Source organism: Bradyrhizobium sp. PMVTL-01, assembly GCF_051861855.1.
Classification (GTDB): Bacteria; Pseudomonadota; Alphaproteobacteria; order Rhizobiales; family Xanthobacteraceae; genus Bradyrhizobium.
Map to the genome: position 1 here is coordinate 1 of NZ_CP193982.1, position 56,648 is coordinate 56,648.

The 56,648-nt window shown below is 65.6% G+C and carries 47 protein-coding genes and 3 pseudogenes (1 of these 50 running past the window's edge); 41 read left to right on the plus strand and 9 right to left on the minus strand.

The features are described from left to right. From dnaA to ACRQ5Q_RS00045, 9 genes and pseudogenes are all read left to right on the plus strand, one after another. Positions 1 to 1,413 carry a chromosomal replication initiator protein DnaA gene (gene dnaA, locus ACRQ5Q_RS00005; protein ID WP_439372093.1) on the plus strand — a complete coding sequence of 471 codons (1,413 nt, stop codon included), beginning with the start codon at positions 1 to 3 and terminating at the stop codon, positions 1,411 to 1,413. Positions 1,414 to 1,822: 409 nt separating this feature from the next. Then, positions 1,823 to 2,941, plus strand: coding sequence for a DNA polymerase III subunit beta (gene dnaN, locus ACRQ5Q_RS00010; protein ID WP_271582895.1), 1,119 nt, complete (start codon positions 1,823 to 1,825; stop codon positions 2,939 to 2,941). Between the two features lie 255 nt (positions 2,942 to 3,196). Beyond that, a pseudogene (locus tag ACRQ5Q_RS00015) lies at positions 3,197 to 3,563 on the plus strand (endonuclease domain-containing protein). Positions 3,564 to 3,663: 100 nt separating this feature from the next. After that, positions 3,664 to 4,812, plus strand: coding sequence for a DNA replication/repair protein RecF (gene recF / locus ACRQ5Q_RS00020; protein WP_439395442.1), 1,149 nt, complete (start codon positions 3,664 to 3,666; stop codon positions 4,810 to 4,812). Between the two features lie 450 nt (positions 4,813 to 5,262). After that, positions 5,263 to 7,698, plus strand: a complete 2,436-nt coding sequence (gene gyrB, locus ACRQ5Q_RS00025) for a DNA topoisomerase (ATP-hydrolyzing) subunit B (protein WP_439372097.1) — start codon at positions 5,263 to 5,265, stop codon at positions 7,696 to 7,698. 395 nt (positions 7,699 to 8,093) lie between these two features. Further along, positions 8,094 to 9,389, plus strand: coding sequence for a UDP-N-acetylglucosamine 1-carboxyvinyltransferase (murA, locus tag ACRQ5Q_RS00030; protein ID WP_439372099.1), 1,296 nt, complete (start codon positions 8,094 to 8,096; stop codon positions 9,387 to 9,389). Positions 9,390 to 9,595: 206 nt separating this feature from the next. Beyond that, positions 9,596 to 10,990: an MATE family efflux transporter gene (locus tag ACRQ5Q_RS00035; protein ID WP_439395444.1), complete on the plus strand. Its 1,395-nt coding sequence runs from the start codon at positions 9,596 to 9,598 to the stop codon at positions 10,988 to 10,990. Then, a complete protein-coding gene (locus tag ACRQ5Q_RS00040) occupies positions 10,987 to 11,475 on the plus strand; it encodes a DUF2867 domain-containing protein (protein WP_439372102.1) in 489 nt (162 codons plus the stop codon). Before ACRQ5Q_RS00035 ends, ACRQ5Q_RS00040 begins: the two co-directional genes overlap by 4 nt. After that, positions 11,472 to 11,633 (plus strand): annotated as a pseudogene (locus ACRQ5Q_RS00045) (2-hydroxychromene-2-carboxylate isomerase); the annotation flags it as partial. The gene ACRQ5Q_RS00040 and the pseudogene ACRQ5Q_RS00045, both read left to right, overlap by 4 nt. Positions 11,634 to 11,788: 155 nt before the next feature. Here the strand turns inward: ACRQ5Q_RS00045 and ACRQ5Q_RS00050 are convergent. Beyond that, positions 11,789 to 12,904: an FUSC family protein gene (locus ACRQ5Q_RS00050; protein WP_439372103.1), complete on the minus strand. Its 1,116-nt coding sequence runs from the start codon at positions 12,902 to 12,904 to the stop codon at positions 11,789 to 11,791. A 124-nt stretch (positions 12,905 to 13,028) separates the two neighbouring features. On the opposite strand from ACRQ5Q_RS00050, the gene ACRQ5Q_RS00055 reads away from it, so the two are divergent. The 3 genes from ACRQ5Q_RS00055 to ACRQ5Q_RS00065 all read left to right on the plus strand — a co-directional run bounded on the left by ACRQ5Q_RS00055 (position 13,029) and on the right by ACRQ5Q_RS00065 (position 16,447). Then, the gene (locus tag ACRQ5Q_RS00055; protein WP_439395446.1) at positions 13,029 to 14,396 is read left to right on the plus strand and encodes an MmgE/PrpD family protein; all 1,368 of its coding nucleotides are present in this window, start codon (positions 13,029 to 13,031) and stop codon (positions 14,394 to 14,396) included. A gap of 146 nt (positions 14,397 to 14,542) precedes the next feature. Further along, entirely contained in the window at positions 14,543 to 15,460 is a 918-nt protein-coding gene (locus ACRQ5Q_RS00060) for a pirin family protein (RefSeq protein ID WP_439395448.1), read from the plus strand. Positions 15,461 to 15,532: 72 nt separating this feature from the next. Further along, positions 15,533 to 16,447: a phosphoribosylaminoimidazolesuccinocarboxamide synthase gene (locus tag ACRQ5Q_RS00065; RefSeq protein WP_439395450.1), complete on the plus strand. Its 915-nt coding sequence runs from the start codon at positions 15,533 to 15,535 to the stop codon at positions 16,445 to 16,447. A 337-nt stretch (positions 16,448 to 16,784) separates the two neighbouring features. Here the strand turns inward: ACRQ5Q_RS00065 and ACRQ5Q_RS00070 are convergent, their stop codons facing one another. Both ACRQ5Q_RS00070 and ACRQ5Q_RS00075 read right to left on the minus strand, forming a co-directional pair. Then, the gene (locus tag ACRQ5Q_RS00070) at positions 16,785 to 18,278 is read right to left on the minus strand and encodes an NAD-dependent succinate-semialdehyde dehydrogenase (RefSeq protein WP_439395452.1); all 1,494 of its coding nucleotides are present in this window, start codon (positions 18,276 to 18,278) and stop codon (positions 16,785 to 16,787) included. 160 nt (positions 18,279 to 18,438) lie between these two features. Further along, positions 18,439 to 18,759, minus strand: a complete 321-nt coding sequence (locus ACRQ5Q_RS00075; RefSeq protein ID WP_439395454.1) for a hypothetical protein — start codon at positions 18,757 to 18,759, stop codon at positions 18,439 to 18,441. 337 nt (positions 18,760 to 19,096) lie between these two features. Between ACRQ5Q_RS00075 and ACRQ5Q_RS00080 the strand changes: the two genes are divergently transcribed. Further along, positions 19,097 to 20,290, plus strand: coding sequence for a serine hydrolase domain-containing protein (locus ACRQ5Q_RS00080; protein ID WP_439395456.1), 1,194 nt, complete (start codon positions 19,097 to 19,099; stop codon positions 20,288 to 20,290). A 275-nt stretch (positions 20,291 to 20,565) separates the two neighbouring features. Here ACRQ5Q_RS00080 and ACRQ5Q_RS00085 read toward each other — a convergent pair whose 3' ends face one another. Then, on the minus strand, positions 20,566 to 21,567 hold the full coding sequence (locus ACRQ5Q_RS00085) for an adenosine kinase (RefSeq protein ID WP_439372115.1): 1,002 nt from the start codon (positions 21,565 to 21,567) through the stop codon (positions 20,566 to 20,568). A gap of 124 nt (positions 21,568 to 21,691) precedes the next feature. Between ACRQ5Q_RS00085 and murJ the strand changes: the two genes are divergently transcribed. The 16 genes from murJ to trmB all read left to right on the plus strand — a co-directional run bounded on the left by murJ (position 21,692) and on the right by trmB (position 37,051). Beyond that, entirely contained in the window at positions 21,692 to 23,227 is a 1,536-nt protein-coding gene (gene murJ, locus ACRQ5Q_RS00090) for a murein biosynthesis integral membrane protein MurJ (RefSeq protein ID WP_439395457.1), read from the plus strand. A gap of 206 nt (positions 23,228 to 23,433) precedes the next feature. Continuing rightward, positions 23,434 to 24,486: a tryptophan--tRNA ligase gene (gene trpS / locus ACRQ5Q_RS00095; RefSeq protein WP_439395458.1), complete on the plus strand. Its 1,053-nt coding sequence runs from the start codon at positions 23,434 to 23,436 to the stop codon at positions 24,484 to 24,486. Positions 24,487 to 24,592: 106 nt separating this feature from the next. Then, entirely contained in the window at positions 24,593 to 25,087 is a 495-nt protein-coding gene (locus tag ACRQ5Q_RS00100) for a universal stress protein (RefSeq protein ID WP_183248316.1), read from the plus strand. A 274-nt stretch (positions 25,088 to 25,361) separates the two neighbouring features. Next, positions 25,362 to 25,931: a NifU family protein gene (locus tag ACRQ5Q_RS00105; protein WP_439372120.1), complete on the plus strand. Its 570-nt coding sequence runs from the start codon at positions 25,362 to 25,364 to the stop codon at positions 25,929 to 25,931. 88 nt (positions 25,932 to 26,019) lie between these two features. After that, positions 26,020 to 26,712, plus strand: a complete 693-nt coding sequence (tsaB, locus tag ACRQ5Q_RS00110; RefSeq protein ID WP_439395460.1) for a tRNA (adenosine(37)-N6)-threonylcarbamoyltransferase complex dimerization subunit type 1 TsaB — start codon at positions 26,020 to 26,022, stop codon at positions 26,710 to 26,712. Next, the gene (gene rimI / locus ACRQ5Q_RS00115) at positions 26,709 to 27,194 is read left to right on the plus strand and encodes a ribosomal protein S18-alanine N-acetyltransferase (RefSeq protein ID WP_439395461.1); all 486 of its coding nucleotides are present in this window, start codon (positions 26,709 to 26,711) and stop codon (positions 27,192 to 27,194) included. Before tsaB ends, rimI begins: the two co-directional genes overlap by 4 nt. Before the next feature lie 39 nt (positions 27,195 to 27,233). Then, a complete protein-coding gene (locus tag ACRQ5Q_RS00120) occupies positions 27,234 to 27,689 on the plus strand; it encodes a Fur family transcriptional regulator (protein WP_060909534.1) in 456 nt (151 codons plus the stop codon). 153 nt (positions 27,690 to 27,842) lie between these two features. Further along, positions 27,843 to 28,523: an HAD family hydrolase gene (locus tag ACRQ5Q_RS00125; protein WP_439372125.1), complete on the plus strand. Its 681-nt coding sequence runs from the start codon at positions 27,843 to 27,845 to the stop codon at positions 28,521 to 28,523. 183 nt (positions 28,524 to 28,706) lie between these two features. After that, positions 28,707 to 30,101, plus strand: coding sequence for a tRNA (N6-isopentenyl adenosine(37)-C2)-methylthiotransferase MiaB (gene miaB, locus ACRQ5Q_RS00130; RefSeq protein ID WP_439372127.1), 1,395 nt, complete (start codon positions 28,707 to 28,709; stop codon positions 30,099 to 30,101). 64 nt (positions 30,102 to 30,165) lie between these two features. Then, entirely contained in the window at positions 30,166 to 31,161 is a 996-nt protein-coding gene (locus ACRQ5Q_RS00135; protein WP_439372129.1) for a PhoH family protein, read from the plus strand. 82 nt (positions 31,162 to 31,243) lie between these two features. Next, the gene (gene ybeY / locus ACRQ5Q_RS00140; protein WP_439372130.1) at positions 31,244 to 31,732 is read left to right on the plus strand and encodes an rRNA maturation RNase YbeY; all 489 of its coding nucleotides are present in this window, start codon (positions 31,244 to 31,246) and stop codon (positions 31,730 to 31,732) included. Position 31,733: 1 nt separating this feature from the next. After that, the gene (locus ACRQ5Q_RS00145) at positions 31,734 to 32,852 is read left to right on the plus strand and encodes a hemolysin family protein (RefSeq protein ID WP_439372132.1); all 1,119 of its coding nucleotides are present in this window, start codon (positions 31,734 to 31,736) and stop codon (positions 32,850 to 32,852) included. Then, positions 32,849 to 34,462, plus strand: a complete 1,614-nt coding sequence (lnt, locus tag ACRQ5Q_RS00150; protein ID WP_439395463.1) for an apolipoprotein N-acyltransferase — start codon at positions 32,849 to 32,851, stop codon at positions 34,460 to 34,462. The genes ACRQ5Q_RS00145 and lnt overlap by 4 nt, the downstream gene beginning before the upstream one ends. A gap of 220 nt (positions 34,463 to 34,682) precedes the next feature. Next, a complete protein-coding gene (locus ACRQ5Q_RS00155) occupies positions 34,683 to 35,096 on the plus strand; it encodes a helix-turn-helix domain-containing protein (protein WP_018319423.1) in 414 nt (137 codons plus the stop codon). Between the two features lie 87 nt (positions 35,097 to 35,183). Next, the gene (locus ACRQ5Q_RS00160; protein WP_439395465.1) at positions 35,184 to 36,341 is read left to right on the plus strand and encodes a M20 family metallopeptidase; all 1,158 of its coding nucleotides are present in this window, start codon (positions 35,184 to 35,186) and stop codon (positions 36,339 to 36,341) included. Further along, positions 36,338 to 37,051, plus strand: coding sequence for a tRNA (guanosine(46)-N7)-methyltransferase TrmB (gene trmB / locus ACRQ5Q_RS00165; protein WP_439395467.1), 714 nt, complete (start codon positions 36,338 to 36,340; stop codon positions 37,049 to 37,051). Before ACRQ5Q_RS00160 ends, trmB begins: the two co-directional genes overlap by 4 nt. Positions 37,052 to 37,054: 3 nt before the next feature. Here the strand turns inward: trmB and ACRQ5Q_RS00170 are convergent, their stop codons facing one another. Further along, positions 37,055 to 38,137: a DUF2336 domain-containing protein gene (locus ACRQ5Q_RS00170; RefSeq protein ID WP_439395469.1), complete on the minus strand. Its 1,083-nt coding sequence runs from the start codon at positions 38,135 to 38,137 to the stop codon at positions 37,055 to 37,057. A 364-nt stretch (positions 38,138 to 38,501) separates the two neighbouring features. On the opposite strand from ACRQ5Q_RS00170, the gene rimP reads away from it, so the two are divergent. The 8 genes from rimP to pnp all read left to right on the plus strand — a co-directional run bounded on the left by rimP (position 38,502) and on the right by pnp (position 48,871). After that, on the plus strand, positions 38,502 to 39,254 hold the full coding sequence (gene rimP / locus ACRQ5Q_RS00175; RefSeq protein ID WP_439395471.1) for a ribosome maturation factor RimP: 753 nt from the start codon (positions 38,502 to 38,504) through the stop codon (positions 39,252 to 39,254). A gap of 2 nt (positions 39,255 to 39,256) precedes the next feature. Further along, positions 39,257 to 40,867, plus strand: coding sequence for a transcription termination factor NusA (nusA, locus tag ACRQ5Q_RS00180; RefSeq protein WP_439395473.1), 1,611 nt, complete (start codon positions 39,257 to 39,259; stop codon positions 40,865 to 40,867). A 23-nt stretch (positions 40,868 to 40,890) separates the two neighbouring features. Beyond that, entirely contained in the window at positions 40,891 to 41,574 is a 684-nt protein-coding gene (locus tag ACRQ5Q_RS00185) for an RNA-binding protein (protein ID WP_439395475.1), read from the plus strand. A 70-nt stretch (positions 41,575 to 41,644) separates the two neighbouring features. Beyond that, positions 41,645 to 44,347, plus strand: a complete 2,703-nt coding sequence (infB, locus tag ACRQ5Q_RS00190) for a translation initiation factor IF-2 (protein WP_439395477.1) — start codon at positions 41,645 to 41,647, stop codon at positions 44,345 to 44,347. Between the two features lie 156 nt (positions 44,348 to 44,503). After that, positions 44,504 to 44,947 (plus strand): 30S ribosome-binding factor RbfA, encoded by a 444-nt coding sequence (gene rbfA, locus ACRQ5Q_RS00195; protein ID WP_439375764.1) that lies wholly within the window; start codon positions 44,504 to 44,506, stop codon positions 44,945 to 44,947. Then, positions 44,944 to 46,062 (plus strand): tRNA pseudouridine(55) synthase TruB, encoded by a 1,119-nt coding sequence (gene truB, locus ACRQ5Q_RS00200; RefSeq protein WP_439372143.1) that lies wholly within the window; start codon positions 44,944 to 44,946, stop codon positions 46,060 to 46,062. Before rbfA ends, truB begins: the two co-directional genes overlap by 4 nt. 2 nt (positions 46,063 to 46,064) lie before the next feature. Continuing rightward, on the plus strand, positions 46,065 to 46,334 hold the full coding sequence (rpsO, locus tag ACRQ5Q_RS00205) for a 30S ribosomal protein S15 (protein ID WP_008540131.1): 270 nt from the start codon (positions 46,065 to 46,067) through the stop codon (positions 46,332 to 46,334). Between the two features lie 374 nt (positions 46,335 to 46,708). Next, entirely contained in the window at positions 46,709 to 48,871 is a 2,163-nt protein-coding gene (gene pnp / locus ACRQ5Q_RS00210) for a polyribonucleotide nucleotidyltransferase (protein ID WP_439395479.1), read from the plus strand. A gap of 117 nt (positions 48,872 to 48,988) precedes the next feature. Here the strand turns inward: pnp and katG are convergent, their stop codons facing one another. Beyond that, positions 48,989 to 51,154 carry a catalase/peroxidase HPI gene (gene katG / locus ACRQ5Q_RS00215; protein WP_439372146.1) on the minus strand — a complete coding sequence of 722 codons (2,166 nt, stop codon included), beginning with the start codon at positions 51,152 to 51,154 and terminating at the stop codon, positions 48,989 to 48,991. A 114-nt stretch (positions 51,155 to 51,268) separates the two neighbouring features. On the opposite strand from katG, the gene ACRQ5Q_RS00220 reads away from it, so the two are divergent. The 3 genes and pseudogenes from ACRQ5Q_RS00220 to ACRQ5Q_RS00230 all read left to right on the plus strand — a co-directional run bounded on the left by ACRQ5Q_RS00220 (position 51,269) and on the right by ACRQ5Q_RS00230 (position 53,255). Next, complete coding sequence (locus ACRQ5Q_RS00220; protein WP_439372148.1) at positions 51,269 to 52,195, plus strand: LysR substrate-binding domain-containing protein; 927 nt, start codon at positions 51,269 to 51,271, stop codon at positions 52,193 to 52,195. 6 nt (positions 52,196 to 52,201) lie between these two features. Continuing rightward, on the plus strand, positions 52,202 to 52,666 hold the full coding sequence (locus ACRQ5Q_RS00225) for a GNAT family N-acetyltransferase (protein WP_439395481.1): 465 nt from the start codon (positions 52,202 to 52,204) through the stop codon (positions 52,664 to 52,666). Beyond that, a pseudogene (locus ACRQ5Q_RS00230) lies at positions 52,663 to 53,255 on the plus strand (glutathione S-transferase family protein). Before ACRQ5Q_RS00225 ends, ACRQ5Q_RS00230 begins: the two are co-directional and overlap by 4 nt. A 99-nt stretch (positions 53,256 to 53,354) precedes the next feature. On the opposite strand, the gene fabI reads toward ACRQ5Q_RS00230, so the two are convergent. From fabI to fabA, 3 genes are all read right to left on the minus strand, one after another. Beyond that, the gene (gene fabI / locus ACRQ5Q_RS00235; RefSeq protein ID WP_439395483.1) at positions 53,355 to 54,155 is read right to left on the minus strand and encodes an enoyl-ACP reductase FabI; all 801 of its coding nucleotides are present in this window, start codon (positions 54,153 to 54,155) and stop codon (positions 53,355 to 53,357) included. Between the two features lie 119 nt (positions 54,156 to 54,274). Next, positions 54,275 to 55,498 carry a beta-ketoacyl-ACP synthase I gene (fabB, locus tag ACRQ5Q_RS00240; RefSeq protein WP_439395484.1) on the minus strand — a complete coding sequence of 408 codons (1,224 nt, stop codon included), beginning with the start codon at positions 55,496 to 55,498 and terminating at the stop codon, positions 54,275 to 54,277. A gap of 40 nt (positions 55,499 to 55,538) precedes the next feature. Beyond that, positions 55,539 to 56,060: a bifunctional 3-hydroxydecanoyl-ACP dehydratase/trans-2-decenoyl-ACP isomerase gene (gene fabA / locus ACRQ5Q_RS00245; RefSeq protein ID WP_080133780.1), complete on the minus strand. Its 522-nt coding sequence runs from the start codon at positions 56,058 to 56,060 to the stop codon at positions 55,539 to 55,541. A gap of 351 nt (positions 56,061 to 56,411) precedes the next feature. On the opposite strand from fabA, the gene irrA reads away from it, so the two are divergent. After that, positions 56,412 to 56,648, plus strand: the start of a protein-coding gene (irrA, locus tag ACRQ5Q_RS00250; protein ID WP_439372155.1) for an iron response transcriptional regulator IrrA. 255 nt of this gene lie beyond the right edge of the window; the window shows 237 of its 492 coding nt (coding positions 1-237); the start codon lies at positions 56,412 to 56,414; the stop codon falls past the right edge of the window.

A 56,648-nucleotide genomic window follows, 5' to 3' on the forward strand; every position in this document is an offset into this window, starting at 1 on the left:
ATGAACACATCGGAACAGGATCGCTGGTCACGCGTGAAGGGTCGGCTGCGCTCGAGCGTTGGCGAAGACGTCTATACGAGCTGGTTTGCACGCATGGATCTCGAAGGCGTGCAGGACGAAAGCGTGCGGCTGTCGGTGCCGACGCGCTTCCTGAAGAGCTGGATCCAGGCCCATTATGCCGAGCGCGTGCTGTCGTGCTGGCAGGCCGAGATGCCGGAAGTGCATCGTATCGATCTCACCGTTCGCTCCGCGGTGCGCCCGGTGGCGCCGCCGAAGGAAGCGCCCGCGCCGGTCGAAGCGCGTCGCGCGCCTGCGGCGGAGCTGCGTTCGACCGCGACCGCGCCGGTCTCGGCCAATCATGATGCGCTCGGCGGCTCGCCGCTCGATCCGCGCCTGACCTTTGCGAGCTTCGTCGTCGGCCGCGCCAACACGCTGGCGCATGCGGCCGCGCGTCAGGTCGCAGAAGGACGCCGCGGCGATCCCGTCATGTTCAACCCGCTCTACATCCATGCCGGCGTCGGCCTCGGCAAGACGCATCTGCTTCAGGCCGTGACCTGGGCCGGCAATTCCGGCAACGAGCGCAAGGTGCTTTATCTCACCGCCGAGAAATTCATGTACGGCTTCGTCGCAGCGCTGAAGACGCAGACGGCCCTGGCGTTCAAGGAAGCGCTGCGCGGCATCGACGTGCTCGTGATCGACGACCTGCAGTTCCTGCAGGGCAAGTCGACCCAGGCCGAGTTCTGTCACACGCTGAACGCGCTGATCGATGCCGGCCGCCAGGTCGTGATCGCGGCCGACCGTCCGCCGTCCGATCTCGAGAGCCTCGACGACCGCGTGCGCTCGCGCCTTGCCGGCGGCCTGGTGGTCGAGATGGGCTCGCTCGGCGAGGAGCTGCGCCACGGCATTCTCAAGTCGCGCGTCGCCGCAGCCCGCGCCCATCACGCGACCTTCGACGTGCCGGAGGAGGTGCTGCATTATCTCGCGCGCACCATCACACACAACGGCCGCGACCTCGAAGGCGCGATCAACCGCCTCTTGGCGCATTCCAAGCTCAACAACCAGCCGGTGACGCTGGAGATGGCCGAGCGCGAGGTGCGCGACCTGGTCCGGCCGCAGGAGCCGAAGCGGATCAAGATCGAGGACATCCAGCGCGTGGTGGCCCGGCAGTACAATGTCAGCCGCTCCGACCTGCTGTCCTCGCGCCGTACCGCCAACGTGGTCCGGCCCCGCCAGGTGGCGATGTATCTCGCCAAGACGCTGACCCTGCGCTCGCTGCCCGAGATCGGCCGCCGCTTCGGCGGACGCGACCACACCACGGTGCTGCATGCCGTGCGCAAGATCGAGGCGCTGGTCTCCAAGGACACCGCGCTGTCGGAGGAAGTGGAGTCGCTGAAGCGCCAGCTTCAGGAATAAAGGCCTATTTCCTTCACCTCTCCCCGCTTGCTTCACCTCTCCCCGCCTGCGGGCAGAGGTCGGAATCCGCGCGCAGCGCGGATTCCGGGTGAGGGGGAGCCCTCCGCGCATCCAACTCTCACCGTCCTCCGCGGAGACTCCCCCGCACCCCCAACCCTCTTTCCGCAAGCGGGGCGAGGGAGCGCACCTGTGCCTGGGCGGCGGCCTTCGTTTCTGCCTGTAAATCGTGGGGAACTGCCCCCGATCCCTTGAATCCCGGGACCATCCGAGCCACCTTGCGCGACCCTGACAGCTTTGATCATATCGGCTGGATGATCCGGCTTTTCGGGGTCTTCGGTGCCGTGGCGCGCGTCCCGCCGCCCGGCCTTCTCAACGCTGAGTTTTCCTCGGGGATCGGGCGAGTAGTGCAATGAAGGTTACGGTCGAACGCGCGCAACTCCTGAAGTCACTGGGCCATGTCCACCGCGTGGTCGAGCGCCGCAACACGATCCCGATCCTCGGCAACGTGCTGGTCCGCGCCGAGAACGCCAAATTGTCGCTGAAGGCGACCGACCTCGACCTCGAGGTCACGGAAACGCTGGCGGCGGAAACCGCGACCGCCGGTTCCACGACCGTGCCGGCGCACATGTTCTACGACATCGTGCGCAAGCTGCCTGACGGCTCGCAGATCGTGCTGGAGGCCGACGGCGACCGCGCCGTGCTGGCGATCCGCGCCGGCCGCTCGCGCTTCACGCTGCAGACGCTGCCGGAGAATGATTTCCCGGATCTGGCCGCCGGGGACATGTCGCACTCCTTCTCGCTCGCCGCCAAGGACGTCAAGCGGCTGATCGACCGCACCCAGTTCGCGATCTCGACGGAAGAGACGCGCTATTATCTCAACGGCATCTATCTGCATGCCGCGGGCACGGCCAAGGCCGCGACACTGCGCGGCGTCGCCACCGACGGCCACCGCCTCGCCCAGCTCGACCTGGTGCAGCCCAAGGGCGCCGAGGGCATGCCCGGCGTGATCGTGCCGCGCAAGACCGTCGGCGAGGTGCAGCGCCTGATCGAGGACACCGACGCCGAGATGACGATCGAGCTGTCGCAGGCCAAGATCCGCTTCACGATCGGCAACGTGGTGCTGACCTCGAAGCTGATCGACGGCACCTTCCCCGACTATGGCCGCGTCATTCCGCAAGGAAACGACAAGGAGCTCGTCGTCGACAAGAAGGATTTCGAGAACGCGGTCGACCGCGTCTCGACCATCTCCAGCGAGCGCGGCCGCGCTGTCAAACTGTCGCTGTCGGCGGGCAAGCTGGTGCTGTCGGTGACCAACCCGGACTCGGGCAGCGCGACCGAAGAGCTCGAGGTCGAATACGCCTCCGACGCCCTCGATATCGGCTTCAATTCCCGCTACCTCCTCGACATCGCCGCCCAGATCGAAGGCGAGGTCGCAACGCTCCGCCTCGCCGACCCCGGCTCGCCGACCCTGGTGCAGGACCGCGACGACAAGAGCGCATTGTACGTGCTGATGCCGATGCGGGTGTGAGGGAGGTGGTCCCTCGCAGGCGCATGCTGCCTCTAGAATCGAGCGCGATGCGCATTATTGCGCCCTCTCCCCTTGCGGAAGAGGGCTACTCCGCTATTGGCCACGACCTCACTCGGGTGAGGGGTCCTCTCGCGGCACCCTCACTGCGGAGACAACCCCTCACCCGCCGCCGCTACGCGTCGGCACCCTCTCCCACAAGGGGGAGAGGGGAAGAAGTCGCCACCGCTTCATCATGAGGGTGCGAGGTGAGAGCTGGTGCCACAAGATCCTCACCATCGGCCGACCGCTAAGCATCTTCGCCAATTTGCGAAGAATATGCGGCACGCGCCGACCGACGCGGAAGCCGCAATGTGGCGTCTGGTCAGGGATCGTCGGCTGTCAGCCGACAAATTCCGCCGGCAAGTCCCATGCAGGAGCTACATTCTCGACTTTGTCTGCTTTGAAAAACGCCTTGTAATCGAGATCGACGGCAGCCCAGCACGCGGAATCACACGGCGATATCGCGCGCAATGCGATGATCGCGGCCGAGGGATTTGAGATAGCTCGCTACTGGAACAACGACGTGCTGCAGCAGCCCACGTCTGTCTTGGAGGATATCCTTGCAAAGCTTGCCGGGCGGTAACATACACCTCACCCGTCGCCTCACTTCGTGAGGCGCCACCCTCTCCCACAAGGCCCCACAAGGGGAGAGAGGGAAAAAACGCGTCGATGACAAAGCACCCATGACCCCCTCCCGCATTCATCGCCTGACGCTGACGCATTTTCGCAATTACCGGGCGGCGGGGCTCGAGACGACGGCTGACATGGTGGCGCTGGTCGGGCCGAACGGGGCGGGCAAGACCAATTGCATCGAGGCGATCTCATTCCTGTCGCCGGGCCGGGGCCTGCGGCGCGCGACGCTGGAGGACGTCGCCGACAACCAGGGCGATGGCTCCTGGGCGGTGTCGGCGCAGGTCGAGGGCGCGCTGGGGCTCGCCACGCTCGGCACCGGCATCGATGCGCCGAGTGCGGACACCGGAGTGAGCCGGCGCTGCCGCATCGACCGCGAGCCGGTGAGTTCAGCCACCGCGTTCGGCGACCACATCCGCATGGTGTGGCTGACGCCGGCCATGGACGGGCTGTTCATGGGCGCCGCCTCCGAGCGGCGGCGCTTCTTCGATCGCCTGGTGCTCGCCATCGACAGCGAGCATTCCAGCCGCATCAACGCCCTGGAACGTTCCCTGCGCTCACGCAACCGCCTGCTCGAAACCCGCAATTACGACGACCATTGGTGTGACGCGATCGAGCGCGAAACCGCCGAGCTCGCGGTCGCGGTCGCCGCCACGCGCGGCCAGACCGCGGCGCGGCTGACCGGCATGCTCAACGCACGCGCGCAAGCCTCCGCATTTCCGTCGGCGCACATCGCGCTCGACGGCTGGATGGAGAACGCGCTGCTTCAGGAGACCGCGACGTCGGTCGAGGACCGCTACCGGCAGATCCTGCGCGACAACCGTCCGCGCGATGCGATTGCCGGCCGCACCACCGACGGCCCGCATCTCACCGATCTCCAGGTGATCTACGCGCCGAAGAGCATGCCCGCGCGCGACGCATCCACGGGCGAGCAGAAGGCGCTGCTGATCGGCCTCGTGCTGGCACATGCCATGCTGGTCGCCGAGATGACCGGCATCGTGCCGCTGCTGCTGCTCGACGAGGTCGTCGCCCATCTCGATCCGGACCGGCGCGCTGCGCTGTTCGACGAGCTGCACAAGCTCGGCGCGCAGGTGTGGCTGACCGGCGCGGACCCCGCCGCCTTTGCCGAGATTGGCGCCGGCGGCGAATTGTTTGACGTCGAGAGCGGACGCGTATCGGCCCGGCGCTCGCCTTCGCATTGAACCCGCCCGGCCGGTGGGGCCAACGCCGTCGCGCTGGATCTGCCGCCCGGCACGTCTTCCTACGAGCTGCGCGTGTCGGGCCTTCTGGTGCGCACCGATACCATCACCCTGGCCTCAGGCGAGGCCTTGAGCCTGAGCGACGATCCGAAGCCGTCCCAGGTCTACTGAACCCGAGGCCCGTTCCGGGGCGTCACGGCGCCTCGCAACAAGCCTCTGCGCCCCGCAAAAACCACGCCTGCCAGAGGTTTGAAACGGCCCCTCGAATCGGCCTTTTTGCAGTGCCCGGAATCGACCTTCAAACGGCTTGAAAACCGGCGGAAAAACCCTATCTGCTCAAAGGGTTGCCGGAGGATACTTTGCGCTAGGCGCAAGCCGTCTTTCATGGCACAAATAGCTCGCAAATCAGCGCCTTTTGCGCCGCTGATTCGGGCGACATCTCGAAGGCCTCTCATGACAGAACCTGCTCGGCAGACGCCTGCCGAAAACGAGCCCTCAAATCCGAGCGATTACGGGGCGGAATCGATCCGCGTGCTCAAGGGTCTCGACGCCGTCCGCAAGCGCCCGGGCATGTATATCGGCGACACCGACGACGGCTCGGGCCTGCACCACATGGTGTACGAGGTCGTCGACAACGCGATTGACGAGGCGCTCGCGGGCCATGCCACGCGCGTCGACGTGATCCTCAACGCCGACAATTCCGTCACCGTGCGCGACGACGGCCGCGGCATTCCCGTCGACATCCACAAGGGCGAAGGCATCTCGGCGGCCGAGGTCATCATGACCCAGCTGCACGCCGGCGGTAAGTTCGACCAGAACTCGTACAAGGTCTCCGGCGGCCTGCACGGCGTCGGCGTCTCCGTCGTCAACGCGCTGTCGAGCAAGCTCGGCCTTCGCATCTGGCGCGACGACAAGGAGCACTACATCGAGTTCGCGCATGGCGATGCGGTGGCACCGCTGAAAGTGGTCGGCGACGCGCCCGGCCGTCGCGGCACCGAGGTGACGTTCCTGGCCTCGACCGAGACGTTCAAGAACGTCGAATATGATTTCGCAACGCTCGAGCATCGCCTGCGCGAGCTCGCCTTCCTCAATTCCGGCGTCAACATCATCCTCTCCGACATGCGCCATGCGGTCGAGAAGCGCGAGGAGATGCACTATTCCGGCGGCGTCGAGGAATTCGTCAAATATCTCGACCGCAACAAGAAGGCGCTGGTGCCGACGCCGATCATGGTGCGCGCGGAAGCCAACGGCATCGGCGTCGAGGCCGCACTGTGGTGGAACGACAGCTACCACGAGAACGTGCTGTGCTTCACCAACAACATCCCGCAGCGCGACGGCGGCACCCATCTCGCCGGCTTCCGCGGCGCGCTGACGCGCCAGGTCAACGGCTATGCCGAGGCCAATGCCAAGAAGGAAAAGATCGCGCTGACCGGCGACGACTGCCGCGAAGGCCTCACCGCCGTGCTGTCGGTGAAGGTGCCCGATCCGAAATTTTCGTCGCAGACCAAGGACAAGCTGGTGTCCTCGGAAGTGCGTCCCGTGGTCGAGAACGTCCTCAACGAGGCGCTCCAGGCCTGGTTCGAGGAGCACCCGTCCGAGGCCAAGATGATCGTCGGCAAGGTGATCCAGGCCGCGGCCGCCCGCGAGGCCGCGCGAAAAGCGCGCGAGCTGACGCGCAAGAGCCCGCTGTCGGTCTCCTCGCTGCCCGGCAAGCTCGCCGACTGCCAGGAAAAGGATCCGGCCAAGTCCGAACTGTTCATCGTCGAGGGTGACTCGGCAGGCGGCAGCGCCAAGCAGGGCCGCAACCGCGAATTCCAGGCCGTCCTGCCGCTCCGCGGCAAGATCTTGAACGTCGAACGCGTCCGCCCCGACAAGATGCTGTCGTCCGAGCAGATCGGCACGCTGATCACCGCGCTCGGCACCGGCATCAGCGACGAGTTCTCGATCGAGAAGCTGCGCTATCACAAGATCATCGTGATGACGGACGCCGACGTCGACGGCGCCCACATCCGCACGCTGCTGCTGACCTTCTTCTACCGCCAGATGCGCGACATCATCGATGGCGGCTATCTCTATATCGCCCAGCCGCCGCTCTATAAGGTCTCGCGCGGCAAGTCCGAGCAGTACCTGAAGGACGAGCGCGCGCTGGAGGACTATCTCATCGACGCCGGCCTCGATGACTGCGTGTATATCCCCGGCACTGGCGGCGACCGCTCCGGGCGCGACTTGCGCGCGCTGGTCGACGACGCCCGCGTGGTCCGCAGCATCCTGCGCAACCTGCACAGCCGCTACAACCGCAGGGTGGTCGAGCAGGCCGCGATCACCGGCGTGCTGAACAAGGAAATCTACGGCGATCCCGAGAAGGCAGCGGCCGCCGCGCAATACATCGCGAGCCGGCTGGACAGCCAGGCCGAGGAGGTCGAGCGCGGCTGGGTCGGGCAGTTCGCCGAGGGCCAGGGTTTCGTGTTCGAGCGCACCGTGCGCGGCGTCAAGGAATCGGCGATCATCGACGACGCGCTGCTCGGCTCGGCCGAAGCCCGCAAGCTCGACGAGTACACGCCCAAGCTCCAGGACGTCTACGCCCGCTCCGGCAAGCTGCGGCGCAAGGACAGCGAGCACGTGGTGCACGGCCCGGTCGACCTGTTCGAGGCGGTGACCGACGCCGGCCGCAAGGGCATCACGCTGCAGCGCTACAAAGGTCTCGGCGAGATGAACCCGGAGCAGTTGTGGGAGACGACGCTCGACACCGAGGTGCGCTCGCTGCTCCAGGTGAAGGTCAAGGAGGTCGACGAGGCCGACGACATCTTCACCAAGCTGATGGGCGACGTGGTCGAGCCCCGCCGCGATTTCATCCAGGAACATTCGCTGAGCGCGACGATCGATATCTGAGGCCGGTTGGCTTCAGGTTTGATCTGCTACTAGCCAAGCTCTTGCTGCACCTCTCCCGCTTGCGGGAGAGGTCGCGGCGAAGGCGCGGGTGAGGGCTTTCACCACTTGGGATTGTCCCGTTGCGGCGACACCCTCTCCCCAGCCCTCCCGCGCAAGCGGGGGAGGGAGCGCACCTGCGCTCGGGGCAAACGTCGCGTCCCTGAACCTCACCACCCGCCCCCGCGACGAAGTAGCGTGCCCACGGGCCGCCTGACCTCACCATGAGGTCCGGCACAGTCTCCGAAGCTGGCGGGCGCGCCCCGAACCCCACCCGGCACAATTGCTCCCCTGCTCAAATCTCTGTAGTTTCCGCCCGAAACAGGCCCGCCCACCCCATCAGGACAGCGAGAATCCATTTGGCGCCCATCCAGTACATCGTCGAGGGCGGTCACCGGCTCTCGGGCTCGATCGAGCCGTCCGGCAACAAGAACTCGGCGCTGCCGATCATCGCCGCCGCCCTGCTCACCGAGCATCCGGTGACGCTGGAGAACGTGCCGCGGATCCGCGACACCGAGACCCTGGTCGAGCTGATCCGCTCGGTCGGCGCCTCCGCCGAGTGGACCGCGCGCAACACGCTTCACATCCACGCCAAGAGCATCCGCGCCGCCGATCTCGATCCCGAACTGTGCGTCCGCATCCGGGCCTCGATCCTGCTAGCCGGTCCCCTGCTGGCCCGCTGCGGCGAGGTGATGCTACCGCCGCCGGGCGGCGACGTCATCGGCCGGCGCCGGCTCGATACCCATGTGCTGGCGCTCGAGCAGCTCGGCGCGAAGGTCACAGCGACCGACCGGCTCGAATTCCGCGCGGCCAGGCTCGCCGGTGCCGACGTGTTCCTGGACGAGCCGAGCGTGACCGCGACCGAGAACGCGCTGGTGGCGGCGGTCGCCGCCGACGGCGTCACCATTTTGCGCAACGCCGCGTCCGAGCCGCACGTGCAGGACCTCGCCAACTTCCTGGTCGCGCTCGGCGCGAAGATCGAGGGCATCGGCACCAACACCATGGTCATCCATGGTCCGGCGACGCTGGGGGAAGCAACCTACCGGATCCAGCCCGACCATATCGAAGTCGGCTCCCTGATCGGGCTCGCCGCCGTGACGCGCTCACAGCTTCGCATCGTGCGATCAGGCGTCGAGCATCTGCGCTCGATCCGCATGGGCTTCGAGCGGCTCGGCATCGTCTGCCGCGTCGAGGGCGACGATCTCATCGTGCCTTCGAACCAGACGCTGAAAATCCAGGATGATTTCGGCGGCCATGTGCCGAAGCTCGAGGACCAGCCCTGGCCCGCCTTCCCGGCCGATTTGATGTCGATCGCGATCGTCACCGCCACGCAATGCGAAGGCGTGATCCTGATGTTCGAGAAGATGTTCGAATCCAGGATGTTCTTCGTCGACAAGCTGATCGCGATGGGCGCGAGAATTGTTCTTTGCGATCCTCATCGCGCCATCATCGCCGGCCCCAGCCGCCTGCGCGGCGCATCGATGATCTCGCCCGACATCCGCGCCGGCATGGCGATGCTGCTGGCGGCGGTATGTGCCGAGGGCACGTCCACGATCAACAATGCCGACCAGATCGAGCGCGGTTATGAGCGCATCGAGGAACGGCTGAACGCGCTGGGCGCCAAGATCAAGCGCGTGCCGGAAAGGAAGAGCTGAGGCCTTCTTCCTTCTCCCCTTGTGGGAGAAGGTGGCGCGAAGCGCCGGATGAGGGGTTCTCGCGGCGAATTCAAATGCGAGTTGGACTCGCGGAGAGAGACCCCTCACCCGTCTCGCCGCTACGCGGCGAGCCACCCTCTCCCGCAAGGGGAGAGGGAAGGGACACGGGCCATGTTTTCGACGTGGGGCTGTGCTAATGAGCCGCCATGCTCGACACTGTCCAACATCATGCGGAGCCGCGAGCCGGCGTGCCGCAAAGCCATCTCGCGCAAGAATTCGGCGAGACAATGCGGCTGGCCGTGCCGATGATGCTGACGCAGCTCGGGCAGATCGCGATGATCACGACCGATCTCGCGATGATCGGTCACCTCGGTGAGAGCGCGGTCGCCGCGGCCGCGCTGGCGCATACCGTCTATTTCGTCAGCTTCACCTTCGGGCTCGGACTGATGTCCGCGGTGTCGCCGCTGGCCGCGCAGGCCTTCGGGGCCGGGGATGTGAGGCGTATCCGCCGCTCCCTTCGCGTCGGCCTGTGGACCGCGCTGCTGATCTCGCTGCCGATAATGGCCTCGCCGCTCTATGGCGAGCAGATCCTGCTCGCGCTCGGTCAGGTGCCGCAATCGGCCGCGCTGGCGCAGCGCTACCTGAACGGGCTTGCCTGGGGCATCGCGCCGGCGCTCGGCTTCATCGCGCTGCGCAGCATGATGAGCGCGGTGAACCGCCCGCAGGCGCCGCTGTGGATCACGATCGCGGCGATCCCGATCAATGCCGTGCTGGTCTATGCGCTGATCCACGGCGTGTTCGGCCTGCCGGAGCTCGGCCTGTTCGGCGCGGGCCTTGCGACCACGCTGGTCAATCTCGGCACCTTCATCGCCGCGCTGGCCATCGCAGGGCTGCGCAAGCCGTTCGCGGACTATCATCCGCTCGCCCGTCTCTGGCGGATCGACTGGCCCTTGATGCACCAGCTCGTCGCGGTCGGCGCGCCGATCTCGTTCTCGCTGCTGCTGGAATACGGCCTGTTCTCCTCGGCCGCGCTGCTGATGGGACTGATCTCGACCACGGCGCTCGCCGCGCACCAGATCGCGTTGCAGGTGACGGCCGTGCTGTTCATGGTCCCGCTCGGGATCGGCATGGCGGCGACCGTGCGGGTCGGTCATGCCTTTGGCCGCAACGACCCGGCGGGCGTCCGGCGCGCGGGGCTCGTTGCCGCCGTGCTCGGAATCGCATTCGTGTCCGCTTTGACCGTCGCGATCATCGCCGGCCGCTACGAACTCGGCCGGCTGTTCTTCGGCCGCAGCGAGGCCAGCGCGGCGACGGTCGAGCTGACGGCGACGCTGCTGCTGGTCGGCGCGAGCTTCTTCATCGCCGATGGCCTGCAGACCATCATGGGCGGCGCGCTGCGCGGCATCAATGACACCGGGATGACACTGGTGTTCGCGGCCATCGGCTATTGGTGCGTCGCCTTTCCCATCGCCTGGGTGCTGGCCTTCCACACGGAACTGGGCGCGGTCGGCGTCTGGGTCGGATTCTCGATCGGCTCGCTCGTCTATGCCGCCCTGTTGATCTTGCGCTTCCGGATGCTGGCGCGCAAACTGATGGGATGATCGGGACGGTCCGCGAAATCACCCCCAATGTCGATGCCGGCCCGCTGCTGGCGGGCGCGCAGTTCATCGATGCCTTTCGCGTGGAGGTCGGCGCGACGCAATTGAGCGCCCGCGAGGCCTGCACCCGGATGCTGCTGCACGGGCCGCGCTGGATCGATGCGCTGACGCGCTTGCGCAACATCCTGGTGAAACCCTTCGGACTGAAGACGTCGGGCGAAGGTGCTCCAGCTCCGCACGGGATGATCGGCCTGTTTCCGGTGCTGAGCGAAACGCCGGAGCGGCTGATCGCCGGGTTTGACGACTACCATCTCGATTTCCGCGTCGTGGTTGACGTCGCCGGCGACGCGGCGCGCCGGCGGGTGACATTGACCACGTTGGTGCGGACCAACAATCTGCTCGGGCGGACCTACCTCACGCTGATTGTACCATTCCACAAGCTCGTCGCCCGCAGCATGATGGGAGACCTCGCGGAGCCGGCCCGATGACGCTGTCCGTCGACCTGTTCTTCTCGTTCCGCAGCCCCTACAGCTATCTGGCGCTGCCGAAAACATTGAAGCTGATCGAAGAGTATGATCTCGCGGTGAACCTGCGGTCGGTCCATCCGGTCGCGCTCCGCATACCCGGCTTCTTCAAGAAGGCCAATTGGCCTTCAATACTGTCGCATCGGAAAACTTCATAACAACGGCAGCTGTCCCCTTCTGAGTCGGGGATATCGTCAGCCGCAACTGGGATTTCGGTGCCCCGGAGACCGCCTAGGTTAAGCTCAAGCGAGCTAGGCATTGGTTTTTCCTCCCCAGCTTATTCCGCCACGCGCACGGACTTGCCGGTCGCTGCCTCCGACCACTCCCCGACGACGCGGTCGAGGTCGCAGAGATTCTGGTGCATCTGCTCCAGCGAGAAGCCGAGGGCGAAGAAGCGCTCGGCGGTGTCGCCGGGCTGGCCGCGGATCAGGCCGTCGTGACGGACCGACGCGACCGCCTCGGCGTAATGCTGGAGCGCGACGTGGACGGGATGGATCGGCGGCGCGCCGGCGCCTTCGCGCAAGGCCGCGGCGGCCGAACGCAGGAAGCGCGCGATCACCGTCGAGACCTCGGTCAAGGGAGCAGCTAACCGCATCTGCACCTCGACCGGCAGCGGCACCACCGTGGCACGGCCGATCATCACGACGTCGTGGCGCAGCCGCAGCACGGTACGCAGCAGCGGGCCGGTGTCGGGCCCGCTCGACAGCCGCGCGGCGCGCTCGCGCTCGGCCTCGGCGCCGATCGCATTCATGCCGACCATCGCGGTGCCGATGCCGTCCTGGATCCGGTGCAACGCGTCGTTGTCGCGGCCGCGCGTCAGGCCCGCGAGCAGCTCGGTGAAAGCATCCGCGATCAGTTCGAGCAGCGCGGCCGCGGCGGCACGGATCTGCCGCACGGCGCGCGAAGGCAGAACGAGAAACGAGACCAGCAGACCCGTGATGGCGCCGACGCCGACCTCGCTGACGCGGTCAATCGCCGAGGTCATGGGATCGGAGTGGTGCATGGTCGGGACCAGCAGCACGATGATGGCGGTCACCGTCGCGGCGTTGAGACTTGGATTGATCGCGGCCACGAAAGCAAGTGGCGCGACCGCCAGCACCAGCAGCCCCAACAGCCCCGCCTCGGTCGAATAAGGGATCAGGATCGCGATGGCGCCGCCATAGATGGCGCCGCCGATCGTGCCGATCACGTAGTCGCGGGTGGCCTTCAGCGAGCGGCCGACGCTCATCTGGGTCACGATCAGCGACGTCAGCACCGCCCAGAGTGGTAATAGCAGATGCAGCGCGGTGGCGATCGCATAGGCGGCAACCGCGGCCACCGTGACCCGGATCGCCAGCCCTAATTGCGTTCGCCGCGACCGGATCCGCTCCAACGCCTTCCCCGCGAATGCCATGCTCGACTATCCCGGTCCGATCCTCATGAAGCGAGGCAAAAGCATAGCTGATGCCCGCGGCCGCAAGGTTGCTTGAAAGGCCAGATCAGCCCGCCTAACTTGCCGGCCAAAACGAGGAAACACGATGGCCCACGAAACCGCAACGCTCGCCGCCTACGTCTTCAACCTGAAATACCAGGATATTCCGGCGCAGGTGCTGGAGCGGGCAAAAGTGCTGACGCTGGACTTCCTCGGCAGCGCGATCCGGGCCCGACACGAGGCGGAATCGACCGCGTCGATGCTGAAGATGCTGGAGGCGCTGGCGCTCGACACCAGGGGCGACTCCACCGTGTTCGGCGACACCAAGACCTGGACGCCGGCGGTCGCGGCTCTCCTCAACGGCGCGCTCGGCCATTCACTCGACTTCGACGACACCCACGCCGATTCCTCGCTGCATCCGAGCGCGCCGGTGGTTCCGGCCGCTTTCGCCGTCGGCGAGATGGTCGGCGCCTCCGGGCGCGACGTGCTCACAGCGATCGTCGCTGGCTATGAAGTCTGCTGCCGGCTCGGCAATGCGCTCGACCCGACCTCGCATTATGCGCGCGGCTTCCACCCGACCGCGACCGCCGGCACCTATGGCGCGGCCGCGGCCGCCGGCAAGCTGTTCGGCCTCAGCGAGAAGCAGCTGATCGCCTCGTTCGGCGTCTCCGGCAGCCAGGCTGCGGGCTCGCTGCAATTCCTGATGAACGGCGCCTGGAACAAGCGCTACCAGGTCGGCGCCGCCGCGATGAACGGCGTGATCGCCGCGACGCTGGCGCGCAACGATTTCGTCGGCGCGACCGAATCGGTCGAGGGCAAGCACGGCCTGCTCGCCGGCTACACCGACGATGCACATCCGGACAAGGCTGTCGCCGAGCTCGGCAAGACCTACGAGACGATGAAGATCGGCGTAAAACCCTATCCGAGCTGCCGCTACACCCATGCCGCGATCGACGCGCTGATCGCGATGCGGCGCGAGCACAACCTGACGCCCGACCAGGTCAAGCGCGTCGAGATCGGCCTGCACCGCAACGGCATCACCTTGACCGGCGATGCCGCGACCAAGCGCCACCCGCGCTCGATCGTCGGCGGCCAGTTCTCGATGTTCTTCACCGGCGCGCTCGCGCTCGACCAAGGCTCGTTCGGCTGGGACGACTACAACCGCCTCGGCGATGCCGCCATCGATGCGCTCGCCGACAAGTTCGACGTGGTGCAGGACGACCGCCTCGAGATCGGCCGCACCCATCCGTTCGGCGCGCGCGTCAGCATCACCACGGATGACGGCGTGCATGAGCGGCTCTATGCCGATCCGTCCGGGGAGCCGAATTCGTTTCCGGACACGCAGGCGATGCAGCAGAAGTTTTTGACGCTGGCCCGCCCGGTGCTGAACGCGCGGGCGGAGAAGTTCGCCGACGCGATCATGACGCTGGAGCGGTTCGACCGCGTGGCGAAGGCGACCGAGCTGGGGAGGTAGTAAATTATCGCCACGAAGGCGGTGCACCCTCGCCCCTTGTGGGAGAGGGTGGATCCGCGGAGCGCCGAGCCGCACGGGCTTTGTCGCGACGGCGATGCGAAATTCTGCTACCGTCGCGACCAAGAGAGCCCAGAAGGAGCCTACCCATGAGCTGGATGCCCGACAACGATCCCGTGCTCGGCGATCCCAAATCCTGCGACGCGCTCGACCTCGTCATCGTGCCGCGCACGCGCGACCTCGGCGACGGCTTTGCGGTGCGCCGCGCGCTGCCGCATGGCAAGCGGCAGATGGTGGGGCCCTTCATCTTCTTCGATCATTTCGGCCCGGTGCAGTTCGTCTCCGGCAAGGGCATGGACGTGCGGCCGCATCCGCATATCGGGCTTGCCACCGTCACCTATCTGTTCGACGGTGCGATCATGCATCGCGACAGCGAGGGCAACGTCCAGGAGATCGCGCCCGGCGCGATGAATTTGATGACGGCTGGGCGCGGCATCGCGCATTCCGAGCGCACGCCGGACGCGCAGCGCGCCTCGGGCCAGAAGATGCTGGGCCTGCAAAGCTGGATCGCGTTGCCGGCGGGATCGGAAGAGGTCGCACCGTCGTTCCAGCATTACGCCGCGGGCGATCTGCCGATGATTTCCGAGCGCGATTTCACCGCGCGGGTGATCGCGGGCTCGTCCTTCGGCATCGCCTCGCCGGTGTCGATGGTCTCGCCCTGGTTCTACACCGAGGTCACGGCCGCGGCAGGCGCGAGCGTGCCGCTCGACCCCGACCATGAGGAGCGCGCGATCTATCTCGTCGACGGCGAGGTCGAGATTGCGAGCGAACGCTATGAGGGGCCGCGGCTGCTGATCTTCCGGCCCGGCGACCGCATCACCGTGAAGGCGCTCAAAGCGACGCGGATGATGTTTCTCGGCGGCGATGCTTTGGAAGGCCCGCGCCACATCTGGTGGAATTTCGTCTCCTCCAGCAAGGAGCGGATCGAGCAGGCCAAGCAGGACTGGAAAACCGGCCGCTTTGCCCCGGTTCCGCAGGAACATGAGTTCATTCCACTACCGGAATAGGCTAATCCGGTCTCCGGCCGCGCCATTTGGTGCGTCCGGACTCCCGACGCCGCGCCTGCGAAAGATCTGCCGATGACCGCCATGCTCTCCAGCGACCTGCCCCTGACCAAGATCGGGCGCGGCAAGGTGCGTGATATCTATGCCGTCGACGATGAGCGCCTGCTGCTGCTCACCACCGATCGCATCAGTGCCTTCGACGTCGTGATGGGTGAGACCATTCCGCTGAAGGGCGCGGTGCTGACGCAAATCAGTGCGTTCTGGTTTGGCAAGCTCGAAGGCGTGGTGCCGCATCACATGATCAGCGCCGACACCGACGAGATCATCGCGGCCGTGCCTGCGTTGGAGCCGCACCGTGCCGACATTCTCGGCCGCGCCATGCTGTGCAAGCGCACCACCGTGTTTCCGATCGAATGCGTGATCCGTGGCTATCTCTCGGGCTCGGCCTGGAAGGAATATGCGGCCTCAGGCACGCTCGCGGGCGAGAAGCTGAAGGCGGGCCTCGTCGAAAGCGAGAAGCTGGAGCCTGCGATCTTCAGCCCGGCGACCAAGGCCGAGACCGGTCACGACGAGAACATCACCATTGCCAAGATGCGCCAAGTGGTCGGCGACGAGGTCGCCTACACGCTGGAGAGCATGACGCGCGCGATCTACACGCTCGGCGAGGAGCTCGCCCGCGAGCAGGGCATCATCATCGCCGACACCAAGTTCGAGTTCGGCCGCGACAAGGACGGCCGCATCATCCTGATCGACGAGGTGATGACGCCGGATTCGTCGCGCTTCTGGGCGGTCGATGCCTACAAGCCCGGCCAGCCGCAGGCGAGCTTCGACAAGCAACCCTTACGCGACTATCTCGATGTCGAGCGCCGCGCCGGCCGCTGGAACGGCGACGCCCCGCCGCCGCCGCTGCCGGCGAGCGTGGTGGAGGCGACCAGCAAGCGGTATCTGGAAGCGTATCGGCGGGTGACGGGGACGGAGCTGAAGCTTTAAGCCCGACAGTTGCCGCGCGCTCCGTCATTGCGAGCACGGCGAAGCAATCCAGACTGTCGCCGCGGAAATAGTCTGAATTGCTTCGCTACGCTCGCAATGACGTGGAGGGGTCCGTGCTCCTCGTCTTACCGGCGAACGCTGGGCATGAAGCCTCGCGTCAACCTCAACATGTGGTCCTGGACGAAAGGGGTTTGCGCGACCAAGCCCCATGATGAGGCAGTTGGCGTGACCCATTGCGGGGCGTTGGGACAATAGCTCCCGGCGCCCCGGATGTATCGATGTCAGTAAAGTCGCAGCCGCGGGAGCGGGAGGCGGCTTTCGAGCCTCCTCCCGCCGGTTAGACGCCCGCCATCATCACGTATTTGATCTCGACATATTCTTCCATGCCGTGACGCGAGCCTTCGCGCCCCAGGCCGCTTTCCTTGACGCCGCCGAAGGGCGCGACTTCCGTGGTGATCAGGCCGGTGTTGACGCCGACCATGCCTGATTCCAGCGCTTCGGCGACGCGCCAGACCCGGCCGAGATCGCGGGAGTAGAAGTAGGAGGCGAGACCGAACGGCGAGGCGTTGCACATCGCGATGACGTCGGCTTCGTCCTTGAAGCGGATGACAGGCGCGAGTGGACCGAAGGTCTCCTCCTGGGACACCAGCGAGTCCGGCTTGACATCGGCGAGCACGGTCGGCTCGAAGAAGGAGCGTCCGAGCTCGCTGCGCTTGCCGCCGGTCACGACCTTGGCACCGCGCTTCACGGCATCCGCGATGTGCCGCTCGACCTTGTCGACCGCCTTCATGTTGATCAGCGGCCCCTGCGTGACGCCGCTCTCGGTGCCGTCGCCGATCTTCATCGCCGCGACCTTCTTCGACAGCTTCTGAACGAACTCGTCGTAGATCTTGTCCTGAGCGTAGATGCGGTTGGCGCAGACGCAGGTCTGGCCCATGTTGCGATACTTCGAGACGATGGCGCCCTCGACCGCGGCGTCGATGTCCGCGTCGTCGAACACAACGAAGGGCGCGTTGCCACCGAGCTCGAGGCCGAGCCGCTTCACGCCCACGGAAGCCTGCTGATAGAGGATCTTGCCGACCGCGGTCGAGCCGGTGAAGCCGACGAAGCGAACCGCCGGATGCTCGCACAGCACCTTGCCGATCGGCGGCGCATCACCGGTGATGATGTTGAGCACGCCCTTGGGGATGCCGGCCTTCTCGGCGAGCACGGCGAGCGCCAGCGCCGACAGCGGGGTCTCGTTGGCGGGCTTGAGCACCACGGTGCAGCCGGCCGCCAGCGCCGGCGAGACTTTTCGCGTGATCATCGAGTTCGGGAAATTCCACGGCGTGATCGCGCCGCAGACGCCGATCGGCTGCTTGATCGCGAGCAGGCGCGCATCGGGGCGCTGGCTCGGAATGGTCTCGCCATAGACGCGGCGAGCCTCCTCGGCGAAGAACTCGATATAGGCGGCGCCGATGTCGACCTCACCGAGCGCCTCGGACAGCGGCTTGCCCTGCTCGGAGGTAAGGATCAGAGCGAGGTCCTCACGGTTGGCGGTGATGAGCTCGAACCATTTGCGCAGGATGTTGGAGCGCTGCTTGGCGGTGTGCTTGGCCCAGGCCGGAAAGGCGCGCTCGGCGGCTTCAACCGCTTTGGTGGTCTCGGCCGCACCAAGCTGCGGCACCTTTGCGAGCTCGACGCCAGTGGCGGGATTGTTCACCGCGAAGACCGGCGTACCGACCCAGGCGCCATCGATGTAGCAGGCCTCCTTCAGCAGCGAGGGGTCCTTGAGCCGATCGCGCAGGGTGGCGGTGGCTTGCGTGGCGCGGGCGGCGGCGGTCGGGGTCATGGCATTCTCCCTGAGGGCGATCGGATTGGCCCCGTATATAGGGACAGGCGCCGCACAATGCACCGCCGCGCAACGCACAGCTGATGGGAGCTAAACTCGGGGCGGCGAGTCCTTTACCTCTCCCAGCGGTGAGAGATTGGCATCGCGATCGCGGAAGCAATTACGCAGCGCCGCTCATATAGGTCTCACGCCGTCCGATCATGCGCTCGGCAGCCGCCTTCGCGGCGGCCTTCGAGGACGTTGCGCACGTCCGGTATTCGAGATCGGGAACGTCGGTGGTGTCGCGGCGGCCGAACCAGCTCTTCGAGCCGACCGGCAGCAGCGCCAGCGCCTGCGCCAGATTGTCGACCGCGCCGAAGGAATAGAGTGCGCCGGTGCCGGCAACACGCACCTCATAAATGCCGGGCGAGATCGGCGCCTCGAGGTTGTCGCCCCGTCCGGGACGGGGATAGCGCTTCCATTCGCTCCAGGTCGAAATCATTTGAGGTCCCCCGCGGCCGGGAGCCGGCCGCCAAATTTGCATCGAGTCTTAACGTCGGCCGTCGATTGACCGAGTGATGAACGTCGCAACGCACAAAATGTTTCAGGTGCTTCCAAACACGCGAAACATATCCCCGCGACCCATCACGGCTCGTTGCGGTCATCCACCGCAGATTGTGATGGAGTGTTGCCGTCCAGCCGCCTTCTCGTCCTGCGTGGGGCGCGGCCCGTCAAGTCACGACATCGCGACCAGGGTGAAGGTTGAGGCGCTTGCCGCGCAGGACCTCCGGGAGGACAATCGATCACTTCCAACGATAATCAAACCGGAGGAAACGCGCATGCAAAGCCAGGCCCAGATCGACGAGATTCTGCGCAAGACCAGCGATGCCAAGGAGATTCCCGGCGTGGTCGCGATCGCCGCGAGCGGGAATGACGTGCTGTATCAGGGCGCGTTCGGCAAGCGCGACCTCTCCAAGCCCGATGCGATGACGCTGGACAGCGTGTTCTGGATCGCCTCGATGACGAAGGCGGTGACAACGGCAGGCGCGATGCAGCTGGTCGAGCAGGGCAAGCTGTCGCTGGATGCGCCGATCGGCGAGTTGCTGCCCGATCTCGCCAAGCCGCAGGTGCTTGAAGGCTTTGACGCGAAGGGCGAGCCGAAGCTGCGCCCGGCCAGGGGCGCGATCACGCTGCGCCAGCTCATGACCCACACCGCCGGTTTTGCCTACAACGTGTGGAACGGCGATCTCGCGCTCTATCTGGAGAAGACCGGAACCCCGAACATCTTCTCCTGCCAGGACATCGCGCTGAAGACGCCGATCATGTCTGATCCGGGCACGCGCTGGGAATATGGCATCAACATCGACTTCGTCGGCAAGGCAGTGGAAGCCGTCAGCGGCAAGCGGCTCGATGCCTACTTGCGCGACAATCTCTTCACCCCGCTCGGCATGAGCGACACCGGCTTCAAGATCACCGACACCATGCGCCAGCGGCTGGTCGCCACCCATGCGCGCGGCGAGGATGGATCGCTGGCGCCGATCCCGTTCGAGATCGAGCAGAATCCGGAATTTTGCATGGGTGGCGGCGGCCTTTACGGCACGGCCGGCGACTACATCAAGTTCACCCAGATGATCCTCAACAAGGGCCGCGGCAACGGCAACCAGGTGCTGAAGCCCGAGACGGTCGCGCTGATGGGCCAGAATCACATCGGCGATCTCACCATTGGCAAGATGACGACGGTTGCGCCCATGTACACCAACGATGTCGATCTCTTCCCCGACATCGTGAAGAAGTGGGGGCTGTCCTTCCTGATCAATACCGCCAAGACGCCGGAAGGCCGCAGCGCCGGCAGCCTCGCCTGGGCCGGTCTCGCGAACACCTATTTCTGGATCGACCCTGCGCGCGATGTTTCGGGCGTGATCCTGATGCAGGTGCTGCCGTTCGTCGACGCCAAGTGCATCGAGGCCTTCACGGGATTCGAGCGTGGGGTCTATGCCGGACTCGATGCGGGGAGCGGGCAGAAGGCGGCGTGAGAGGCTGATCTCGCTACAGGAAAACTGTCATTCCCCGCCTTGTGCGCAATTGCGCACTGGAGCGGGGAATCCAGTACGCCGCGGCCGCACCGTATTCCATTGGCGTCTCTGAGATGCTGGATCGTCCGGTCAAGCCGGGCGATGACAGCGGAGGACGAGGCGCGCATCTGCATCCACATCGTCATTGCGAGCGTAGCGAAGCAATCCAGTCTGTCTCCGCGGAGGGATTCTGGACTGCTTCGCTTCGCTCGCAATGACGGCGGAGAGAGTGAGGACTAAACCGTCAGCCCGCGCTGGCCGGCGAGCTCTTTCAGCGACACAAGCGGGCGGGCGCCGATGTGCTGGATCACTTCGGCGGCCGCGAGTGCGCCGAGCTCGCCGCACTGCTTGTAGGCAAGATTGCGCGCGAGACCATAGAGGAAGCCCGCGGCGAAAAGGTCGCCGGCTCCAGTGGTGTCGACGACCTTGTCGACCGGAAAGGCGGGCGCTGCGACGGCGTCTTCCGACGACACCACCATGCAGCCCTTCTCGCTGCGGGTGACGACGCCGAGATTGACGTCGTTGCGCAGCTGCTTCAGCGCGGTGTCGAAATCCGAGGTCATGTAGAGCGAGTGCAGCTCGGACTCGTTGGCGAAGACGATGTCGACGGTGCCGCCCCGCATCAACGAGAGAAACTCGTCGCGATAGCGATCGACGCAGAAGGAATCCGACAGCGTCAGCGCCACCTTGCGCTTGGCATCATGCGCAATCTTGGCCGCCTTGACGAAAGCATCCTTGGCGTTCCTCGGGTCCCAGAGATAACCTTCGAGATAGACGATGCCGGCGGAAGCGATCTCGGCCGGATCGATATCGGCGGGCGACAGATCCTGCGCGGCGCCGAGGTAGGTGTTCATGGTGCGCTCGCCGTCATCGGTGACGAGGATGTAGGAGCAGCCGGTGGCGGGACCGTCGGTCGCGGGGGGCGTGTTGAAGGAGACGCCGGCGGCGCGGATGTCGTGGACATAGAGCTTGCCGATCTGGTCATCCTTGACCTTGCCGACATAGGCGGCGCTGGCGCCAAGGCTGCCGATGCCGACGATGGTGTTGGCGGCAGATCCCCCCGAGACTTCCGTGGCGGGCCCCATGTCCTCGTAAATGGCCGCAGCCCGCGCCTCGTCGATCAGCGACATGCTGCCCTTGGTCATGCCGTGCTTGGCCAAGAAGGCTTCGTCGGTCCTGACCAGCACGTCGAACAGCGCGTTGCCGATCCCGAGAACGTCATATTTCACGTCAGCCATTCACCTTGATCCTGTTTGGCGGATTGCGATCCCTGCGGAAATCCGCTTCCTGTCGGCCTGAATCCGGCTCGCGGCCTATCACGACCGGCCCTGCCCGGGCAAGCAACGGTATTATGTACGCTCGATGATCCGCTCCTTCCTGACAGTTTCGACGGGAACACTGGCCTCGCGGCTGCTCGGCTTTGCGCGCGATTCCATGATTGCCGCACTGCTGGGCACCGGCGCGGTGGCGGATGCGTTCCTGGCGGCGTTCCAGCTCGTCAACGTGGTGCGGCGGCTGCTCAGCGAGGGGGCACTGAATGCGGCGCTGATCCCGGCCTGGCTGCGCGTCCGTGACCGCGATGGCGAGCAGGCTGCATCTGCCTTCGCGGGCCGCGTGCTGGCAACGGTGAGCGCGGTCCTGATCGCGATCTCGGCCGTCATAGCGCTGGTGATGCCCCTGATCATCACGATCATCGCACCGGGCTTTCTCGGCAGCGGCACGCTCGATCTCGCCGTCGCGAACGCGCGGTTGATGCTGCCCTATCTCGCCTTCGCCGGGCCCGTCACGGTGCTGATGGGACTGCTCAACGCGCAGGGACGTTTTGCCCTCACCTCATTCTCGCCGCTGCTGTTCAATATCGCGTTGATCGCTGCGATCGCCGCGCTCCTCGGCGGACATACTGATGCGACCTTCGCGGCATGGATGCTGGCGGCCACCGTCGGCATCGCCGGCCTGCTGCAACTATTGATGCTGGTCTCGCAGCGCAGTGCGAATCTCGCGACACCGTTGCGCGTGAGCTTCGACGAGGAGATGCGCGGCTTCTTCGCCAGGGCCATTCCCGGCATGATCGCAAGCTCGGGGCCGCAATGGCTGATGGTCGCGGGCGCGATCATCGCGTCCGCCACGCCGTCCGCGGTGTCATGGCTCTATTTCGCCAACCGCCTGATCGAGCTGCCGCTCGGCATCGTTGGCGTCGCCATGGGTACGGTGCTGGTGCCGGAGCTGACGCGCGCCGTCACCAGCGGCGACCGCGAGGCGGTGGCGCAGGCGGAATCGCGGGCGCTGGAGCTTGCGACCGGGCTGGCGCTCCCGGCGACGCTCGGCCTCATCGTGCTGGCCGAGCCGATCGTGCGGCTGCTGTTCGAGCACGGCGCCTTCGGCGCGGACGACAGCACGGCAACTGCGCATGCGTTGATGTGGCTGGCGCTGGGCCTGCCGGCCCACGTGCTGATCAAGGCGCTGTCGCCGGCGTTCTATGCCCGCAGCGACACGATGACGCCGCTGCTCGCCACGGCCAAAGGCTTTGTGGTTGCGGTCGCGCTCGCCGTTCTGCTCGGCCATGTCTTCGGCGCCAGCGGGATCGCGGCGAGCATCGCGGCCGGCGCCTGGAGCAGCGCGATCTCGCTGCTCCGGAAGGGCACGAGCGAATTCGGCTTCTCGGTGGACGATGCCGCGCGAAAACGGCTGCCGCGGATCGTGCTCGCCGCGGCCGCCATGGGCGTCCTGCTCTGGTTGTCCGCGGATCTGATGCCTGCCGAAGCGCATGGCCTGATCCGCTTCATCGTGCTGGGCGTGCAGATCGGGGCCGGAATCGCGATCTATGGCCTGCTGCTGCAAACCCTCGGCGCCGCCTCCTGGCGCGAGGCGGCTGCCGCCTTGAGGCGGGCCACACATTAGAGCGTTCGCCGCCGCCCTTCACCTCTCGCATCGGGAGAGGTCGATTTGCGCAGCAAATCGGGTGAGGGGCTTGGTCCAACGATAGAATCTAACCCCTCACCCGCGCCTTCGGCGCGACCTCTCCCTATGGGGAGAGGTGGAATTACCCTTGACGGAGCAGCGCCGCTGTTGGAAACGACGGCCAAATAGCTTTGGGAAGGCTGACCATGCCATTCGTTGAACGGGTCTTTTCGGGCGTCCAGCCGACGGGCAATCTGCACCTCGGCAACTACCTCGGCGCCATCGTCAACTTCGTGAAGATGCAGGAAACCCACAACTGCATCTATTGCGTCGTCGACATGCACGCGATCACACAGGGCGTGGACGTCTGGGGCGGACCGGCCGAGCTCGCGCGCAACACCCGCGAGGTGACGGCGGCGTTCATCGCCGCGGGCATCGATCCGAAGAAGCACATCGTGTTCAACCAGAGCCAGGTCTCGGGACACGCCGAACTCGCCTGGATCTTCAACTGCGTCGCGCGCATGGGCTGGCTCGGCCGCATGACCCAGTTCAAGGAGAAGGCCGGCAAGGACCGCGAGAATGCCTCCGTGGGCCTGTTCGACTATCCCGTGCTGATGGCGGCCGACATCCTGCTGTACCGCGCGACCCACGTTCCCGTGGGCGAGGACCAGAAGCAGCATCTCGAGCTCTCGCGCGACATCGCGCAGAAGTTCAATAACGACTTCGGCGACTCCATTCGCGCGCAGGGCACCAATGACGGCCTGTTCTTCCCGCTGCCGGAACCCTTGATCACGGGCCCGGCGACGCGCGTGATGAGCCTGCGCGACGGTACCAAGAAGATGTCGAAATCGGATGCCTCCGACAATTCGCGCATCAACCTCACCGACGATGCCGACACCATCGCGCAGAAGATCCGCAAGGCGAAGACCGATCCGGAGCCGCTGCCGACGGAAGAGAAGGGCCTGGAAGCGCGCCCCGAGGCCGACAATCTCGTCGGCATCTTCGCCGCGCTCTCCGGCCGCTCCAAGGCCGACGTGCTGCGCGATTTCGGCGGCGGCCAGTTCTCCAGCTTCAAGAATGCGCTGGCGGAGCTGTGCGTGACAAAACTCGCGCCGATCGCCGGCGAGATGAAGCGCCTCGTCGCCGACCCCGGCCATATCGACACGATCCTGAACGAGGGTTCGGACCGGGCCCGCGCCATCGCCGACGAGACCATGAAGCTCTCGAAGGACATCGTCGGCTTCATCCGCCGGCGCTAGGGCGCGCTTCGCAAGAGCGGCCGGCGCCACGGCGCCGGCTCGTTCGCCTCTCCCAAACATTGCGGGAGTATGGCAGCATGCTACCCGTGCACATTCCGGGACATGCATGACCAGCAAGCGACTTTGCTTCGAGCCGGGTCACAAGCCCAAATGCCTCGTCGTCGTCGACGACAGCGCCGAATGGGATCGCGCGGTCTATTACGCCAGCCGCTGGGCGATCCGTGCCGGCGGCGGCGTCGTGATGCTGCGCATCATCGAGCCCGAGGAGCAGACGCAGGAATGGCTCGGGGTCGCCGACATCATGCGCGCCGAGGCGCAGGAGGCGGCGGAGGCCGCGCTCGACCGCGCCGCCGGGAGAGCCAACGGCATCGCCGCGATCACGCCGGAACGGGTGATCCGCGAAGGCGCCGCGATGGAACAGCTGCTGGCCGTGATCGACGAGGACCCTGATATCGCCATGCTGGTGCTCGCCGCCAATCCGGGGGCAGAGGGTCCGGGACCGCTGGTCTCGCTGCTCGCGCATGAGCTCGGCACGTTCCCGGTGCCGGTGACGATCATTTCGGGCGCGCTGAGCGACCAAAGCGTGGATTCGCTGTCGTAGCTCGCTCTTCACCTCGCCCCGCTTGCAGGAGAGGTCGGATCGCGAAGCGATCCGGGTGAGGGGGAGCCTCCCCGCGTCCAACTTTCACCGTCCCCGCGGAGACTCCCCTCACCCCAACCTTCCCCCTGCAGGCGGGACGAGGGGAAGGAAGCACCTAACCCGCTGACATAACAGCGAAACTCTCTGCCGCCCCCTTGACCGTGCGTTCCCCGTCGCCATCTGCTAGGTGATAGAGCACGCGCCGGCCTTGAACCGGCGACGTCTGGAGAAAACCATGTTCATTCAAACCGAAGCCACCCCCAACCCCGCCACGCTGAAATTCATTCCCGGCCGCGTCGTGGTCGACGGCAGCCCGATGGAATTTGCCAGCCGCGAATCGGCTGCGCGGTCGCCGCTGGCCGAGAAGCTGTTCGACGTGCCCGGCGTCACCGGCGTGTTCTACGGATCGGACTTCATCACCGTGACCAAGGCGAGCGGTGAATGGCAGCAGCTCAAGCCCGCGATTCTCGGCGCCATCATGGAGCACTACATGTCCGGTGCGCCGCTGCTCGCCGGCGGCGAGGCGCAGCGCGATGTCGATCTCGACGACGAGGACGAGTTCTTCGACGAGGCCGATGCCGAGACGGTCGACATGATCAAGGATCTGATCGAGACCCGCGTGCGGCCGGCGGTCGCCAATGATGGCGGCGACATCACCTTTCGCGGCTTCAAGGACGGCATCGTCTATCTCAACATGAAGGGCGCCTGCTCCGGCTGCCCGTCATCGACCGCGACGCTCCAGCACGGTATCCAGAACCTGCTCAAGCACTTCGTGCCCGACGTGGTCGAAGTCCGTCCGATGTGATCGATCAGCGAATGGCGAGTAGCGAATGGCGAATGGCATTCCGATCGGCTAGACTATTCGCCATTCACCACTCGCCATTCGCTCTTTCATGCTGATCCTTGCCATCGATACTGCGCTCGAGGCGTGCGCGGCGGCCGTGCTCGACACCGACGCCGACGAGCTCCTCGCACAAGAAACGCTGCTCATGAAGCGCGGTCACGCCGAGGCCCTGATGCCGATGATCGCGCGCGTGATGCAGTCAGCCAATCTCGCCTTCACCTCGCTCGATCGCATCGCCGTCACGGTCGGCCCCGGCAGCTTCACCGGCCTGCGCGTCGGCATCTCGGCAGCACGCGGCCTTGCGCTTGCGGCGAAACGGCCGGCGGTCGGGCTGACGACGCTGTCGGCCTATGCCGCCACCATCGTCGGCCAGAGCGGCACGGTGCCGGTGATCTCCGCGATCGATGCGCGGCATGATCACGTCTATTTCCAGATCGTCGCCGGCGACGGTAGCCAATTGGTGCGGCCGGGTATCGCGCCCGTCGATGATGCGATCGCAGCCTCGCAATTCGGCGCGCCGCATCTGGTCGGCAATGCCGCAAACATTCTCGCCGATCGCTGGCCGAAGGATCTGCCGCCTCCGGTCGCGGTCGACGCGCAGCCCGCGCCCGACATCGGCTGGGTCGCTTGGCTCGGCGCCGCCGCCGACCCCGAGACGACCCCGGCGCGGCCGTTCTATCTGAAGGCGCCCGACGCAAAACCGGCCGCAACGCCGTCGCTCGCACAAGCCGCGAGCTCATGATGGGATGGCTGTCGGAATGGTGGCGCGGCGGCACGGCAGCCGTCGAGCCGGTTTCCTTGCGCGACGCCGCACGGCTGGCGCAGCTTCATGGCGCCTCCTTCGCGCATGGCTGGGGCGAAAGCGAGTTCGAGAGCATGATCAGCGAGCGCAACACGCTCGTGCATCGGTTACGCCTCGGCCGCAAGATCATCGGCTTTGCCGTCTCGCGGATCGGCGCGGACGAGGCGGAGATCCTCTCGGTCGCGGTCGACCAGGCCTATCGCGGCCGCGGCCTGTCTCGCACGCTGCTGATGACCCATCTCGGCCATCTCGCGGGGCGCGGCGTGCGCACGATATTTCTCGAAGTTGAGGAAAATAACCAGCCGGCGCGGCGACTCTACGACCGGGCCGGATTCATGGTGGTCGGACGCCGCGAACGCTACTATAAGCAGCCGAACGGGGAACAATTGAACGCCCTTCTGATGCGACGTGACTTGTCGTAACATTCGATGGCAGAAAGCGCCCCGTCAGGCAGACAAATCATGACCGCACTGAAACCTTCTTCCGCATCCAAGGCGTCCGGCATCGAGGCGCGCTGTGCCGCCACCGGCATGCGCATGACCGAGCAGCGCCGCGTCATCGCCCGCGTGCTCGCGGAGGCGGTCGATCATCCCGATGTGGAGGAATTGTACCGGCGCTGCGTTGCCGTCGACGACAAGATCTCGATCTCGACCGTGTATCGCACCGTCAAGCTGTTCGAGGACGCTGGTATCATCGAACGCCATGATTTTCGCGAGGGACGTGCGCGCTATGAGACGATGCGCGACAGCCACCACGATCACCTCATCAATCTGCGCGACGGCAAGGTGATCGAGTTCACCTCCGAAGAGATCGAGAAGCTGCAGGCGGAGATCGCCCGCAAGCTCGGCTACAAGCTGGTCGATCACCGGCTCGAGCTCTATTGCGTCCCGCTCGACGACGACAAGCCCACGAATTGATGAACGGATCTTTCGGCGAGCTCTCTTCACCTCTCCCGTTGGCGAGAGGTCGATTTGCGAAGCAAATCGGGTGAGGGGACTCAGGTCCCCGAGAGAGCTGATCCCCTCACCCCGCGCTTCGCGCCAGATCATTTCAAGCTCACCGCAAACTGAATGCCCATCGATCTCATCATCTTCGATTGCGACGGCGTGCTGGTGGACAGCGAGGTGATCTCCTGCCGCGCGCATGCCGACGTGCTGACCCGGCACGGCTACCCGATCACGTCGGAGCAGGTGTTGGTCCGCTTTCTCGGGGTGTCGGAGAAGGACGCGCGGCGGATGGTCGAACAGGAAATCGGCCGCAGTCTTCCCGACGATCTGGAAAGCCAAGTCAATGCCGCCACGCTGCAATTCTACGCCAGCGATCTGCAGCCGATCACCCATGTCGCCGCGGCGATCGCCGCGATCGATTTGCCGAGATGCGTGGCATCGAGCGGCACGCCGGACAAGATCCATCACGGCCTGACCTGCGCCGGGCTCCACGACCTGCTCGCCCCTCACATCTTTTCGGCGAGCCAGGTCGCGCGCGGCAAGCCCGCGCCCGATCTGTTCCTATTCGCCGCCGCGCAGATGCAGGTCGCGCCTGAACGGTGCCTCGTGATCGAGGACAGCGTTCCCGGGGTGACCGGCGCGCACGCCGCCGGGATGACCGTGCTGGGCTTTCACGGCGGCAGCCACTGCCCGCCGGGCCATGCCGAAAGGCTGCGGTCTGCCGGCGCCGCACTGACCTTCGACGATATGCGGCAATTGCCCGAACTGGTGCGGCGGGTCGAGACGGATGCTCTGGCGGGCTAGCCCCTGGCCGTCATTCCGGGCGATGCGCAGCGTTGAACCCGGGAATCTCGCCTAAAAACGTCCGGATTCCGGGTTCGCTCGCGCGCGAGCGCGCCGGAATGACCGTATGGCCGCCCATTCGCTGGATTTTCGCCCCTCCAGCCTATATCTCAGGGCCGTCCTCCACCGCCATTTTCGGGTTCCATGACGCCGCCGCGCAAGCTGCACATCAAATCATATGGCTGCCAGATGAACGTCTACGATGCCCAGCGCATGGTGGATACGCTGGCTCCGGAAGGATTCGTGGAGACGGCGAGCGCCGAGGATGCCGATCTCGTCATCCTCAACACCTGCCATATCCGCGAGAAAGCCTCCGAGAAGGTCTATTCCGAGCTCGGCCGGCTGCGTATCGCCAAGGACGAGGCCGCGCGCGGGGGCCGCGCGATGCAGATCGCGGTTGCCGGCTGCGTGGCGCAGGCCGAGGGCGAGGAGATCGTGCGCCGAGCGCCGGTCGTCGATGTCGTGGTCGGACCGCAGAGCTATCATCACCTGCCGGAGCTGTTGAAGCGCGCCGGCAACGAAGGCCGCGCGATCGAGACAGAATTCCCGGCCGAGGACAAGTTCGGCTTCCTGGCCCAGCCGAAGCCCGATGCGATCCGCGCGCGAGGCATTTCCGCCTTCGTCACGGTGCAGGAGGGCTGCGACAAGTTCTGCACCTTCTGCGTCGTGCCCTATACGCGGGGCTCGGAAGTCTCGCGCCCCGTGGCGAAGATCGTCGACGACGTGAAGCGGCTCGCCGACAACGGCGTGCGCGAGGTCACGCTGATCGGGCAGAACGTCAACGCCTATCACGGCGAGGGCCCGGACGGAAAAACCTGGCCGCTCGGCCGGTTGCTCGAACATCTGGCGACAATTCCGGGGATCGCGCGGCTGCGCTATTCGACCAGCCACCCCCGCGACGTCGATGACAGCCTGATTGCAGCCCATCGCGATCTCGGTGCCCTGATGCCGTTCGTGCACCTGCCGGTGCAGTCGGGCTCGGACCGGATTCTCGCCGCCATGAACCGGAAACATACCGCCGATGATTATCGGCGTGTCATCGACCGTTTCCGTACCGCTCGCCAAGACATTGCTTTTTCATCAGATTTCATCGTCGGCTTCCCCGGCGAAAGCGAGCAAGATTTTCTTGCCACTCTCGCGCTTGTCACGCAAATCGGCTACGCTGCGGCGTATTCGTTCAAATACTCCGCCCGGCCGGGAACGCCGGCCGCGGACATGCAGGAGACGGTGTCCCCCGCCGAGATGGACCAGCGATTGGAGCGGCTCCAGGAACTGATCGACAGTCAGCAATCGGCCTTCAACAAGGCCGCGATTGGCTCGACGGTCGACGTGCTGTTCGAGCGTCCGGCGCGCAAGGACGGCCAGATCGTCGGCCGCACCGCTTTTCTCCAGCCCGCCCATGTGATGGCCTCGCCCGACATCATCGGACAAATCCTGCCGGTGCGGATCGACAGCCTCGAGCGCTACAGCTTCCTCGGCGAGCTCGCGACACCGCGCACCGCGCGCGAGCCCGCTTTATCGCAAGCCACTGGAGCCTGAACCCTTGCCAAAAAGCGCATCGGATTCGTCTTCTATCGCTCCCAGCCGCAAATTTGATCGCGACATGCAAGTTCCGCCCGAGACCCAGGTCGTCATCGATTTCGACGACAACCGCGCCGCTTCCGCCCTGGTCGGCCCTTACGGCCAGCACCTCGCGCAGATCGAACGGCGGCTCGGCGTCGTCGTCGATTCCAAGGGCAACCACATCACCATCGGCGGCACGCGCGACGGCTGCGACGCCGCGCGCCGCGTGCTGGAGATGCTCTACGCGCAGGCCCTGAAGGGACAGGACCTCGACCAGGGCGAGGTCGAAGGCTCGATCCGCGCCGTGATCGCGCAGGGCTCGCTGTTCGAGTTCGATGCCAAGTCGGCCAAATCGACCTTCGACAGCATCAACCTGCGCAAGCGGCCGGTGCGCGCACGCACCGCCGCGCAGGACTCCTACATCCGCGCGCTGAAGCGCCACGAGCTGGTGTTCGGCATCGGCCCCGCGGGTACCGGCAAGACCTGGCTCGCAGTCGCGCATGCCGCGCAGCTGTTCGAGCGCAAGGAGGTCGACAAGATCATCCTGTCGCGCCCGGCGGTGGAAGCCGGCGAGCGGCTCGGCTTCCTGCCCGGCGATCTCCGCGAGAAGGTCGATCCGTATCTCCGCCCGATCTACGACGCGCTTTACGATCTCATGGACGCGCGCATCGTCGAGCGCGCACTGCAGACCGGCGAGATCGAGATCGCGCCGCTCGCCTTCATGCGCGGCCGCACGCTCACCAACGCCGCCATCATCCTGGACGAGGCGCAGAACACCACGTCGATGCAGATGAAGATGTTCCTGACGCGTCTCGGCGAGAACAGCCGCATGATCGTGACAGGCGACCCCTCGCAGATCGACTTGCCGAACGGCCAGACCTCGGGTCTTGCCGAGGCAACGCGCCTGTTGAGCGGCGTCGAAGGCATTGCCCAAGTTCATTTCAAAGCCGAGGACGTGATCCGCCATGAGCTCGTGGCGCGGATCGTCGCCGCCTATGAAGGTTCGCCGCAGCGGCCGGCCACCGATAAATCCTGACGGGACAACAGCCGGACCAGACGGGCGCGAACGCGGCGCCTGATCGTTCCGAACAAAGACAATGTCACATCCGAACCTTCCCATGACCGAGGTCCTCGTCGTTGCCGATTGCTGGCAGCGCGAGCCCGATTCCGAAGCCGTGATCCAGCGCGCGGTTGCCGCCGCCGCCGAGAGCGTCGAGGAAGATGTTGCCGACGCGGAAGTGGCGGTGATGCTGACCGATGATGCCGGCATCCGCACCCTCAACAGCAACTGGCGCGGCATCGACAAGCCAACCAACGTGCTGTCGTTTCCCGCGCTCCAGCCGGAAGGCGAATGGAAGGAAGGCGATGCGCCGCGCATGCTCGGCGACATCGCGATCGCCTACGAGACAATGCGGCGCGAGGCCGACGAGGAACACAAGCCGTTCGAGCATCATTTGAGCCATCTCGCCGTGCACGGCTTCCTGCACCTGATCGGCTACGACCACGAGAACGACGACGACGCCGAGGAGATGGAAGCGCTGGAAACCGAGATCCTCGCCCATCTCGGCATCCCCGACCCCTATGCCGACCGCCCGGGGACGCACTGAGATGCCGGATTCCGAGCCAACCCACGACAATTCGCGCAACACGCCCAATCTGCCGGCCGTAGTGACCCCTGGCGAGGTGCTGCGTCCCACTGCGGAAAGCTGGTTGCTGCGCGCCATCCGCACGCTGTTCGGCTGGAAGGCGGGATCGGTGCGCGACGATCTCCAGGTCGTGCTCGACGCCACGACGCCCGACGACACCGGCTTCTCCGCCGTCGAGCGCACCATGCTGCGCAACATCCTCGGGCTGCACGAGCGCCGCATCGCCGACGTCATGGTGCATCGCGCCGACATCATCGCGGTGAAGCGCGACATCCCGCTCGGCGAACTGATGGACCGCTTCGAGAGCGCCGGCCATTCCCGCCTCGTGGTCTACAACGAGACGCTCGACGATCCCGTCGGCATCGTCCACATCCGCGATCTGCTCGCTTTCATGACCGTGCGGGCGCGGGTGTCGGAGGCCACCAAGACCAAGCGCAAGAAGCCGCTGCCGGCCGGCCTCGATCTGCGCGCGGTCGACCTTGCGATGCCGCTCGAGGACGCCCGCATCATCCGCAAGCTGCTCTACGTGCCGCCGTCGATGCGGGCGATCGACCTCCTCGCGCAGATGCAGGCGACCCGCATCCACCTCGCGCTGGTGGTCGACGAATATGGCGGCAGTGACGGGCTGGTCTCGATCGAGGACATCGTCGAGCAGATCGTCGGCGAGATCGACGACGAGCACGACAGCGACGAGCCGCCCTCGATCGTGCGCCTGCCTGACAACGCCTTCATCGCCGACGCCCGCGCCAGCCTCGACGACGTCCGCACCGTGATCGGCGCGGACTTCGTCACCGGCGAGGCCGGCGAGGAGGTCGAGACGCTCGGCGGCTATCTCGTCAGCTTCGTCGGACGCCTGCCGGTGCGCGGCGAGGTGATCTCGGGGCCCGGCAATTACGAGGTCGAGGTGCTCGATGCCGATCCGCGCCGCGTCAAGCGGCTGCGCATCTCGACGCGGAAGGAACGTCCCGCGCCGCGCACCCAGCGCGAGAGCCGCCGCCGCGAGGCCGCGCCGGACAGCAGCCCGCCGCCGGCCAGTGACACGCCGACCCCGCCGCCGAGCGAGGGGACCGGCCCGCGGTGAGCGCGTTGCAGCGACTTCGGCAGATCGCGCTTGCCATCATCCTCACCTGGGGCTGGAAGCGCGCCGTCATCGCCATGGCAGCCGGCGCGCTGTCGGTGCTGGCGTTGGCTCCGTTCAACCTCTTCCCGGTGCTGTTCATCACCTTCCCGGTGCTGGTCTGGCTGATCGACGGCGCCGGCGGCGGACGTTATGGCGGCGTCCCCGCCGCGGCGCTGACCGGCTACTGGTTCGGGCTCGGCTATTTCGTGCCCGGCCTCTACTGGATCGGCTACGCCTTCTTCGTCGACGCCGACATCTTCGCCTGGCTGACGCCGTTCGCCGTGCTGGGCCTGCCGGCCTATCTCTCCATCTTCACGGCGATCGGATTAGCGCTGGCGCGCCTGCTCTGGACCAAGAACGCCACGCGCGTGCTTGCGCTCGCGGCAAGCCTCACCATCGCCGAATGGCTGCGGGGCCATGCGCTGACCGGCTTTCCCTGGAACGCGTTCGGCTATGCACTGTCCGAGCCGCTGCCGCTGGCGCAGACGGCCTCGCTGATCGGCCTATGGGGCATGACCTTCCTGACGGTTGCGATCTTTGCGAGCCCGGCGACGCTGATCGACCGCACGCCCGATCGCAGCATTGCGTGGCGCGGACCGGCCGCGGCAATCGCGCTTCTGACCGTCATGGGCATCTTCGGCGCGATCCGCCTGTCGCTGCACCCGACCACGATGGTCGCTGGCGCCAAGCTGCGCCTGATGCAACCGAACCTGCAGCAGGACGCGAAGTTCAACTACGCAGCCAAGGCCGAGGTGATGAAGAAATACCTCGCGCTGTCGGACCGCGCCTCCGGACCGCAATCGACGGGCGTGCGCGATGCCACCATCCTGATCTGGCCGGAATCCGCCTTCCCGTTCTTCCTGACCCGCGAAGCCGACGCGATGGCTGAGATCGCCGAGCTGTTGCCGAAGGGCACGGTGCTGATCACGGGTTCGGTGCGCGCGCCCGACCTGCCGCGGGGGACGCCGATCACGCGCGCCTACAATTCGATCTACGTCATCGATCACGACGGCAGCGTGCTCTCGGTTTACGACAAGCTGCACCTCGTGCCGTTCGGCGAGTTTCTTCCCTATCAGGAGTTGATGGAGAAGCTCGGTTTCGAGCAGCTGACGCGTGTGCGCGGCGGCTTCATCGCCGGCAGCGGGCGGCATGCGCTGCCGGTCCCCACCGCGCCATCGGCACTGCCGCTGATCTGCTATGAGGCCATCTTTCCCGGTGAGGTGGCAGGACGCAACGAACGTCCGGGCTGGATCGTGAACCTCACCAATGATGGCTGGTTCGGCATCTCGACCGGCCCCTATCAGCATCTGGAGCAGGCGCGAATGCGCGCGATCGAGCTCGGATTGCCGCTGGTCCGCTCCGCCAATACAGGCATCTCGGCGGTGATCGATCCGGTCGGACGAACCGTCGCCAGCCTCGGTCTCGGCATCGAAGGCATTTTGGACGCAAACCTGCCCGCAGCAATCCCCCCGACAGTCTACGCGCGGCTGGGCGATGTGCCCGCAGCCACCCTCGTCGCGCTCGGCGTGATACTCGCCGTCCGTCGGCGTGTTGCCAAACGGCACCCCTGATCGCACCGCGGCGAGCGAGGCGGCCGGAATCCTTTGACAACCGTAGTCCCACGGTTGACAGATTGCACGCGGGTTCCTCATTCTGCATCCGCTGCGAAAGACAGCGGGCGTTGCTAAATTTCTCCGCAATGTTTCCCAATAACAGGGTTTGATTTTTACGTTGCTGGCACCTGAGGCATTCCGTCGATTGCGCTGAAGGTGGTGTTTGGAGGCTGAGGAAATGTCGAAAGCGCCCAACCCTGTTGACAAATATGTCGGCAGCCGTGTGCGTATGCGCCGCATCATGTTGGGCATGAGCCAGGAAAAGCTCGGTGAAGCTTTGGGCCTGACGTTCCAGCAGATCCAGAAATACGAGAAGGGCACGAACCGGGTCGGCGCGAGCCGCATCCAGCAAATTGCCGAGATTCTGCAGGTACCGGTGTCGTTCCTGTTCGAGGGCGGCCCGAGCGGCGTGCCGGGTCCGGACGGCTTCAGCGAAGGCGCCTCGCCCTCTTACGTGTCCGACTTCCTCGCGACCTCCGAAGGTCTCGCTCTGACCAAGGCCTTCACCCGAATCACCGATTCGAAGATGCGCCGCTCGATCGTCGATCTCGTCGAACAGATCGCGGCCCGCGAAGGCCCCGACAAGCGCTGAGGCGCACCAGCTCAATCCGATTTGAGGCTGCGCCAAATCTGGCCTATGTCGTCGTTTGCGGCCGCGCGTTGACGCGCGCCTTCCCGGATGATGCGATTCAAAGGCATAGATGCGTCCATGACGAACGCCAACTGGTTCGATACCCCAACTATTCTCGACGGCATCCGGCGCTGGGTGGAGATCGAGACGCCGACAGAGGCGCCTGAGCAGGTCAACAAACTCGTGTCGCTGGTCGCCGCTCAACACCGCGACCTGCCCGTCACGCTCGAGCGCGTCGCCGGCGTCGACGGCTGCGGCGATCATCTGCTGGCCCGCTCGACCTGGGGTCAGGAGCAGCCGGGCATCCTGGTGCTGAGTCACCTCGATACCGTGCACCCCCTGGGCTTCATCGAGCGCCTGCCGTTCAGGGTCGAGGGCGACAGCGCGTTCGGTCCCGGCATCTACGACATGAAGGGCGGGGCCTACATCGCCCATCATGCGTTCGCCGCGCTCTGCGCCGACGGCAAGCGATCGCCGCTCGGCATCACCCACATGTTCACCTCCGACGAGGAGATCGGCAGCCCCACCTCGCGCGCACTGATCGAGCAGGAGGGACGCAAGGCCAAATACGTGCTGGTGACGGAGCCGGCGCGCGACGGCGGCAAGATCGTCACCGGACGCAAGGGCGTCGGACGCTTCGAGGTGTTCATCAAGGGCGTGCCGGCGCATGCCGGCTCGCGGCCCGAAGACGGCCGCAGCGCCATCCGCGAGCTCGCCAACATCATCCATGCGCTGGAAGGAATGAACGACCTGAAGCGCGGCGTCACCGTCAATGTCGGCGTGGTGCGCGGCGGCACGCGCCCCAACGTGACGCCGGAAGAGGCCTATGCCGAAATCGACCTGCGTGTTCCGAGCTTTGCCGATGCGGATGAATTCGCCGGCAAGATCCTCGGGCTGAAATCGAAAACGGAGGGCGTCACCGTCACGGTCACCGGCGAGCTCAATCGTCCTCCTTACGAGAAGGGCAATGCGGGCGCCTCGCTCTACCAGCACGCCAGGGCGCTCGCCACCGAGATTGGCTTCGAGCTGATCGACACCTATACCGGTGGCGGCTCGGACGGCAATTTCACCGCGTCCCACACCGCCACGCTGGACGGGCTCGGCGTCGACGGCAAGGGTGCGCATACCCCTTATGAGCAGCTCTACGTCTCGTCGCTCGAGCCGCGCGCGCGGCTGCTCTATCGGCTGTATCAGACGCTGCGATGAGCGAGCGCAAGCCAGACCCCGATCGCGACGACAGCGAGCGCGCCTTCTTCGGGCGCCGAAAGGGCCACAAGCTCAGGCAGCACCAGGCCGACCTGATCGACAATCTGCTGCCGCATCTTGCACTCGACATCGAGGGCGAGAAGCCGGCTGATGCGCGCGAGATCTTCGATCCCACCGCGGATGACGTGCGGCTCGAGATCGGCTTCGGCGGCGGCGAGCATCTCGCGGCCGAGGCGCAGAATTTCGCCACGACCGGCTTCATCGGCTGCGAGCCCTATGTCAACGGCATGGCGAAAATCCTCGCGCAGATCGAAGCCGCGAACATCGCCAACATCCGTCTGTTCGCCGGCGATGCCGCCGAGCTGCTGGCCTGGCTGCCGAAGGCCTCGCTGTCGCGGATCGACCTGATCCATCCGGATCCCTGGCCGAAGCGGCGGCACTGGAAGCGGCGCTTCGTCCAGGACAGGACGATCGCCGCAATGGCGCGCGTGCTGAAGAGCGGCGGCGAATTCCGCTTCGTCTGCGACATCGACGATTACTGCGCCTGGACGCTGTCGCATCTTGCGCGCTCGCCGGATTTCAAATGGCTCGCGGAGCGCGCCGACGATTTCCGGCAGCCCTGGGCCGGCTACACCATGACGCGCTACGGCCGGAAGGCGGCCCGCGAAGGCCGCAAGGCGGCTTACTTGCGGTTCAGGCGGGTCGGTTAGAAGCTAGATCGTCTGCCGGTTGCGCCAGAAATTCACGACGCGTTCGGCCGTCGTCGGCATCAGGCGCGTGAAGTTCATGCGGGCGGCTTCGATGTCGGCATCGGCGGGCGTGCGATTGGGGCCGTACCAGAGCAGGATCAGTGCGCGCACCGTGGGCCAGCCGAGATTTAGCACCCGGCCGAGGATCAGGATCGGATCGTAGCGGTCGCCCGCGATCAGTCGGTCGAGGATCGAGATGCGGATGCCGGCCATCGCCGAGAGCGAGGCGATCGATTCCTCGTATTTGTGCGCCTTGGCAAAACCAAGCAGCGCGCTCTCGCCGAGATGGCCCTCGCGATGCAAGGTGAGCACGGTGCGCTGGGCCGCGGAGAAATCGCGTCGCGGTCCGGGCGGCAGTGCAGCCTCTTCGATCGCCGCCATGGCACGCTTGATCTCGACCTGGCGAACGGGATTGACCACGGTGGAGAGGCGGCGGCGGATGACGTCGAGCGTGCCCTCGAGAAGCTGTTTCAGGTTCTCGCCCGAGAGATCGCTGCGCTGGCCGAGCTTGAGCGTCAACACGCCATCCTGCGCCGAACGCTTGATCAGCTCGGAATAACTGGCAGGCGAAAACACCGCGCCGGCATTGCCCGCGGCGCGGCGCACGACATCGCGATCGCCGCGCTCAACCAGCACGTCGGTGACGACGGCCGGCAGGACGGGACGTTCCGTCATCGCCAGAAGATGACCCTGTCCTTTCAGCCGTGCGATCTCGACGAGAGCGGCGTCATCGAGCACGGGCGAGCGGCGCAGCACGGGGCCCGCCACCATGATCTCGTTTTCGCGCGCCAGCTGGTTCACCAGATGCGGCGGCGCATTGTTCAGCCGCGAGAAGCGCTCGGCGAGATCGACGCGCGAGTCGAGCTCGGCATGCGGGACGAGATCGATCAGGAGATTGTCGAACAGATCGATGAGCTCGGGACCGAGGCTCGCCGGATCCTGGAAGTAGAGGTCGGCGATGGCGTGCGCGATCTCGCCGCGACGGCGAGGGTCGCCGCGTTTGACGATAGTGTCCAGTCCGGGAATGAGCGACGTGGCAGCGGTCATGAAAACACAAACTCGTACAGGGCACGCCGCGGGTGCGCCCTCGGCCCCACAATCAAGAAATAGGCCTCGGAAATGAAGGAAGCGTTGCGCGCGAGACGCCGCGAATCGGGCGTAAAAAGCCTCATCGGGCCTCCGATGGGCCTTGTCCGGGAGAGCAGAAAGGGCTATATCAGCGCCAATTCATCTTCTCATACGATCCGCGTAGTGAGAGTGGGCCCGAAAGGACCCGCTCTTTTTTATTACCTGAACGCGGGTTGGCGGAAGATCCGGCCCGACGCGCTGTCGGGAGAGTTCCGAAACGGGCTTTGAAGTCTTAACCAAGCCTTAACCCAAGCGTTAACCAACGAGCGCCTTGACCGCTGATATGACCGAACCGAACACTGGTTCCACCGATGCCGAACTGCTGGCCGAGCCGAGGCTCGTGGTCGAGCCCGGCGTGGCGGCGCGGGTGTCTGCGGTCGCAGCTCCCGTGCTCGAGGGCATGGGTTACCGCCTGGTCCGGATCCGCATCTCCGGCGAAGCCGGCTGCACCGTGCAGATCATGGCCGAACGGCCGGACGGTTCGATGCAGCTCGAGGATTGCGAGGCGATCTCGCGGGCGCTGTCGCCCGTGCTGGATGTCGCCGACCCCATCGACCGCGCCTACCGGCTGGAGATCTCCTCGCCGGGGATCGACCGCCCCCTGGTGCGGCGGTCCGATTTCGAGCGTTATTCCGGCCATCTGGTGAAGGTCGCGATGGCGGTGGCCCACGAGGGACGCAAACGGTTCCGCGGCACGCTCGGCGCCGTCGAAGGAGACCGCGTCCATCTGCATCGCGACGACGTCAAGGCGGGCGACGATGCCGACGTTCTCCTGACGATGGAGGATATCGGCGAGGCCCGGCTGGTGCTGACCGACGAGCTGATTGCCGAATCCATGCGCCGCGGCAAGGCCGAAGAGCGCCAGATACGCCGGGATCTCGGCCTCGCGCCGCCGCAGGCGCCGCACGCGAAAATCAGCGAAAAAACCACCAAGAGCACCAAGCCGAAAAAGAAGCCGGCCCCGACCAATACCAAGAAACATCGCCTTGCCGCCGAACGCGCGCGGCGCGGCGAGATCGAGCCTGAAGGAGACTAGCCATGGCAGTCAGCGCCAATCGACTCGAATTGCTCCAGATCGCGGACGCCGTCGCGCGCGAGAAATCGATCGACCGCGGCATCGTCATCGCGGCGATGGAGGATGCCATCGCCAAGGCCGCGCGGGCCCGTTACGGCAGCGAGACTGACGTTCACGCCGAGATCGACCCGAAGAAGGGCGAGCTGCGGCTGTCGCGGCACATGCTGGTGGTCGACAAGGTCGAGAATCATTCCAACCAGATCTCGCTGGTGGACGCGCAGCGTGCCAATCCCGGCGCCCAGGTCGGCGACACCATCGCCGACACCCTGCCGCCGCTGGAATACGGCCGCATCGCCGCGCAGTCGGCCAAGCAGGTCATCGTGCAGAAGGTGCGCGAGGCCGAGCGCGACCGGCAGTACCAGGAATTCAAGGACCGCATCGGCGACATCGTCAACGGCGTCGTCAAGCGCGTCGAATATGGCAGCGTGATCGTCGATCTCGGCCGCGGTGAAGCCATCATCCGCCGCGACGAGATGCTGCCGCGCGAAGTGTTCCGCAACGGGGACCGCGTCCGCGCCTACATCTTCGACGTCCGCCGCGAGACGCGCGGCCCGCAGATCTTCCTCTCCCGCACCCATCCGCAGTTCATGGCGAAGCTGTTCGCGCAGGAAGTGCCTGAGATCTATGACGGCATCGTCGAGATCAAGGCGGTGGCCCGCGATCCGGGCTCGCGCGCAAAAATCGGCGTGATTTCCCGGGATTCCTCGGTCGATCCGGTCGGCGCCTGCGTCGGTATGCGCGGCTCGCGCGTGCAGGCCGTGGTGAACGAGCTGCAGGGCGAGAAGATCGACATCATCCCGTGGTCGCCCGACATCGCGACCTTCGTGGTCAACGCTTTGGCGCCGGCCGAAGTCTCCAAGGTCGTCATCGACGAAGACCGCGAGCGCATCGAGGTCGTGGTGCCCGACACCAACAACCAGCTCTCGCTGGCGATCGGCCGCCGCGGCCAGAACGTGCGTCTGGCCTCGCAGCTCACCGGCTGGGACATCGACATCCTGACCGAGCAGGAGGAATCGGAGCGCCGCCAGGCCGACTTCGAGAACTCCACCCGCGTCTTCATGGAATCGCTCAACGTCGACGAGGTGGTCGGCCAGCTGCTGGCGTCCGAAGGCTTCACCTCGGTCGAGGAACTCGCGATGGTCGACGTCAAGGAGCTCGCCGGCATCGAGGGCTTCGACGAGGAGACCGCCCAGGAGCTCCAGAGCCGCGCCCGCGAATATCTCGAGCAGCAGGAAGCCGAGCTCGAGGCGAGGCGCAAGGAGCTCGGCGTCGAGGACGCCCTCAAGGACGTGCCCGGCGTCACCTCGAAGATGCTGGTGAAGTTCGGCGAGAACGACATCAAGACCGTCGACGACCTCGCCGGCTGCGCCACCGACGATCTGGTCGGATGGACCGAGCGCAAGGAAGGCGGCGAGCAGACCAAATATCCGGGTGCGCTCGACGGTATCGAGATCTCCCGTGACGATGCCGAGGCGATGATCATGCAGGCCCGCGTCAAGGCCGGCTGGATCACCGAGGCCGATCTCGCCAAGCCCGCCGAAGAGGCTGAAGCGACCGAAGATCAGCCGGCTTAAGGGCGACGGAGGATGTCGCCCGGATGCTCGCCAGCACTGACAGCGAACTCGATCATGGGCCGCGGACCGAAAGGTCCGCGACCATGCGGATGTGCGCGGTCAGCCGGCAGGTCCGGCCGATCGACGAGCTGATCCGCTTCGTCGTCTCGCCGCAAGGCGACATAGTTCCCGATCTCAAGCGCAAGCTGCCCGGGCGCGGCATGTGGGTCACCGCCTCCCGCGAGGTGGTTGCGGAAGCCGTGCGGCGTCACCAATTTAGCAAGGCCTTCAAGCGCGAGCTGCGCGTTCCCCAGACGCTCCCCGCCGACATCGAGGCGCTCCTCGTCAGGAGCGTGGCGGAAGCCCTTGGAATCGCCGCCAAGGCGGGCCAGGTCGTGGCCGGCTTCGGCAAGGTCGAGAGCGCCCTGCGGGAAGGCACGGCCGAGGTCCTGATCCACGCCAGCGACGGGGCTGCGGACGGAATCCGCAAATTGGACATGCTGGCGCGTCAAAATGCCGGAAATCGCGGCGGCAAGCCCCAGATTCCCGTCATCACCGCACTGAAATCGTTAGAATTGGATTTGGCACTGACCCGGTCAAATGTGATACATGCTGCGCTGCTCGCGGGCCCGGCGAGCAGGTCATTCCTGTCACGTAGCCAGATGCTGGTCCGATACCGGATGGCGGACGATGACAAGACTGCCGAAAAGCACGGCCAGGATTTCTGAAAGACAACGACGAACCGATCTGACGGTGCGGCAACGCACAACACTGATAAATCAGGATTAGGACTGCTGAATGGTTGATACCAAGACCCCTGGCGACAAGAAGCTGAGCGTTCCGAGCAAAACGCTATCGCTCAAGCCGCGCGTCGAAACGGGTACCGTGCGCCAGAGCTTCAGCCATGGCCGCAGCAAGCAGGTCGTGGTCGAGAAGCGCGGCAAGCGCCGCATTGGTGAGGGCCCCGAGCCGCACGCGCCCGAGGCTGCTGCAAAGCCGGCTCCGGCTGCGCCCGCTCCGTCGCGCCCCGCGCCGCCCCCGCCGCGCAACGCCGGTTCCGGCGTGGTCCTGCGCACCCTGACCGAGGATGAGCGCTCGGCCCGTGCGAGCGCGCTGGCCGATGCCAAGCTGCGCGAGGTCGAGGAACGCCGCCAGGCCGAGGAAGAGGCCCAGCGCCGCGCCGCCCGCGAGGCCGCCGAACGCGCCGAGCGAGAGGCCGCCGAGTCCCGCCGCAAGGCCGAGGAAGAGCGCCACCGTCACGAGGACGAAGCCAAGCGGAAGGCCGAAACCGAGGCCAAGAAGCGTTTCGGCGAAGGCGAGCAGCCGGCAGGCGCCGCACGCCCCGCGACCGCCGCGCCGGCCTCTCCCGCCCCGCGCCCCGGCGCGCCCGCGCCCCGGCCTGGAACCACGACCGCCCGCCCGGGAACCGCCACCACGCGTCCTGCAACCACGACCGCGCAGCGTCCGGGTGGACCGGCCGGCCGCGGCCCCGCAGTTGCCGCCGAAGCCGATGAGGACGAGGCGCCGCGCCAGATCCGTCGCGGTCCCGGCGGCGCCGCGCGTCCCGCGGCAGCCCCGAAGACCACCCACAAGCCCGGCCCGCAGAAGGAGCGCGGCCGCCTGACTGTTGTCACCGCGCTCAACGCCGACGACGTGCGCGAGCGCTCGATCGCCTCGTTCCGTCGCCGCACCCAGCGCCTGAAGGGCCACGCCTCGAACGAGCCGAAGGAAAAGCTGATCCGCGAGGTGACGATTCCGGAAGCGATCACGATCCAGGAACTCGCCAACCGCATGTCCGAGCGCGCGGTCGACGTCATCCGCATGCTGATGAAGCAGGGCGCGATGCACAAGATCACCGACGTGATCGACGCCGACACCGCGCAGCTGATCGCCGAAGAGCTCGGTCACACCGTCAAGCGCGTTGCCGCCTCCGACGTCGAAGAGGGCCTGTTCGACCAGGTCGACGATTCCACCGACACCGAGACGCGTTCGCCCGTGGTGACCGTGATGGGCCACGTCGACCACGGCAAGACCTCGCTGCTCGACGCGCTTCGCCATGCCAACGTGGTCTCCGGCGAAGCCGGCGGCATCACCCAGCATATCGGCGCCTATCAGGTGCTGTCGCCTGAGAGCGGCAAGAAGATCACCTTCATCGACACGCCGGGCCACGCCGCGTTCACCGCGATGCGCGCCCGCGGCGCCAAGGTCACCGACATCGTCGTGCTGGTGGTCGCGGCCGATGACGGCGTGATGCCGCAGACGATCGAAGCCATCAACCACGCCAAGGCGGCGCGGGTGCCGATCATCGTTGCCATCAACAAGATCGACAAGCCGGATGCCAAGCCCGAGCGCGTCCGTACCGAGCTGCTCCAGCACGAGGTGCAGGTGGAATCCTTCGGCGGCGAAGTGGTCGACGTCGAAGTGTCCGCCAAGAACAAGACCAATCTCGACAAGCTGCTCGAGATGATCGCGCTGCAGGCCGAAATCCTCGACCTGAAGACCAATTCGGAGCGTCCGGCCGAAGGCACCGTGATCGAAGCCAAGCTCGATCGTGGTCGCGGTCCGGTCGCCACCGTGCTGGTCCAGCGCGGCACGCTCCGTGTCGGCGACATCATCGTCGCCGGGGCCGAGATGGGCCGCGTCCGCGCGCTGATCTCGGATCAGGGCGAGACGGTGCAGGAGGCCGGTCCCTCGGTGCCGGTCGAGGTGCTCGGCTTCAACGGTCCGCCGGAAGCCGGCGATCGTCTCGCCGTGGTCGAGAACGAAGCCCGCGCCCGCCAGATCACCAGCTACCGCGCGCACCAGAAGCGCGAGAACGCGGCTGCCTCGATCTCCGGCATGCGCGGATCGCTCGAGCAGATGATGTCGCAATTGAAGACGGCGGGCCGCAAGGAATTCCCGCTGATCGTCAAGGCCGACGTGCAGGGCTCGCTGGAAGCCATCCTCGGCTCGCTGGAGAAGCTCGGCACCGACGAAGTCGCCGCCCGCATCCTGCATGCCGGCGTCGGCGGTATCTCGGAATCCGACGTGACGCTCGCGGAAGGTTTCAACGCCGCAATCATCGGCTTCTCGGTTCGCGCCAACAAGGAGGCCGCTGCGGCCGCCAAGCGCAACGGCATCGAGATCCGCTACTACAACATCATCTACGACCTCGTGGACGACGTGAAGAAGGCGATGAGCGGCCTGCTCGCGCCGACCTTGCGCGAAACCATGCTGGGCAATGCCGAGATCCTGGAGATCTTCAACATCTCCAAGGTCGGCAAGGTCGCCGGCTGCCGCGTCACCGACGGCACCGTGGAACGCGGCGCCAATGTGCGCCTGATCCGCGACAACGTCGTCGTGCACGAAGGCAAGCTGTCGACGCTGAAGCGCTTCAAGGACGAGGTGAAGGAAGTCCAGGCCGGTCAGGAATGCGGCATGGCCTTCGAGAACTACCACGACATGCGCGCAGGCGATGTCATCGAGTGTTATCGCGTGGAGACGATCCAGCGCTCCCTGTAAGTCCAAATCTTACCGAAGCGTTCGGATCTTTTTGAACTGAAATTGCGGGAGTGCGATGGCCGGATTTTTCCGGCCATCCACGCCTCATTCGTTTCAACAGGACAAATGACAATGCTCGTGTCCCAAACGCGGGCACGACGAGGTGATTTCCAGACCATGCCCCGCCACCACCAGAAGAAAAGTTCCGCGCCCGGCGGTTCGCAGCGTCAGCTGCGCGTCGGCGAGCAGGTTCGCCATGCGATGGCCGAGATTCTGGCGCAAGGCAACGTGCATGATGCGGATCTGGAAGGCCACATCATCACCGTGCCGGAGGTACGGATGTCGCCCGACCTGAAGCTCGCGACAATCTACGTGATGCCGCTCGGTGGCCGCGACACCGAGATCGTCATCGCTGCGCTCGAGCGCAACAAGAAATTCCTGCGCGGTGAAGTCGCGCGGCGCGTTAACCTGAAATTTGCACCTGACATTCGCTTCCGCGTCGACGAACGATTCGACGAAGCGGAACGGATCGAGAAGCTTTTGCGAACACCTGCGGTGCAGAAGGATCTCGAACGGGACTTGGAACAGGATCCGGCTTCGGATCGGGAAGAAGAGCAATGACGATGGACCCGGCTCACGGCACGATCGACGGCAACGACGCCGATCAGCGCGATGTGCAAAAAAATGATTTTGCCGAGATGGGCGGCAATTCTCAGCCGCATCAGGAGCCGCGCCGCGTCAACAACGATCCGCGCGCCAAGCAGCAGAAGGGCGGCCAGGTCCGCCGCGACCGCCGCGACGTCCATGGCTGGGTCGTGCTCGACAAGCCGATCGGCATGACCTCGACGCAGGCGGTTGCGGTGCTGAAGCGCCTGTTCAACGCCAAGCGCGCGGGGCATGCCGGCACGCTCGACCCGCTCGCCTCCGGCGGCCTGCCGATCGCGCTCGGAGAGGCCACCAAGACGGTTCCCTTTGTGATGGACGGCCGCAAGCGCTACCAGTTCACCGTGTGCTGGGGCGAGGAGCGCGACACCGACGACATCGAGGGCCGGGTGACCGCGACCTCCGACCAGCGCCCGACCCGGGAGGCCATCCTGGCGCTGCTGCCCCGCTTCACCGGCGTGATCGAGCAGATCCCGCCGCGCTATTCGGCGATCAAGGTCCAGGGCGAGCGCGCCTATGACCTCGCCCGCGACGGCGAGGTCGTGGAGCTGGCCCCTCGCCCCGTCGAGATTCACCATTTAACCCTTGTAGATCAACCAGATAAGGACCGGGCCGTGTTCGAAGCCGAGTGCGGCAAGGGCACCTATGTCCGGGCGCTGGCCCGCGATATGGGCCGGATTCTCGGCAGTTACGGCCATATCTGCGCGCTCAGGCGGACCCTGGTCGGCCCATTTGGCGAAAACGACATGATTCCGCTGGATCAGCTGGAGGCTTTGTGCGATAGAGCCGCGTCAGGCGAGGGCAGCCTCGCCGACGCGCTTTTGCCCGTTGAGACCGCGCTGGACGACATCCCGGCACTGGCCGTCACTCGGGCTGATGCGGCAAGGCTCCATCGGGGCCAAGCCGTTTTGTTGCGCGGACGGGATGCGCCCACTTGTAGCGGCACAGTCTATGTCACGGTGGCAGGCCGTCTTTTGGCGCTTGCCGAACTTGGCAATGGCGAAATCATCCCCAAGCGTGTGTTCAACCTGACCGGCCTGACTGCCAGCCCCGGTCGCAACGAGAGAAATTGACGATGTCGATTGCCGCAGAACGCAAAGCGGAAGTCATCAAGACGAATGCCACCAAGGCCGGCGACACCGGCTCGCCCGAGGTTCAGGTCGCGATCCTGTCGGAACGCATCAACAACCTCACCAACCATTTCAAGACCCACGTGAAGGACAATCATTCGCGTCGCGGCCTCTTGAAGCTGGTCTCGACCCGCCGCTCGCTCCTCGACTACCTCAAGAAGAAGGACGAGGCGCGCTACAAGGCGCTGCTCGAGAAGCACAACATTCGTCGTTGACGGTTCCTGCGCGCGCCACTGGCGCGCGTTTTTGCGCGTGGTTTCGAGCGAAAGCGCTTATTTGAAGGTTTTTGATCGAGGCTGCGTGCGCGTCGGATGCGGGCCAACAACCACTCGCATCCGGGGCATGACCGAAGACCGCGGTTCGGTGTTCGCGTTCGTGCCGACTGACAGTCCAGCAGCAATCCGGCGGCTGGGCACAACGGGCAAGGCGCCCGTATGACCCGAAAGGATGGACGCCATCCGACATCCAAAAACCATGGCAGGATCGCAGGACGCTGATCATCCGCTCCGATCAGCGTCCCGCAATCTTGCGCATGGTTTTTGTTTTTCGAAGCGTCCCTTCTTTCGAGAACCCATGAAAGAAGACCTCTATGTTCACTAAGCATTCAGTCGAGATCGACTGGGGCGGACGCCCCCTCAAGCTCGAAACCGGCAAGATCGCTCGCCAGGCCGACGGCGCCGTCATCGCCACCTATGGCGAGACCGTGGTGCTCGCCACCGTCGTCGCGGCGAAGGCGCCGCGCGAAGGCGTCGACTTCCTGCCGCTGACCGTCGACTACCAGGAGAAGACCTACGCTGCGGGCCGCATTCCCGGCGGCTATTTCAAGCGTGAGGGCCGTCCGACCGAGAAGGAGACGCTGGTCTCCCGCCTGATCGACCGTCCGATCCGCCCGCTGTTCGTCGACGGCTGGCGCAACGAGACCCAGGTGATCGCCACCGTGCTGTCGCACGACATGGAGAACGATCCCGACATCGTCGCGCTGGTGGCATCGTCGGCTGCGCTGACGCTCTCCGGCGCGCCGTTCAAGGGGCCGATCGGCGCCGCGCGCGTCGGCTTCGCCAATGACGAGTTCATCCTCAACCCGACGCTCGACGAGATGGTCGACACCCAGCTCGACCTGGTCGTCGCCGGCACCGCCGACGCCGTGCTGATGGTGGAATCGGAGGCCAAGGAGCTGAACGAGGACATCATGCTCGGCGCCGTGATGTTCGGTCACCGCCACTTCCAGCCGGTGATCAACGCGATCATCGAGCTCGCCGAGAAGGCCGCCAAGGAGCCGCGCGAAGTCACCGTGATAGACAACGCCGCGCTCGAGAAGGAGATGCTCGGCCTCGTCGAGCAGGAGCTGCGCGCCGCCTACGCCATTCCGGTCAAGCAGGATCGCTACGCCGCGGTCGGCAAGGTCAAGGAGAAGGTGATCGCTCACTATTTCCCCGAAGGGCAGGAGCCGAAATACGACAAGCTCCGCATCGCCGCGGTGTTCAAGGAGCTCGAAGCCAAGATCGTTCGCTGGAACATTCTGGATACCGGCAAGCGCATCGACGGCCGCGACGTCAAGACCGTGCGCAACATCGTCGCCGAAGTCGGCGTGCTGCCCCGCGCTCACGGCTCGGCGCTGTTCACCCGCGGCGAGACCCAGGCGATGGTGGTGACCACGCTCGGCACGGGCGAGGACGAGCAGTACATCGACGCGCTGTCGGGGACGTACAAGGAAACGTTCCTGCTGCACTACAACTTCCCGCCCTTCTCGGTCGGCGAGACCGGCCGCCTGGGCGGCACCAAGCGCCGCGAGATCGGCCACGGCAAGCTGGCCTGGCGCGCGATCCATCCCGTGCTGCCGCCGCATCACGAATTCCCCTACACCGTGCGCGTGGTCTCGGAGATCACCGAATCCAACGGCTCCTCGTCGATGGCTTCGGTCTGCGGCGCCTCGCTCGCGCTGATGGACGCCGGCGTGCCGATGAAGCGGCCGACCGCGGGCATCGCGATGGGCCTGATCCTCGAAGACAAGCGCTACGCGGTGCTCTCGGACATCCTGGGTGACGAGGATCATCTCGGCGACATGGACTTCAAGGTTGCCGGTACCGAGCAAGGCATCACCTCGCTCCAGATGGACATCAAGATCGAGGGCATTACCGAGGAGATCATGAAGGTCGCCCTCGGCCAGGCCAAGGAAGGCCGCATCCACATCCTCGGCGAGATGGCCAAGGCGCTCACCAACGCCCGCGCCGAGCTCGGCGAATACGCGCCGCGCATCGAGACCTTCAAGATCCCGACCGACAAGATCCGCGAAGTGATCGGCACCGGCGGCAAGGTGATCCGCGAGATCGTCGAGAAGACCGGCGCCAAGGTCAACATCGAGGACGACGGCACCGTGAAGGTCGCCTCCTCAGACGGCGAGGCGATGAAGGCTGCGATCAAGTGGATCAAGTCGATCGCGTCCGAGCCGGAAGTCGGCCAGATCTATGACGGTACCGTCGTCAAGGTGATGGAGTTCGGCGCCTTCGTGAACTTCTTCGGCTCCAAGGACGGGCTCGTCCACATCAGCCAGCTCGCGGCCAACCGCGTGCAGAAGACCTCCGACGTCGTCAAGGAAGGCGACAAGGTGAAGGTCAAGCTGCTCGGCTTCGACGACCGCGGCAAGACCCGCCTGTCGATGAAGGTGGTCGATCAGACCACCGGCGAGGACCTCGAGGCCAAGGACAAGGCCGCCGAGGGCGAGAAGGCCCCGCGCGAAGCGGCCGGCGAGTAAGCCTCGCTACACAGTGCAGAAAAACGAAGGGCGGCCGAAAGGCCGCCCTTTTTGTTTGTGCTTCGATCGGTCAGCGCGCTGCTCTTCACCTCTCCCTATGGGAGAGGTGAACCGGCCTCACGCCGCGATGTCGTAGCGGTCGAGGTTCATCACCTTGGTCCAGGCCTTGGCGAAGTCCTTGACGAACTTCTCCTTGGAGTCCGAGGTCGCATAGACCTCGGCGAAGGCGCGGAGCTGCGAGTGCGCGCCGAAGATGAGATCGGCGCGGGTGCCGGTCCACTTCACCGCATTGGTCTTGCGGTCGCGTGCCTCGTAGGTGCCGTCGGCCACCGGCGTCCACTGCGCGCTCATGTCGAGCAGGTTGACGAAGAAGTCGTTGCTCAGCGTTCCCACCTTCGTGGTGAAGACGCCGTGCTTCGAGCCGTTCGCATTGGCGCCCAGTACACGCAGGCCGCCGACCAGCACCGTCATCTCGGGGCCGGTGAGCTTGAGCAGCTGCGCGCGATCGACGAGGGCTTCTTCCTCCTGCAGGAACTGATGCCTCTTGCCGACATAGTTGCGGAAGCCATCGGCCCGGGGCTCGAGCGGCGCGAAGGACTCCGCGTCGGTCTGCTCCTGCGAAGCGTCCATGCGGCCCGGCGTGAAGCCGACCTTGACGTCGACGCCGGCATCCTTGGCGGCCTTCTCGACCGCGGCGGTACCGCCGAGTACGATCAGATCCGCAAGCGAGACCTTCTTCGCGCCTGATGACGCGTTGAAGTCCTTCTGGATCGCTTCGAGCTTGCCGAGCACCTTGGAAAGCTGGGCCGGCTGGTTCACCTCCCAGTCCTTCTGCGGGGCAAGGCGGATGCGGGCGCCATTGGCGCCGCCACGCTTGTCCGAGCCGCGGAACGTCGAGGCCGACGCCCAGGCGGTCGAGACCAGCTCGGACACCGAGAGGCCCGAAGCCAGGATCTTGGTCTTCAGCGCGGCGATATCCTGCTCGCCGACCAGTTCGTGGTCCACGGCCGGAATCGGATCCTGCCAGATCAGCGTCTCCTTCGGCACCAGCGGGCCGAGATAACGCTGGATCGGGCCCATGTCGCGATGGGTCAGCTTGAACCAGGCGCGGGCGAACGCGTCCGCGAACTGATCGGGGTTTTCGAGGAAGCGGCGCGAGATCTTTTCATAGGCCGGGTCCATGCGCAGCGACAGGTCCGTCGTCAGCATGGTCGGCCGGTGCTTCTTCGACTTGTCGAAGGCGTCGGGGATGATCGCGTCGGCGCCCTTGGCCGTCCACTGGTTCGCGCCGCCCGGGCTCTTGGTCAGCTCCCATTCGTACTTGAACAGGTTCTCGAAGAAGTTGTTGCTCCACTTCGTCGGGGTCGTCGTCCAGGTCACCTCGATACCGCTGGTGATGGCATCGCCGGCGAGGCCCGAAGCGTGCTTGCTCTTCCAGCCGAGGCCCTGATCCTCCAGTGCACCCGCTTCCGGCTCCGGTCCGACCAGCGAGGGATCGCCCGCGCCGTGGGTCTTGCCGAAGGTGTGGCCACCGGCGATCAGCGCGACCGTCTCCTCGTCATTCATCGCCATTCGGGCAAACGTCTCGCGGATGTCCTTGGCCGCGGCGACGGGATCCGGCTTGCCGTTCGGGCCTTCCGGATTGACGTAGATGAGGCCCATCTGCACGGCACCGAGCGGTTCGGCCAGCTGGCGTTCGCCGCTGTAGCGTTCATCGCCGAGCCAGGTGCCTTCCGGACCCCAATAGAGCTCTTCCGGCTCCCAGACGTCGGCGCGGCCACCGGCGAAACCGAAGGTCTTGAAGCCCATCGATTCCAGCGCGACGTTGCCGGCGAGCACCATCAAATCGGCCCAGGAAATCTTGCGGCCGTACTTCTGCTTGATCGGCCAGAGCAGACGGCGCGCCTTGTCGAGGTTGGCGTTGTCGGGCCAGCTGTTCAGGGGCGCGAAGCGCTGCTGACCGGCGCCGGCGCCGCCGCGGCCGTCGGTGATGCGGTAGGTGCCCGCGCTGTGCCAGGCCATGCGGATCATCAGGCCGCCATAGTGACCGAAGTCGGCCGGCCACCATTCCTGCGAGTCCGTCATCAGGGCGGTCAGGTCCTTGATGACCGCGTTCAGGTCGAGCGACTTGAACTCCTTGGCGTAATCGAACTCCTTGCCCATCGGGTCGGACAGGTCGGAATTCTTGTGCAGCATCTCGATGCTGAGCTGGGTTGGCCACCAGTCGCGGTTCACGCGCGTGGGTTTTCCGCCCGAAAACGGGCACTTCGAAGTGTCGTCCATGATTACCTCCTCTGGTGGCGTCCGACGGCGCCCTTTGACCAGGTAGAACCACTCTAGGCGGCGCCTTCTATCAGGTGAAGTTGACTTTAATGATCGCTGCGATAGGATTTTCTTATGATCAATCTGACGCTGCGCCAGCTCCGGTATTTCGACGCGCTGGCGCGCCACGGCCATTTCGGCCGCGCGGCCGAGGCCTGCTCGATTTCGCAGCCGGCGCTGTCGATGCAGATCAAGGAGCTGGAGGAGACGCTCGGCGGCCTGCTGCTGGAGCGCAGCGCGCGGCAGGTCGCGCTGACCCGGTTCGGCGAGGAGCTCGCGCAACGTGTCCGCGACATCCTGCGCTCGGTCGACGAGCTCGGCGATTTCGCTCGCGCCTCGCAGGACCGCTTCGCCGGCCGCCTGCGCATCGGCATGATCCCGACCATCGCGCCGTATCTGCTGCCCAAGATCACCAAGAACCTCACGCGCATGCATCCGGAGCTCGATATCCGCGTGCGCGAGACCATGACGCCGCGGCTGATCCAGGAGCTGGTCGAGGGACGGCTCGACACCGCCATCGTGGCGCTGCCGGTGTCGGAGCCCTCGCTCACCGAGGTCGCCCTGTTCGAGGAGAAATTCCTGCTGGTGCGGCCGGGCGCCGATGAGGGGACGCCAGCGCCCTCGCGGGAGATGATGCGGGAGATGCGCCTGCTGCTGCTCGAGGAGGGTCACTGCTTCCGCGATCAGGCGCTGTCGTTCTGCAACATGCAGTCGGCGCCGCCGCGCGAGATGCTGGATGCGAACTCGCTGTCGACGCTGGTGCAGATGGTCAGCGCCGGCATCGGCGTCACCTTGATCCCGGAGATGGCCGTGCCGGTGGAGACGCGATCGGCCTCGGTCTCGCTGACGCGCTTCCGCGACCCGCAGCCCTCGCGCACCATCGGCATGGTCTGGCGCAAGACCAGCCCGCTGGCGCGGCAGCTGCTGCAGATTTCCGAGGTGGTGTGCCTGTCGGCCGGCAAGGTGCGCGCACGGCAGACCGTGCGCAGCCAACGGGGTTGAACGTCGATGTCAGATCCGATCATCCGTCCCGCGCGCAGCGACGAGTATGACGAGATCGGTCGCGTCTGGATGGAGAGCTGGGCTTCGACCGGCCTCGGTGAAGCCAGCGAATTCCTGCTGGCTAACCTGCGCGCGCGCATTCGGCGCGAGATCGAGGACGGCTGGAGCCTGTTCGTCGCCGACGACAACGGCACCATCGCCGCAATGCTGGCGCTGCATCTGCCAAAGCTCTATCTCGACATGCTGTTCGTCGGGCCCGCCTATCAGGGGCAATCGCTCGGGCGAAAGCTGCTCGCCTTCACGCGCACGCAAATGCCGGACGAGATGTATCTACGCTGCGTGCGCGAGAACGAAAAGGCCTGGCGCTGGTACGAGCGCGAAGGTTTTGTGTTCGAGAAGGAGGAGATCGAGCCTTCGAACGGGTTCATGATGAAACATTATCGGTGGAAGAACAACGGAAACGCCCGATGATCAGGCTCTATTGGTCGCCCCGCTCGCGCTCGTTCACGACGCTCTGGCTGATGGAGGAGAGCGGCCTGCCCTATGAGCGCGTGCTGACCGACATCTCGACCGGCGCGCAGAAGGCGCCGGACTATCTGAAGATCAACCCGATGGGCAAGGTGCCGGCGCTGACCGATGGCGATGCCGGGGCGAAGCCGCGGCGATCTGCGCCTATATCGCCGACCGCTATCCCGAGACCAAGCTCGCGCCCGCCGTGACCGATCCGCGCCGCGCGCGCTATCTGCAATGGCTGTTCTTCTCGCCCGGTTGCATCGAGCCCGCCATCATCCAGATCTTCACCAAGATCGAGATCGCGGCCTCGACCGCGGCGTGGGGCAGCGCGACGCAGGTGTTCGACGTGCTGGAGGCCGCGCTCGCCAACGGCCCGTGGATTCTCGGCGAGGAGTTTTCCGCCGCCGACGTCACGGTCGGCTCGGGCCTGAATTTCGCAGTGCGCCTGTTCAAGATGGTGCCGTCGCGGCCGGCGTTCGATGCTTATCTCGCGCGCTGCATGGCGCGACCGGCGTTCCAGCGCGCGGAGAAGATCGCGGCGGGGTAAGGTAAATCTCGCAGGGTGGGCAAAGCTGAGCGTGCCCACCACTGGCGTTGTGATCGCGGAGAGATGGTGGGCACGGCGCGCGAAGGACGCGCCTTTGCCCTACTCCGGGGCCTTCAGATCATCCGGCCGCGGCATCAGGACGATGTTGTAGCCGGAATCGACATAGTGGATCTCGCCGGTCACTCCGCCGGAGAGGTCGGACAGCAGATACAGGGCCGAGCCGCCGAGCTCGTCGAGCGTGACGCCGCGGCGAAGCGGCGCGTGCCTCTGCATGAAGGCGAACATCGCGCGCGCCTCGCCGATGCCGGAGCCCGCGAGAGTGCGGATGGGGCCCGCAGAGATCGCGTTGACGCGGATGCCGCGCGGCCCGAAATCGGAGGCGAGGTAGCGCACGGAGGCTTCCAGCGCCGCCTTGGCGACGCCCATCACATTGTAGTTCGGCATCGAGCGCTCGGAGGCGCCGAACGTCAGCGTGATCATGCTGCCGCCGTCGGTCATCAGCTCGGCGGCACGTTTTGCGACCTCCGTGAACGAGAAGCAGGAGATCACCATGGTACGCGAAAAGTTCTCGCGGCTGGTGTCGGCGTAGCGGCCCTTCAGCTCGTTCTTGTCGGCAAAACCGATGGCGTGGATGACGAAATCGAGCTTGCCCCATTTTTCGCGCAGCACAGCGAATGTGGCATCGACGCTGGCGATGTCCTCGACGTCGCAGGGCAGCACCAAGTCGACACCGAGCGATTCAGCCAGCGGCTTGACGCGCTTGCCAAGGGCCTCGCCCTGGAAGGTGAAGGCAAGCTCGGCGCCATGGGCATGCAGCGTCTTCGCCATGCCCCAGGCGATCGAATGATCATTGGCGATGCCCATGATCAGACCGCGCTTGCCTTTCATCAGTCCTTCCATTGCCTTGCGGCTCCTATCATTCCGACGTCATCGCCCGCCTTGTGCGCGCTCGCGCACTGGGCGGGCGATTCAGTATTCCAGTGACGGCGATTACAGGCCGAGAAGCCGAGGTGTGGGGCTCACACATCCAGCCGGCTGAGCACCAGCGTGGCGTTGGTGCCGCCGAAGCCGAACGAGTTCGACAGCACGGTGCCGACCTTCACGTTGTCGATGCGCTTGCGCACGATCGGCATGTCGGCAAACACGGGATCGAGCTCCTGGATGTGCGCGCTCTCGCAGATGAAGCCGTTGTTCATCATCAGCAGCGAGTAGATCGCCTCCTGCACGCCGGTCGCGCCCAGCGAATGGCCGGTCAGCGCCTTGGTCGCCGAGATCGGCGGGCACTTCTCTCCGACGCCGAACACCCTGCGGATCGCCTCGATCTCCGGCGGATCCCCGGCTGGCGTCGAGGTCGCGTGCGGATTGATGTAGTCGACCTTGGTCTTCACCGTCGACATCGCCATGCGCATGCAGCGCTCTGCACCTTCGCCCGACGGCGCGACCATGTCGTGGCCGTCCGACGTCGCGCCATAGCCGACGATCTCGCCGTAGATGCGCGCGCCGCGCGCCTTGGCATGCTCGAGCTCTTCCAGCACCAGCACGCCGGCGCCGCCGGCGATGACGAAGCCGTCGCGGTTGACGTCGTAGGGGCGCGACGCGGTTGCCGGCGTGTCGTTGTATTTCGAGGACATTGCCCCCATGGCGTCGAACAGCACCGACAGCGACCAGTCCAGCTCCTCGCAGCCGCCGGCGAAAATGACGTCCTGCTTGCCGATCTGGATCGTCTCATAGGCATTGCCGACGCAGTGGTTCGACGTCGCGCAGGCCGAGGAGATCGAATAGTTCACGCCCTTGATCTTGAACCAGGTCGCGAGCGTCGCGGAGGCCGTAGACGACATCGCCTTCGGCACCGCAAACGGCCCGACGCGCTTCGGCCCCTTGGTGCGGGTGATGTCGGCGGATTCGACGATGGTGCGCGCTGACGGTCCGCCGGAGCCCATGATGATGCCGGTGCGGATGTTGGAGACTTCGTCGGGCGACAGACCGGAGTCCTGGATCGCCTGCTCCATTGCGACGTGATTCCACGCTGCGCCCTGACCGAGGAAACGCATGGCGCGGCGGTCGACCACCGTCGACGGATCGAGCGTCGGCTCACCTTGCACCTGCGAACGGAAGCCGAGCTCGGCATATTTCTCAGCCCGCGAAATGCCCGACCTCGCCTCGTGAAGGCTCGCAAGCACTTCCTGGGTGTTGTTTCCGATGGACGAAACGATGCCCATTCCGGTGACCACAACCCGCCTCATGACAGCCTCGCCTAAATCGTTGTCTTTCGTGTGATGCGCCTCAGCCCAGGCTCGTGCCCTGCTTGAACAGGCCGACCTTCAGATCCTTGGCGCGATAGATAATCTGGTCATCGACCGAAAGCCACCCGTCGGCGATACCGAGCACGAGCTTTGAGCGCATCACGCGCTTCATGTCGACGTTGTACACAACCTTGCGGGCCTCGGGCAGCACCTGGCCGCTGAACTTCAACTCGTTGAGGCCAAGCGCACGGCCGCGACCTTCGCCGCCGATCCAGCCCAGATAAAAGCCGACCATTTGCCACAGCGCATCAAGGCCGAGGCAGCCGGGCATCACCGGATCGTTCTTGAAGTGGCAGCCGAAGAACCAGAGGTCCGGCTTCACGTCGAGCTCGGCGCGCACGAGCCCCTTGCCGAACTCGCCACCATTGTCGTTGATTTCCGTGATGCGATCGAACATCAGCATCGGCGGCAGCGGCAGCTGGGCATTGCCCGGGCCGAACATCTCGCCGCGCGCGCATGCCAGCAAATCCTCGTATTCGTAACCGTTGCGCCTGTTCAGCATGCACGAGCCTCTGTTCAAATTCCGGTTGAGCGGCGTTCTTTGGCGAAAATGGGCCCCGGCTCGGTCGGAGAGCAACGCCACTTGCCGTCGTCAGGCGCAGCTCCCGCAAGCCCCGGATGGACGGCGGACCGGGCTCCATGCCCGGTTGCGCCAAAATCGGCTAAGCGGAACCGCGGGCTCTCTAACACAGGCGATTTCAGTGGCAAAGCGGTCTCATGAAGGTAAAATGACGGTGTCCTCGCCAGGTTCCAGAGCTGATTAGAAGCTCTCTAGTTGCGAGAAACTTGCATCTGCATCTTTCTATTCTTATATTGCAGGGAGTTATTGTTCACGCGTGCCCGAAATCTGGAAATGAGCGAGAATACCGCGCCCCATCACGACGACGAGGTCCATGCCGCGGCCCTTCTGTCCGGCCGCCAGCCGGCACTGACCGGCTGCCCCTGGCACGACGTCAACGAAATGCTCCAGTCTGCCGGGCTGCGTCCGACGCGCCAGCGGATGGCGCTCGGCTGGCTTCTATTCGGCAAGGGTGCGCGGCACCTCACGGCTGAAATGCTGTACGAGGAAGCGACGCTCGCCAAGGTCCCG

Excerpts from the sequence above, each read along its gene's own strand:
- rimI (WP_439395461.1), top strand. The coding sequence starts at position 26,709 with ATGATGGGATGGCTGTCGGAATGGTGGCGCGGCGGCACGGCAGCCGTC.
- gyrB (WP_439372097.1), top strand. The coding sequence starts at position 5,263 with ATGACAGAACCTGCTCGGCAGACGCCTGCCGAAAACGAGCCCTCAAAT.
- ACRQ5Q_RS00120 (WP_060909534.1), top strand. The coding sequence starts at position 27,234 with ATGACCGCACTGAAACCTTCTTCCGCATCCAAGGCGTCCGGCATCGAG.
- dnaA (WP_439372093.1), top strand. The coding sequence starts at position 1 with ATGAACACATCGGAACAGGATCGCTGGTCACGCGTGAAGGGTCGGCTG.
- ACRQ5Q_RS00085 (WP_439372115.1), bottom strand. The coding sequence starts at position 21,567 with ATGGCTGACGTGAAATATGACGTTCTCGGGATCGGCAACGCGCTGTTC.
- ACRQ5Q_RS00070 (WP_439395452.1), bottom strand. The coding sequence starts at position 18,278 with ATGACCCCGACCGCCGCCGCCCGCGCCACGCAAGCCACCGCCACCCTG.
- murJ (WP_439395457.1), top strand. The coding sequence starts at position 21,692 with ATGATCCGCTCCTTCCTGACAGTTTCGACGGGAACACTGGCCTCGCGG.
- pnp (WP_439395479.1), top strand. The coding sequence starts at position 46,709 with ATGTTCACTAAGCATTCAGTCGAGATCGACTGGGGCGGACGCCCCCTC.
- ACRQ5Q_RS00125 (WP_439372125.1), top strand. The coding sequence starts at position 27,843 with ATGCCCATCGATCTCATCATCTTCGATTGCGACGGCGTGCTGGTGGAC.
- miaB (WP_439372127.1), top strand. The coding sequence starts at position 28,707 with ATGACGCCGCCGCGCAAGCTGCACATCAAATCATATGGCTGCCAGATG.
- ACRQ5Q_RS00145 (WP_439372132.1), top strand. The coding sequence starts at position 31,734 with ATGCCGGATTCCGAGCCAACCCACGACAATTCGCGCAACACGCCCAAT.
- tsaB (WP_439395460.1), top strand. The coding sequence starts at position 26,020 with ATGCTGATCCTTGCCATCGATACTGCGCTCGAGGCGTGCGCGGCGGCC.
- ACRQ5Q_RS00050 (WP_439372103.1), bottom strand. The coding sequence starts at position 12,904 with ATGGCATTCGCGGGGAAGGCGTTGGAGCGGATCCGGTCGCGGCGAACG.
- ACRQ5Q_RS00225 (WP_439395481.1), top strand. The coding sequence starts at position 52,202 with ATGTCAGATCCGATCATCCGTCCCGCGCGCAGCGACGAGTATGACGAG.
- ACRQ5Q_RS00170 (WP_439395469.1), bottom strand. The coding sequence starts at position 38,137 with ATGACCGCTGCCACGTCGCTCATTCCCGGACTGGACACTATCGTCAAA.
- ACRQ5Q_RS00160 (WP_439395465.1), top strand. The coding sequence starts at position 35,184 with ATGATGCGATTCAAAGGCATAGATGCGTCCATGACGAACGCCAACTGG.
- trpS (WP_439395458.1), top strand. The coding sequence starts at position 23,434 with ATGCCATTCGTTGAACGGGTCTTTTCGGGCGTCCAGCCGACGGGCAAT.
- recF (WP_439395442.1), top strand. The coding sequence starts at position 3,664 with ATGACCCCCTCCCGCATTCATCGCCTGACGCTGACGCATTTTCGCAAT.
- ACRQ5Q_RS00065 (WP_439395450.1), top strand. The coding sequence starts at position 15,533 with ATGACCGCCATGCTCTCCAGCGACCTGCCCCTGACCAAGATCGGGCGC.
- trmB (WP_439395467.1), top strand. The coding sequence starts at position 36,338 with ATGAGCGAGCGCAAGCCAGACCCCGATCGCGACGACAGCGAGCGCGCC.
- ACRQ5Q_RS00075 (WP_439395454.1), bottom strand. The coding sequence starts at position 18,759 with ATGATTTCGACCTGGAGCGAATGGAAGCGCTATCCCCGTCCCGGACGG.
- fabI (WP_439395483.1), bottom strand. The coding sequence starts at position 54,155 with ATGGAAGGACTGATGAAAGGCAAGCGCGGTCTGATCATGGGCATCGCC.
- ACRQ5Q_RS00080 (WP_439395456.1), top strand. The coding sequence starts at position 19,097 with ATGCAAAGCCAGGCCCAGATCGACGAGATTCTGCGCAAGACCAGCGAT.
- ACRQ5Q_RS00100 (WP_183248316.1), top strand. The coding sequence starts at position 24,593 with ATGACCAGCAAGCGACTTTGCTTCGAGCCGGGTCACAAGCCCAAATGC.
- ybeY (WP_439372130.1), top strand. The coding sequence starts at position 31,244 with ATGACCGAGGTCCTCGTCGTTGCCGATTGCTGGCAGCGCGAGCCCGAT.
- rimP (WP_439395471.1), top strand. The coding sequence starts at position 38,502 with ATGACCGAACCGAACACTGGTTCCACCGATGCCGAACTGCTGGCCGAG.
- katG (WP_439372146.1), bottom strand. The coding sequence starts at position 51,154 with ATGGACGACACTTCGAAGTGCCCGTTTTCGGGCGGAAAACCCACGCGC.
- ACRQ5Q_RS00220 (WP_439372148.1), top strand. The coding sequence starts at position 51,269 with ATGATCAATCTGACGCTGCGCCAGCTCCGGTATTTCGACGCGCTGGCG.
- ACRQ5Q_RS00105 (WP_439372120.1), top strand. The coding sequence starts at position 25,362 with ATGTTCATTCAAACCGAAGCCACCCCCAACCCCGCCACGCTGAAATTC.
- ACRQ5Q_RS00040 (WP_439372102.1), top strand. The coding sequence starts at position 10,987 with ATGATCGGGACGGTCCGCGAAATCACCCCCAATGTCGATGCCGGCCCG.
- ACRQ5Q_RS00135 (WP_439372129.1), top strand. The coding sequence starts at position 30,166 with ATGCAAGTTCCGCCCGAGACCCAGGTCGTCATCGATTTCGACGACAAC.
- ACRQ5Q_RS00060 (WP_439395448.1), top strand. The coding sequence starts at position 14,543 with ATGAGCTGGATGCCCGACAACGATCCCGTGCTCGGCGATCCCAAATCC.
- rpsO (WP_008540131.1), top strand. The coding sequence starts at position 46,065 with ATGTCGATTGCCGCAGAACGCAAAGCGGAAGTCATCAAGACGAATGCC.
- ACRQ5Q_RS00185 (WP_439395475.1), top strand. The coding sequence starts at position 40,891 with ATGCTCGCCAGCACTGACAGCGAACTCGATCATGGGCCGCGGACCGAA.
- infB (WP_439395477.1), top strand. The coding sequence starts at position 41,645 with ATGGTTGATACCAAGACCCCTGGCGACAAGAAGCTGAGCGTTCCGAGC.
- ACRQ5Q_RS00155 (WP_018319423.1), top strand. The coding sequence starts at position 34,683 with ATGTCGAAAGCGCCCAACCCTGTTGACAAATATGTCGGCAGCCGTGTG.
- truB (WP_439372143.1), top strand. The coding sequence starts at position 44,944 with ATGACGATGGACCCGGCTCACGGCACGATCGACGGCAACGACGCCGAT.
- nusA (WP_439395473.1), top strand. The coding sequence starts at position 39,257 with ATGGCAGTCAGCGCCAATCGACTCGAATTGCTCCAGATCGCGGACGCC.
- rbfA (WP_439375764.1), top strand. The coding sequence starts at position 44,504 with ATGCCCCGCCACCACCAGAAGAAAAGTTCCGCGCCCGGCGGTTCGCAG.
- ACRQ5Q_RS00055 (WP_439395446.1), top strand. The coding sequence starts at position 13,029 with ATGGCCCACGAAACCGCAACGCTCGCCGCCTACGTCTTCAACCTGAAA.
- ACRQ5Q_RS00035 (WP_439395444.1), top strand. The coding sequence starts at position 9,596 with ATGCTCGACACTGTCCAACATCATGCGGAGCCGCGAGCCGGCGTGCCG.
- fabA (WP_080133780.1), bottom strand. The coding sequence starts at position 56,060 with ATGCTGAACAGGCGCAACGGTTACGAATACGAGGATTTGCTGGCATGC.
- fabB (WP_439395484.1), bottom strand. The coding sequence starts at position 55,498 with ATGAGGCGGGTTGTGGTCACCGGAATGGGCATCGTTTCGTCCATCGGA.
- dnaN (WP_271582895.1), top strand. The coding sequence starts at position 1,823 with ATGAAGGTTACGGTCGAACGCGCGCAACTCCTGAAGTCACTGGGCCAT.